49 protein-coding genes and 3 pseudogenes (1 of these 52 running past the window's edge) are annotated in these 57092 nt (G+C 70.2%); 26 read left to right on the forward strand and 26 right to left on the reverse strand.

The window, feature by feature from the left end; genetic code table 11:
- Positions 1–351 (reverse strand): annotated as a pseudogene (locus tag StrepF001_RS48425) (DUF4307 domain-containing protein); the annotation flags it as partial.
- Between the two features lie 169 nt (positions 352–520).
- Between StrepF001_RS48425 and mca the strand changes: the two are divergent.
- Together mca and StrepF001_RS29085 are read left to right on the forward strand one after the other, a co-directional pair.
- Positions 521–1371, forward strand: a pseudogene (mca, locus tag StrepF001_RS29080) (mycothiol conjugate amidase Mca).
- 69 nt (positions 1372–1440) lie between these two features.
- Positions 1441–1626 carry a hypothetical protein gene (locus StrepF001_RS29085; protein ID WP_240797729.1) on the forward strand — a complete coding sequence of 62 codons (186 nt, stop codon included), beginning with the start codon at positions 1441–1443 and terminating at the stop codon, positions 1624–1626.
- Between the two features lie 213 nt (positions 1627–1839).
- On the opposite strand, the gene StrepF001_RS29090 is transcribed toward StrepF001_RS29085, so the two are convergent.
- Positions 1840–5037, reverse strand: a complete 3198-nt coding sequence (locus StrepF001_RS29090) for a tetratricopeptide repeat protein (protein WP_129801176.1) — start codon at positions 5035–5037, stop codon at positions 1840–1842.
- Positions 5038–5216: 179 nt separating this feature from the next.
- On the opposite strand from StrepF001_RS29090, the gene StrepF001_RS29095 reads away from it, so the two are divergent.
- The 5 genes from StrepF001_RS29095 to StrepF001_RS29115 all read left to right on the forward strand — a co-directional run bounded on the left by StrepF001_RS29095 (position 5217) and on the right by StrepF001_RS29115 (position 13954).
- On the forward strand, positions 5217–7247 hold the full coding sequence (locus StrepF001_RS29095; protein ID WP_129801177.1) for a thioredoxin domain-containing protein: 2031 nt from the start codon (positions 5217–5219) through the stop codon (positions 7245–7247).
- Positions 7248–7435: 188 nt separating this feature from the next.
- Positions 7436–8698 (forward strand): glycosyltransferase, encoded by a 1263-nt coding sequence (locus StrepF001_RS29100; protein WP_129801178.1) that lies wholly within the window; start codon positions 7436–7438, stop codon positions 8696–8698.
- Positions 8695–10338, forward strand: coding sequence for a phospholipid carrier-dependent glycosyltransferase (locus StrepF001_RS29105; protein WP_129801179.1), 1644 nt, complete (start codon positions 8695–8697; stop codon positions 10336–10338). Before StrepF001_RS29100 ends, StrepF001_RS29105 begins: the two co-directional genes overlap by 4 nt.
- Positions 10335–11552 (forward strand): glycosyltransferase, encoded by a 1218-nt coding sequence (locus StrepF001_RS29110; RefSeq protein ID WP_129801180.1) that lies wholly within the window; start codon positions 10335–10337, stop codon positions 11550–11552. Before StrepF001_RS29105 ends, StrepF001_RS29110 begins: the two co-directional genes overlap by 4 nt.
- On the forward strand, positions 11549–13954 hold the full coding sequence (locus StrepF001_RS29115; protein ID WP_129801181.1) for a galactose oxidase-like domain-containing protein: 2406 nt from the start codon (positions 11549–11551) through the stop codon (positions 13952–13954). Before StrepF001_RS29110 ends, StrepF001_RS29115 begins: the two co-directional genes overlap by 4 nt.
- On the opposite strand, the gene StrepF001_RS29120 is transcribed toward StrepF001_RS29115, so the two are convergent.
- From StrepF001_RS29120 to StrepF001_RS29130, 3 genes are all read right to left on the reverse strand, one after another.
- Positions 13951–14682, reverse strand: coding sequence for a Mut7-C RNAse domain-containing protein (locus StrepF001_RS29120; protein WP_129801182.1), 732 nt, complete (start codon positions 14680–14682; stop codon positions 13951–13953). The two genes, StrepF001_RS29115 and StrepF001_RS29120, sit on opposite strands and share 4 nt — an antisense overlap.
- Before the next feature lie 33 nt (positions 14683–14715).
- Entirely contained in the window at positions 14716–15342 is a 627-nt protein-coding gene (locus StrepF001_RS29125; RefSeq protein WP_129801183.1) for a TetR/AcrR family transcriptional regulator, read from the reverse strand.
- A 145-nt stretch (positions 15343–15487) separates the two neighbouring features.
- The gene (locus StrepF001_RS29130) at positions 15488–16201 is read right to left on the reverse strand and encodes a hemolysin III family protein (protein WP_129801184.1); all 714 of its coding nucleotides are present in this window, start codon (positions 16199–16201) and stop codon (positions 15488–15490) included.
- A gap of 339 nt (positions 16202–16540) precedes the next feature.
- Between StrepF001_RS29130 and StrepF001_RS29135 the strand changes: the two genes are divergently transcribed.
- On the forward strand, positions 16541–18364 hold the full coding sequence (locus StrepF001_RS29135; protein ID WP_129801185.1) for a phosphoenolpyruvate carboxykinase (GTP): 1824 nt from the start codon (positions 16541–16543) through the stop codon (positions 18362–18364).
- 118 nt (positions 18365–18482) lie between these two features.
- Here StrepF001_RS29135 and StrepF001_RS29140 read toward each other — a convergent pair whose 3' ends face one another.
- From StrepF001_RS29140 to StrepF001_RS29165, 6 genes are all read right to left on the reverse strand, one after another.
- Complete coding sequence (locus StrepF001_RS29140) at positions 18483–19085, reverse strand: hypothetical protein (RefSeq protein ID WP_206306976.1); 603 nt, start codon at positions 19083–19085, stop codon at positions 18483–18485.
- Positions 19072–20613 (reverse strand): VWA domain-containing protein, encoded by a 1542-nt coding sequence (locus tag StrepF001_RS29145; RefSeq protein ID WP_129801186.1) that lies wholly within the window; start codon positions 20611–20613, stop codon positions 19072–19074. The genes StrepF001_RS29140 and StrepF001_RS29145 overlap by 14 nt, the downstream gene beginning before the upstream one ends.
- Complete coding sequence (locus StrepF001_RS29150) at positions 20610–21818, reverse strand: toxic anion resistance protein (RefSeq protein WP_129801187.1); 1209 nt, start codon at positions 21816–21818, stop codon at positions 20610–20612. Before StrepF001_RS29150 ends, StrepF001_RS29145 begins: the two co-directional genes overlap by 4 nt.
- 12 nt (positions 21819–21830) lie before the next feature.
- Positions 21831–22904 carry a substrate-binding domain-containing protein gene (locus StrepF001_RS29155; protein WP_129801188.1) on the reverse strand — a complete coding sequence of 358 codons (1074 nt, stop codon included), beginning with the start codon at positions 22902–22904 and terminating at the stop codon, positions 21831–21833.
- 192 nt (positions 22905–23096) lie between these two features.
- Positions 23097–23519 (reverse strand): hypothetical protein, encoded by a 423-nt coding sequence (locus tag StrepF001_RS29160; protein WP_129801189.1) that lies wholly within the window; start codon positions 23517–23519, stop codon positions 23097–23099.
- A 101-nt stretch (positions 23520–23620) separates the two neighbouring features.
- Positions 23621–24832, reverse strand: a complete 1212-nt coding sequence (locus StrepF001_RS29165) for a pyridoxal phosphate-dependent aminotransferase (RefSeq protein ID WP_129801190.1) — start codon at positions 24830–24832, stop codon at positions 23621–23623.
- 126 nt (positions 24833–24958) lie between these two features.
- Between StrepF001_RS29165 and StrepF001_RS29170 the strand changes: the two genes are divergently transcribed.
- On the forward strand, positions 24959–25666 hold the full coding sequence (locus StrepF001_RS29170; RefSeq protein ID WP_129801191.1) for a hypothetical protein: 708 nt from the start codon (positions 24959–24961) through the stop codon (positions 25664–25666).
- A gap of 180 nt (positions 25667–25846) precedes the next feature.
- A complete protein-coding gene (locus tag StrepF001_RS29175; RefSeq protein WP_129801192.1) occupies positions 25847–26773 on the forward strand; it encodes a serine protease in 927 nt (308 codons plus the stop codon).
- A gap of 19 nt (positions 26774–26792) precedes the next feature.
- Here StrepF001_RS29175 and StrepF001_RS29180 read toward each other — a convergent pair whose 3' ends face one another.
- Together StrepF001_RS29180 and StrepF001_RS29185 are read right to left on the reverse strand one after the other, a co-directional pair.
- Entirely contained in the window at positions 26793–28403 is a 1611-nt protein-coding gene (locus tag StrepF001_RS29180; protein ID WP_129801193.1) for a D-aminoacylase, read from the reverse strand.
- 10 nt (positions 28404–28413) lie between these two features.
- Positions 28414–29679, reverse strand: coding sequence for an amino acid deaminase (locus StrepF001_RS29185; protein WP_129801194.1), 1266 nt, complete (start codon positions 29677–29679; stop codon positions 28414–28416).
- 135 nt (positions 29680–29814) lie between these two features.
- Here StrepF001_RS29185 and StrepF001_RS29190 point away from each other — a divergent pair, with 135 nt between their 5' ends.
- From StrepF001_RS29190 to StrepF001_RS29210, 5 genes are all read left to right on the forward strand, one after another.
- Positions 29815–30885, forward strand: a complete 1071-nt coding sequence (locus StrepF001_RS29190; RefSeq protein WP_129801195.1) for a sugar kinase — start codon at positions 29815–29817, stop codon at positions 30883–30885.
- Positions 30882–31643, forward strand: a complete 762-nt coding sequence (locus tag StrepF001_RS29195; RefSeq protein WP_129801196.1) for an IclR family transcriptional regulator — start codon at positions 30882–30884, stop codon at positions 31641–31643. The genes StrepF001_RS29190 and StrepF001_RS29195 overlap by 4 nt, the downstream gene beginning before the upstream one ends.
- Complete coding sequence (locus StrepF001_RS29200; RefSeq protein WP_129801197.1) at positions 31640–32050, forward strand: RidA family protein; 411 nt, start codon at positions 31640–31642, stop codon at positions 32048–32050. Before StrepF001_RS29195 ends, StrepF001_RS29200 begins: the two co-directional genes overlap by 4 nt.
- A 107-nt stretch (positions 32051–32157) precedes the next feature.
- Positions 32158–33645: a gluconate:H+ symporter gene (locus StrepF001_RS29205; protein ID WP_129801198.1), complete on the forward strand. Its 1488-nt coding sequence runs from the start codon at positions 32158–32160 to the stop codon at positions 33643–33645.
- 54 nt (positions 33646–33699) lie between these two features.
- A complete protein-coding gene (locus StrepF001_RS29210) occupies positions 33700–34188 on the forward strand; it encodes a hypothetical protein (protein WP_129801199.1) in 489 nt (162 codons plus the stop codon).
- A 6-nt stretch (positions 34189–34194) separates the two neighbouring features.
- Here the strand turns inward: StrepF001_RS29210 and StrepF001_RS29215 are convergent, their stop codons facing one another.
- Entirely contained in the window at positions 34195–35550 is a 1356-nt protein-coding gene (locus tag StrepF001_RS29215) for a M14 family metallopeptidase (protein WP_129801200.1), read from the reverse strand.
- 354 nt (positions 35551–35904) lie between these two features.
- On the opposite strand from StrepF001_RS29215, the gene StrepF001_RS29220 reads away from it, so the two are divergent.
- From StrepF001_RS29220 to StrepF001_RS29235, 4 genes are all read left to right on the forward strand, one after another.
- The gene (locus StrepF001_RS29220; protein WP_129801201.1) at positions 35905–38223 is read left to right on the forward strand and encodes a LuxR C-terminal-related transcriptional regulator; all 2319 of its coding nucleotides are present in this window, start codon (positions 35905–35907) and stop codon (positions 38221–38223) included.
- 30 nt (positions 38224–38253) lie between these two features.
- On the forward strand, positions 38254–39153 hold the full coding sequence (locus StrepF001_RS29225; RefSeq protein ID WP_129801202.1) for an MEDS domain-containing protein: 900 nt from the start codon (positions 38254–38256) through the stop codon (positions 39151–39153).
- A gap of 156 nt (positions 39154–39309) precedes the next feature.
- Positions 39310–39738: an ATP-binding protein gene (locus tag StrepF001_RS29230; protein WP_129801361.1), complete on the forward strand. Its 429-nt coding sequence runs from the start codon at positions 39310–39312 to the stop codon at positions 39736–39738.
- 89 nt (positions 39739–39827) lie between these two features.
- Complete coding sequence (locus StrepF001_RS29235; protein ID WP_129801203.1) at positions 39828–41156, forward strand: Nramp family divalent metal transporter; 1329 nt, start codon at positions 39828–39830, stop codon at positions 41154–41156.
- 24 nt (positions 41157–41180) lie between these two features.
- Here the strand turns inward: StrepF001_RS29235 and StrepF001_RS29240 are convergent, their stop codons facing one another.
- The 4 genes from StrepF001_RS29240 to StrepF001_RS29255 all read right to left on the reverse strand — a co-directional run bounded on the left by StrepF001_RS29240 (position 41181) and on the right by StrepF001_RS29255 (position 44154).
- Complete coding sequence (locus StrepF001_RS29240; protein WP_129801204.1) at positions 41181–42452, reverse strand: hypothetical protein; 1272 nt, start codon at positions 42450–42452, stop codon at positions 41181–41183.
- Positions 42453–42503: 51 nt separating this feature from the next.
- On the reverse strand, positions 42504–43010 hold the full coding sequence (locus tag StrepF001_RS29245) for a SigE family RNA polymerase sigma factor (RefSeq protein WP_129801205.1): 507 nt from the start codon (positions 43008–43010) through the stop codon (positions 42504–42506).
- A gap of 88 nt (positions 43011–43098) precedes the next feature.
- Complete coding sequence (locus StrepF001_RS29250) at positions 43099–43290, reverse strand: hypothetical protein (protein WP_129801206.1); 192 nt, start codon at positions 43288–43290, stop codon at positions 43099–43101.
- Between the two features lie 12 nt (positions 43291–43302).
- Positions 43303–44154 (reverse strand): helix-turn-helix transcriptional regulator, encoded by an 852-nt coding sequence (locus tag StrepF001_RS29255; RefSeq protein WP_129801207.1) that lies wholly within the window; start codon positions 44152–44154, stop codon positions 43303–43305.
- 255 nt (positions 44155–44409) lie between these two features.
- On the opposite strand from StrepF001_RS29255, the pseudogene StrepF001_RS29260 reads away from it, so the two are divergent.
- Positions 44410–44903 (forward strand): annotated as a pseudogene (locus StrepF001_RS29260) (ATP-binding protein).
- 327 nt (positions 44904–45230) lie between these two features.
- Here StrepF001_RS29260 and StrepF001_RS29265 read toward each other — a convergent pair.
- From StrepF001_RS29265 to StrepF001_RS29300, 8 genes are all read right to left on the reverse strand, one after another.
- Entirely contained in the window at positions 45231–45557 is a 327-nt protein-coding gene (locus StrepF001_RS29265) for a hypothetical protein (protein ID WP_129801362.1), read from the reverse strand.
- Between the two features lie 452 nt (positions 45558–46009).
- Positions 46010–46516, reverse strand: a complete 507-nt coding sequence (locus tag StrepF001_RS29270; RefSeq protein ID WP_346656967.1) for a DUF1266 domain-containing protein — start codon at positions 46514–46516, stop codon at positions 46010–46012.
- A gap of 13 nt (positions 46517–46529) precedes the next feature.
- On the reverse strand, positions 46530–47018 hold the full coding sequence (locus StrepF001_RS29275) for an SseB family protein (protein WP_240797730.1): 489 nt from the start codon (positions 47016–47018) through the stop codon (positions 46530–46532).
- Positions 47019–47140: 122 nt separating this feature from the next.
- Positions 47141–48787, reverse strand: a complete 1647-nt coding sequence (locus tag StrepF001_RS29280; protein ID WP_206306978.1) for a glycoside hydrolase family 18 protein — start codon at positions 48785–48787, stop codon at positions 47141–47143.
- Between the two features lie 216 nt (positions 48788–49003).
- The gene (locus StrepF001_RS29285) at positions 49004–49393 is read right to left on the reverse strand and encodes a hypothetical protein (RefSeq protein ID WP_129801210.1); all 390 of its coding nucleotides are present in this window, start codon (positions 49391–49393) and stop codon (positions 49004–49006) included.
- 3 nt (positions 49394–49396) lie between these two features.
- Positions 49397–49822, reverse strand: coding sequence for a DUF3592 domain-containing protein (locus tag StrepF001_RS29290; RefSeq protein ID WP_129801211.1), 426 nt, complete (start codon positions 49820–49822; stop codon positions 49397–49399).
- Positions 49823–49825: 3 nt separating this feature from the next.
- Entirely contained in the window at positions 49826–50380 is a 555-nt protein-coding gene (locus StrepF001_RS29295; RefSeq protein WP_129801212.1) for a hypothetical protein, read from the reverse strand.
- Positions 50381–50401: 21 nt separating this feature from the next.
- A complete protein-coding gene (locus StrepF001_RS29300; protein WP_129801213.1) occupies positions 50402–51964 on the reverse strand; it encodes a hypothetical protein in 1563 nt (520 codons plus the stop codon).
- 365 nt (positions 51965–52329) lie between these two features.
- Between StrepF001_RS29300 and StrepF001_RS29305 the strand changes: the two genes are divergently transcribed.
- The 6 genes from StrepF001_RS29305 to StrepF001_RS29330 form a co-directional block, all read left to right on the forward strand.
- A complete protein-coding gene (locus StrepF001_RS29305) occupies positions 52330–53151 on the forward strand; it encodes a hypothetical protein (RefSeq protein ID WP_240797743.1) in 822 nt (273 codons plus the stop codon).
- Between the two features lie 118 nt (positions 53152–53269).
- A complete protein-coding gene (gene cpaB / locus StrepF001_RS29310; RefSeq protein WP_129801215.1) occupies positions 53270–53977 on the forward strand; it encodes a Flp pilus assembly protein CpaB in 708 nt (235 codons plus the stop codon).
- Positions 53978–53984: 7 nt separating this feature from the next.
- Entirely contained in the window at positions 53985–55238 is a 1254-nt protein-coding gene (locus tag StrepF001_RS29315) for an AAA family ATPase (protein ID WP_129801216.1), read from the forward strand.
- Positions 55235–55621, forward strand: a complete 387-nt coding sequence (locus StrepF001_RS29320) for a TadE family protein (protein WP_129801217.1) — start codon at positions 55235–55237, stop codon at positions 55619–55621. Before StrepF001_RS29315 ends, StrepF001_RS29320 begins: the two co-directional genes overlap by 4 nt.
- Before the next feature lies 1 nt (position 55622).
- The gene (locus StrepF001_RS29325) at positions 55623–55997 is read left to right on the forward strand and encodes a TadE family protein (protein ID WP_129801218.1); all 375 of its coding nucleotides are present in this window, start codon (positions 55623–55625) and stop codon (positions 55995–55997) included.
- 16 nt (positions 55998–56013) lie between these two features.
- A protein-coding gene (locus StrepF001_RS29330; RefSeq protein WP_129801219.1) for a CpaF family protein crosses the window boundary here: on the forward strand, positions 56014–57092 show its 5' portion. 259 nt of this gene lie beyond the right edge of the window; 1079 of the gene's 1338 nt are visible here — the first part of the coding sequence; its start codon is at positions 56014–56016; the stop codon falls past the right edge of the window.

The raw sequence follows: 57092 nt of genomic DNA on the forward strand, positions 1-57092 counted from the left end.
TGCCGTCGTACGGAGCGTGACGACCTCGGTGATGCGGGTGGCGTCCCCGGCGAAGCGGAAGTCGGCCCGGCCCACCTCGGCGCCGCTCTCCGCCTGGGAGCGTACCGTGCGTAGCCGGAGGCGCCCGCGTCCTTCTCGACGCCAGCTTCACTTCACGAATCGTCCGAGAGATCGAAACTGATCACTTCGGCGCTGATCTTGTTCTGGCCGATGTAGTGAAAGGCAAAAAAGGCCATCACGGCGAGGAGCAGCGCCCCGAGGCGGCGCCGACGACCTTCAGTGTGCGGTCCGCGCGCTCGTCCGAGAGCGGCCGTAACGGCCCTCGGGCAGTCGCGTGCTCGCCGTACTCATGATCGTCCTCTCGGCCGGGGCGGGACCGAGGTCCCGGACGGGGCTCCCGGACCGGGGCCCCGGAATTTTTCGCCCCCCGATTCGGTCACTATAGAAGCCGCCGTTCGCACCCGGTCACGCCGGGCGCCGACCAAACGAGGATTGAGTCTTGACTGACCAGTTGCGACTGATGGCCGTCCACGCGCACCCCGACGACGAGTCGAGCAAGGCGCGGCCACCATGGCCAAGTACGTGTCGAGGGGTGGACGTGCTGGTGGTGACCTGCACGGGCGGGGAGCGCGGCTCCATCCTCAATCCGAAGCTGCAGGGCGACAAGTACATCGAGGAGCACATCCACGAGGTACGCAAGAAGGAGATGGACGAGGCCGCGAGATCCTCGGCGTCAAGCAGGAGTGGCTCGGTTTCGTCGACTCCGGCCTGCCCGAGGCGACCCGCTGCCGCCGCTGCCGGAGGGCTGCTTCGCCCTCGAGGACGTCGACAAGGCGGCCGGCGAGCTGGTGCGCAGCATCCGCTCCTTCCGCCCCCAGGTGATCACCACCTATGACGAGAACGGTGGTTACCCGCACCCCGACCACATCATGACCCACAAGATCACGATGGTGGCGTTCGAGGGCGCGGCGGACACCGAGAAGTACCCGGAGTCCGAGTTCGGCCCGGCGTACCAGCCGCTGAAGGTGTACTACAACCAGGGCTTCAACCGCCCGCGCACCGAGGCGCTGCACCAGGCGATGCTCGACCGGGGCCTGGAGTCCCGTACGGGGAATGGCTCAAAGCGCTGGACGGACTCGGGCACAAGGACCGCACGCTGACCACGCACGTCCCGTGCGCGGACTTCTTCGAGATCCGTGACAAGGCGCTGATCGCGCACGCCACGCAGATCGACCCCGAGGGGGCTGGTTCCGGGGTCCGATGGAGCTTCAGAAGGAGGTCTGGCCGACGAGGAGTACGAGCTCGCGAAGTCCCTCGTGGACCTCCCTCCCCGAGGACGACCTCTTTGCAGGCATCCGCGACAATGCCTGACATGAGCGCAAGCGCGAGCCTGGCAATGACCCATCTCGTCACCCTCGCCAAGGGGTCGACGAGGACAAGGTGACCCCCGGCGTCCTCGGCTTCATCGTCTTCGCGGTGATGCCCTGGCCGTGTGGGCCTGATGAAGTCCATGAACCGCCACATGGGCGGGTCGACTTCGACGAGGCCCCCGACGGGGCGGGGGAGGCCTCCGGCAAGGGCGCCGCGGAGCAGACGTCGGGGAAGGCCTCACCCGCGAAGGGCTGAGTCCCCGACCGGGCGGACCCTCACTGTGAGCGGTCCGCCGGGACAGCAGGTAGTACGCAGCCCGGCGGTGCGGGGTGCCTCCCCCAGAGGGGGACCCCAGCGCCCACCCTCCCCCACTCTCGGCTTCGCTCGAGCGGGAGACCCCCATGAGCGGGGCCCCATGAGCGGGGGACCCCATCGCCCAGCGGCACGACCGCCCGCAGCTGCGTGCACTCACGGGGCGCCACCACCCCACCCCATGACCTCCCGCGCATGCCGGCTCGGCACCATCCCCAGCCGCCAGGCCTGCCACCCGTCCTCCAGGCTCACGCCGCGCTCCAGCAGCAGCTGATACGCCTCCACGTAGTCGTCCAGCTTCTCGTCCCGCGCCGGATGGCCGGCCCGACCCAGCTGCGCCAGCTCCTCCTGCGCCACCGCCGTACCGACCTCCACCCCACCCGGAGCCGCATACGGCAGCAGCGTGCAGCGCAGGAAATGGGCCCAGTCCTCGCCCCGCCGGTCCCCGTACGACGCGAACAGCCCCACCGCCTCGTCGCACAGGGCCAGCGCCTGTGCCGTACGGGCGTTGCCCGCGTCGACGACGGCCAGCTCCAGACAGGTCCACGCCTCGCCGTGGGCGACGCCGATGCGCTGGAAGTCGGCGCGGGCGTCGACGAGCAGCTGCCTCGCGAAGCCTGAGTTCCGCAGCGATCCGGTCTGGGCGGCACGCAGGTCGCGGGTCGCCCGGGCCGAGTGGTGGCGGGCGCAGGCCAGCCCGTACACGTCCCGCATCCGGGAGAACATCGTGCGTGAGCGCTCCAGGTCACGGACCGCTTGGTCGAGGTTGCCCGCCTCCTCCAGCGCCTGACCGAGGTAGTAGAGCGTCCAGGCCTCGCCGCGCGCGTCCTCGTTGTCGCGGTGCCGGGCCGCCGCCCGGCGCAGCTCCTCCACCCCCGTGAAGGCGTCGCCCGCGACCAGCCGGGCCCGGGCCAGCTGGGTCAGCGCCCACGCCTCGCCGCGGGCGTCGCGGGTCCGGCCGTACCGTTCGAGCGCCGCGCGCAGCTCGGCTTCCGCGCGCGGCACGTCGCCCAGGCGCAGATACAGCTGGCCGAGCTGGAAGTGGGCCCACGCCTCGCCGTGCAGGGAGCCGCCGGCGCGGTGCAGTTCCAGGGAGCGGTTCAGCAGGTCCAGGGCCTCGGCGAGATGGGCGCGGTCGCGTTCCACGGCCGCCAGCGCGTGCATCGTCCACGCCCGGTCGGTGGCCAGCTCGGGCGCGGCCTGCAGGTCCAGCGCCTCCCGCAGCCGGGCCGCCGCCTCGGTGAGGTTGCCCTGGTGGTGCAGGGTGATGCCGAGCGAGCACAGGGCGCGGGCCGCGCCCGCGTCGTGGTGGGCCTCCCGGTACAGGTCGACGACCGAGGCGAGCGTCGTACGGGCCTTGTCCAGCTCGCCCAGCTGCCGGGCCGCGATACCCGTGCGCCACTGCACCGAGCGGATCAGCAGCCCCTGGTCCACGGCCTGGGCGAGTTCGTTGATCTCACCCAGGCGGTAGAGGTCGCCGCGCAGCAGGCAGTAGTCGCACAGCGCGCCCAGCAGGTTCAGCACCGCGGCCTGGTTCACGCCCTCCGCGAACCGGAGCGTCGAGGTGATGAAGCTCGACTCGTCGTCCAGCCAGCGCAGCGCCTCGTCCAGGGAGGTGAAGCCGTGCGGGCCGAAGCGGTCCGAGCGGGTCGACATGTTGCCGTCCACCAGCCGCAGCACCGAGTCGGCGAGCTCGGCGTAGTTCACGATCAGCCGCTCCTGCGCCGCGGCCCGCTCGGCCGGCTCCTCCTCGTCCAGCAGGCGGGCGTGCGCGAAGACCCGCACGAGGTCGTGCAGGCGGTAGCGGCTGCCGCGCACATGGTCGATCAGGCCCGCGCGGGAGAGGGCGACCAGGTGCCGGGCAGCCTCCGCCTCGTCCGTGGCCAGCAGTGCGGCGGCGGCCGCCGCGCCGAGCGAGGCACGCCCGGCCAGCGCCAGCCGCCGCAGCAGCCGCCGCGCCGGTTCCGCCTGGTCGGTGTAGCGCAGCCACAGCGCCCGCTCCACCGGCTCCACCGGCCCGTACGCCCCGAGGTCCGAGGCCAGCTGCCGGGGCGAGCGCGGGCCCAGCGAGGAACCGGCGACGCGCAGCGCCAACGGCAGCCCGCCGCACAACTCCCGTACCCGGTCGGCGGATTCGGCGTCGTACGGGCTCGAGGCGTCCTGCGCGGCCGCGCCCAGCAGCTCCTCCGCGCCCACCGCGTCCAGCGTCTCGACGGGCAGCTGGTGCACCCACGCCGGCAGGTCGCCGGGCAGGTCGAGCGGGGCCCGTGCGGTGACCAGGACCAGGCTGTCGGACCGCTCCGGGACCAGGGTGCGGACCTGCTCGGGGTCCGAGGCGTCGTCGAGGACGACCGCGACGGGCACGCCGGTCAGATGCTGGTGGTACAGCTCACTCAGCCGCTTGACCTGCTGGTCGGCCGAGGAACGCTCCCGGAACAGCAGCTGCTCGCGCGGTGCGCCCAGCCGGTTCAGCAGGTGCAGCAGGGCCTCGCGGGTGGACAGCGGCGGTTCCTCCGGGCTGTCGCCGCGCAGATCCACCACGCACGCCCCGCGGAACTGGTCCTTCAGATCATGGGCGGCCCGCACCGCCAGCGTCGTACGGCCGCTGCCGGGCGCCCCGTGCAGAACGACCACCGTCGGCCGGGTCCGGGTGCTCGCCCGGGCGGCCTGCACCCACTGCCGGATCCGCGCCAGCTCCTGCCGCCGCCCCGCGAACGGACCCACGGGCTCGGGAAGTTGACCGAACGACTGCTCCAGCACACTCCGCCCGCGCGCGGCCCCGCTCTTGTTGGTCCCCTTCAGCTGCGGCCCGCTCTTCTGCGGCCCTGTGGACGCGGCCAGCACCCGCTGCTGATCGAGGAACGGCCGGATCCCCCGCACGTCCAGCGCCGTCAGCCACTGCAGCCGCAACTGTTCCGGCCCGCCCGGCTGCCCCGCGGCACCGGCCCGGTGATGCGCGGCCGGCAGATGCGACCCGGCGACCTTCACCACCGTCGTCGCCGCGCCCACCACCCCGACGGTCACACCCGCACCGACCGCGGTCCCCGGCCCCGTACCGAGCGCCAGATCGGCCACCGCCGCCGTCACAGCAGCCACACCCGCCACAAGCAGCGGCGTACCGGCGCCCTCCCGCGCATACCGCTGCCCGAACGACAGCCGCCCGGCCTCCGTCTCGTCCAGCGCACGCGTATAGGCCTCGTACTCCTCGGCCGCCGCCTGCGCCATGGTGTCCAGCGCCCCGCGCGCCCGGGCCATGAGCACCTTGCCGTCGATACGGCCACCCGACCGCCGTACCTCCTCCTCCACCGCGCGCACCAACAGCCGCTCGGCCTCCGCGCGATGACTGTCCCGCATGTCACGTCCCCCTCCGGCGGCAACTGCTTTGCCTACGAGTGTCCTTGCGGGACGCCCCGAACGCGAGGGGCGCGACGATCACCGTCCACTTCGGTGACCGCTGCGACCCGGTGAAAACGGCCGACCGAGCGGCGGAGCTTCCTCATGACCGGCCCGGGGCCGTGGGGCAGGATGGGGGTATGGCGAACCGACTGGCCCATGAGACGTCCCCCTACCTGCTCCAGCACGCCGACAACCCGGTCGACTGGTGGCCCTGGTCGGAGGAGGCGTTCGAGGAGGCGCGCCGGAGTGACAAACCCGTCCTGCTCAGCGTCGGATATTCGAGCTGCCACTGGTGTCATGTCATGGCGCACGAGTCCTTCGAGGACCAGGAGACGGCCGACTTCCAGAACGAGCACTTCGTCAACATCAAGGTCGACCGCGAAGAGCGCCCCGACGTGGACGCCGTCTACATGGAGGCCGTGCAGGCGGCCACCGGGCAGGGCGGCTGGCCCATGACGGTGTTCCTCACCCCGGACGCCGAGCCGTTCTACTTCGGGACGTACTTCCCGCCGGCGCCCCGGCACGGGATGCCCTCCTTCCGGCAGGTGCTGGAGGGCGTGAGTGTCGCGTGGCGGGACCGTCGGGAGGAGGTCTCCGACGTCGCCGGGAAGATCGTGCGGGATCTCGCCGGGCGGGAGATCGACTTCGGGGGGACCGCGGCGCCGGGGGAGCAGGAGCTGGCACAGGCGCTGCTCGGGCTGACCCGGGAGTACGACCCGCAGCGCGGCGGGTTCGGCGGCGCGCCGAAGTTCCCGCCGTCCATGGTGATCGAGTTCCTGCTGCGGCATCACGCCCGGACCGGAGCCGAGGGCGCGCTGCAGATGGCGCAGGACACCTGTGAGCGGATGGCGCGGGGCGGGATCTACGACCAGCTCGGGGGCGGGTTCGCCCGGTACTCCGTCGACCGGGACTGGGTCGTGCCGCACTTCGAGAAGATGCTGTACGACAACGCCCTGCTGTGCCGCGTCTACGCCCACCTCTGGCGGGCCACCGGCTCGGAGCTCGCCCGCCGGGTCGCCCTCGAAACCGCCGACTTCATGGTGCGCGAACTGCGCACGAACGAGGGTGGGTTCGCCTCCGCACTGGACGCCGACAGCGACGACGGGACCGGTCGGCACGTCGAGGGGGCGTACTACGTCTGGACGCCCGAGCAGCTCCGTGACGTGCTGGGGGACGACGCCGAACTCGCCGCCCGCTGCTTCGGCGTGACTGAGGAGGGCACCTTCGAGGAGGGTGCCTCGGTCCTGCAACTCCCGCAGCAGGACGGTGTGTTCGACGCCGAGAAGGTCGAGTCCGTGAAGCAGCGGATGCGGGCGGCCCGCGCCGAGCGGCCCGCTCCCGGACGGGACGACAAGATCGTCGCCGCCTGGAACGGCCTCGCGATCGCGGCGCTCGCCGAGACCGGCGCCTACTTCGACCGGCCCGACCTGGTGGACGCCGCCCTCGCCGCCGCCGACCTCCTCGTCCGCGTCCATCTCGACGACCATGCCCGCCTCGCCCGCACCAGCAAGGACGGCCGGGCCGGCGCCAATGCGGGCGTGCTGGAGGACTACGCCGATGTAGCCGAGGGCTTCCTGGCGCTGGCGTCCGTGACCGGGGAGGGCGTCTGGCTGGAGTTCGCAGGGCTGCTGCTCGACCACGTTCTGGTCAGCTTCGTCGACGAGAAGTCGGGCGCCCTGTACGACACCGCCGCGGATGCCGAGCAACTGATCCGCCGCCCGCAGGACCCGACCGACAACGCCGCCCCGTCCGGCTGGACCGCCGCCGCGGGTGCCCTGCTGAGCTATGCCGCCCAGACCGGCGCCGAACCCCACCGGGCCGCCGCCGAGCGGGCGTTGGGCATGGTGAAGGCGCTGGGTCCGCGCGTGCCCCGGTTCATCGGGTGGGGGCTCGCCGTCGCCGAGGCCAACCTCGACGGGCCCCGCGAGGTCGCGATCGTCGGGCCGAGCCTCGACGACAAGGCCACAAAGGCCTTGCACCGTACGGCACTTCTGGGCACCGCTCCGGGCACGGTGGTCGCGTACGGCGTGCCGGGGAGCGAGGAGTTCCCGCTGCTGGCCGACCGGCCGCTGGTCGGCGGTGAACCGAGCGCGTACGTCTGCCGTAACTTCACCTGTGACGCCCCGACGACCGACCCGGAGCGGCTGCGCGCGGCGCTGAGTGGATGATCCGCTGATTCGGGCAGCGCAATTGGGCATGTGTGTGGACACGTCTCACCAGCCGCCCACCAGTGCGAAACACGCCATTTATCAGAACAGCTTCCAAGCTTCACACTTCCCCCCTACTCTCTCCACAGTGCCGAGACGGAGGTGACTCACGGTCTCGGCAGGGGGGTTTGGGGATCTGGGGGGATCTGTTGCTGACGTCTGTCTTCATCGCTGCCGTTTCACTGGCCCTGTTCTGGATGGCGGCATTCACCCTGTGGTGGCAGATGCACGCGTGGCGTACGCCCGAAGTGCTCGCGTCCACCCGTTTCAGCCGGCCGGACGGCGGTGAGCATCTGTCGTTCTCGCTGCTGCTTCCGGCCCGGCACGAACAGGCCGTGCTGGACCACACCATCCAGCGGCTGCTGGAGTCCACACACAACGACTTCGAGATCATCGTCATCGTCGGGCACGACGACCCGGAGACCACCGAGGTGGCCCGGCGGGCGGAGGCCCGCGACCCGCGTGTACGGGTCGTCGTCGACACCCACGAGAAGAAGAACAAGCCCAAGGCCATGAACACGGCGCTGCCGCACTGCCGCGGCGATGTCGTCGGGGTCTTCGACGCGGAGGACCAGGTCCATCCGGAGCTGCTCGCCCATGTCGACCACGCGTTCCGGTCCACCGGCGCGGACGTCGTCCAGGGCGGTGTGCAGCTCATCAACTTCCACTCCAGTTGGTACAGCCTGCGCAACTGCCTGGAGTACTTCTTCTGGTTCCGCTCACGGCTGCACCTGCACGCGCAGAAGGGCTTCATCCCGCTCGGCGGCAACACTGTCTTCGTGCGGACGAAGGTGCTGCGCGAGGCCGACGGCTGGGACCCCAACTGCCTCGCCGAGGACTGCGATCTGGGCGTGCGCCTGTCCAGCGTCGGCAAGAAGGTCGTCGTCGCCTACGACTCCGACATGGTCACCCGCGAGGAGACCCCGGGCAGCCTGATGTCCCTGCTGAAGCAGCGCACCCGCTGGAACCAGGGTTTCCTCCAGGTCTACCGGAAGAAGGACTGGAAGCAGCTCCCGGGCTTCCGGCAGCGGCTGCTCGCCCGCTACACCCTCATGACGCCGTACCTGCAGGCGATCTCCGGCGTGATCATCCCGCTGAACGTGGCCATCGCGCTCTTCCTGGACGTCCCGGTCGGCGTCGCCTTCATCACCTTCCTGCCGGCCGTCACCGCGCTCGTCACCTTTGTCTTCGAGCTCGTCGGACTGCACGACTTCGGCAAGCAGTACGGGCTCCGGGTTCGCCTCGTGCACTACCTCAAGCTCATCGTCGGCGGCCCCTTCTACCAGGTGCTCCTTGCCGGGGCCGCGGTCCGCGCCGTATGGCGTGAGCAACGCGGCCGCAACGACTGGGAGTTGACCAGCCACGTCGGCGCACATCTCGCGCACGTGAACCGAGAGGACGTTCCTGCGTGACCTCCACACTTCCCGCGGCGACCGGAGTCAAGGTCCCCGCGCAGCGGACAGCTGCGCCCAGAACCGGTTCGACCGGCCGAACGACACCTCCGCTCCGGCTGCGCAGTTCGCGCCCCGACCTCATCCTGTGCGGTGTCCTCCTCGTGGCGATCCTCGTCGTGCAGGGCTGGAACATCGCCGACTACCCGACCTTCAGCGACGACGAGGGCACCTACCTCGCCCAGGCCTGGGCCGTACAGGAGGGCCGGGGCCTCGCCCACTACACGTACTGGTACGACCACCCGCCCTTCGGCTGGGTGCAGATCGCCATCCTGACCTGGATCCCTGCGTACCTCGCGCCCGAGTCGATGACCGTCGGCTCGATGCGGGTCATGATGCTGCTGATCAGCGCGGTCAGCGCCGTCCTCGTCTACGTTCTCGGCCGCCGCCTCGCGCTGCCCCGCTGGGCGGCCGGGCTCGGCATGGTGCTCTTCGGGCTCTCCCCGCTGTCGGTGGTCCTCCAGCGCGAGATCTTCCTCGACAACATCGCGGTGATGTGGACGCTGCTGGCCTTCTGCCTCGCGGCCTCCCCGAGCCGTCACCTCTGGCACCATTTCGGCGCGGGCATCGCGGCCGCCGCGGCCGTGCTCACCAAGGAGACGATGCTGCTCGTCCTGCCCGCCGTGATGGTCACCATGTGGCGGCACAGTCACCGCGACACCCGGAAGTTCGCGCTCACCGGGGCGATCACCGCCTGCGCGCTCATCGGCATCTCGTATCCCCTCTTCGCCCTGCTGAAGGGTGAGTTGCTGCCGGGCGACGGGCACGTCTCGCTCTGGGACGGCATCGTCTACCAGATGAGCCGCCCCGGCTCCGGCTTCATCCTCGAACCCGGCACCGGCTCCCACGGAGTGCTCCAGTCCTGGCTGTACTACGACCGTGTCCTGCCCCTCGGGGGACTCGCCGGAGCCCTGCTGCTCCTGCTCACCTGGCGCTGGTCGGTCACGGCACGGGCGCTCGCCGGGCCCGCGCTCGCAGTGGCGATCCTCGCGGGGATGGCCATGCGGCCGGGCTACCTGCCCGCCATGTACATCATCCAGGCGCTGCCGTTCCTCGCCCTCGTCCTGGCCGGCGGCACCGCCAGCGTGACCCACCTGGTGCTGCGCCGATGGCGCCGGGACGGCGAGAAGCGGTACGTCACCGGCGGTCGGTACGCGCTCGCGGCCGTCCTCGCACTCGCGGCCGGCGCCTACGTCGTCCCCCGCTGGTACGACGGCGACCGCACCGCCATGACCGCCGACGCCAACGCCCCCTACCGGGCCGCCTCCACGTGGCTGGCGACGGAGGTCGAGGACCCGGAGGACACCCGGGTACTCGTCGACGACGCGCTCTGGCTGGACCTGGTGCACGAGGGGTACCGGCCGGGGCTCGGCGTCATCTGGTTCTACAAGGCCGATCTCGACCCCGCGGTGACGAAGACGATGCCGCGCGGCTGGCGGGACCTCGACTACGTGGTCGCCTCGCCGACGGTCCGGCGGGACGCGGTCGATCTGCCCAACGTCAGGGCAGCGATGGAGAACTCGACGCCGGTCGCCGTCTTCGGCACCGGTGAGGACCGGATCGAGATCCGGCAGATCCAGACCGTGGGAGGCGCCCGATGAGCGGCCACGAGTCCACCGTCCCCGGCGAACTGGGTGACCCGGCCGCGTACGCCGTAGAGGTTCCCGAGCCGGGCGCCGTCACCATCGTCGTACCGACGTTCAACGAGTCGGCGAACATCCGTCAGCTGCTGCACCAGATCACCGAGTCGGTGCCGTCCCGGCTGCCCTGCGAGGTCGTCTTCGTGGACGACTCCACCGACGACACCCCGCAGGTGATCCGCGAGGCCGCCCAGGACTGCCCGTTCCCGGTGACCGTGCTGCACCGCGCGGAGCCGGTCGGCGGGCTCGGCGGTGCGGTGGTCGAGGGCATGAAGGCGGCCGGCTCCGACTGGATCGTCGTCATGGACGGTGACTGCCAGCATCCGCCGTCCCTGGTCCCGGAGCTGGTGGCGACCGGTGAGCGGACGAACGCCGGACTGGTCGTCGCCTCCCGTTACATCAAGGGCGGCAGCCGGGCGGGGTTGGCCGGCAGCTATCGCGTGGCCGTGTCCAGAGCGGCCACCTGGCTGACCAAGACCCTCTTCCCGCGCCGGCTGCACGGCATCAGCGACCCGATGAGCGGCTTCTTCGCGGTGCGCCGCAGCGCGGTCACGGCGGAGACGCTGACGCCGCTCGGCTACAAGATCCTGCTGGAGCTGGCGGTCCGCAGCCGCCCGCGCACGGTCACCGAAGTGCCGTTCGTGTTCCAGGAGCGGTTCGCCGGGGATTCCAAGTCCACGGCAGCGGAGGGGCGGCGTTTCCTGCGGCACCTCGCCGGGCTGCGTACGGCCGATCCGCTGGCCCGGATGGTGGTGTTCGGGCTGATCGGCGCGACCGGCTTCGTCCCGAACCTGCTCGGGCTGTGGGCCCTCACCTCCCTCGGCATGCACTACCTCCCGGCCGAGATCCTCGCCAACCAGCTCGGCGTCGCCTGGAACTTCCTGCTCATCGAGCGCCTGCTGTTCCGTGACCGCCGCCGGCACCGGCGCTTGTGGGACCGGCTCGGCCGGTTCGCGCTGCTCGCCAACGCCGACCTGGTGCTGCGCATCCCGCTGATCGCGCTGCTGGTCGGCGCGTTCGGCATGGCCGCGCTGCCCGCCACCGCGCTCGCGCTGGTGACGACCTTCGTCCTGCGCTTCGTCGGTACCGAAGCGCTGGTCTATCTGCCGCGCCGGAGGCCCATAGATGAAGCCGCACCCGAGCGCGGGAGCCGCACAGCAAGGAGAGCCGTGTGAACAAACGCCGTAGAAGAACCGCACTCCTGGCCGTCGCAGGCCTCACCGGTGGCCTGCTCCTGACCACACCCCAGTCCGCCTCCGCCGCCAACCTCATCAAGAACCCCGGCTTCGAGACGGCCGGCACCGGCGACATGCCGTACTGCTGGTCGAAGTCCGGCTGGGGTGACAACGACTTCAGCTTCACCACGACCTCGGACGCCCACTCCGGCAGCAAGGCCATGAAGGTCGAGCTGACCCGCCGTGTCGAAGGCGACCGCAAGGCGCTGATCACGGAGTCCGCGGACTGTGCGCCGGTGGTGACGGTCGGCAAGCAGTACGACCTCTCCCTCTGGTACAAGACGACGACACCGGACGCCAACATCACCCTGTTCCGGCACGACACGACGGCCGGCTGGCAGTACTGGACCGACCTCAAGACGCTGGAGATGGCGGGCAGCTGGACCCAGGCCACGGTCCGCACCCCGGAGGTGCCGGCCGGCACCGACCGCGTCAGCTGGGGCGTCTCCGTCTACGGCACCGGCTCCGCGACCACCGACGACTACACGATGGAACAGGTCGCCGACCCGGTCCCGGAGCCCGAGTGCACGGGCACGCCTCAGGAGTGCGCGAACGGCAGGTGGGACGTGCTGCCCGCGCAGAACCCGGTCCGCTCGATGCACTCGGTCGTCCTGCACAACGGCAAGGTGCTGCTGATCGCGGGCTCCGGCAACGACCCGGAGATGTTCGAGGCGGGCACGTTCACCTCCGCGGTCTACGACCCGCAGAACGGCACGTACAAGGTCATCCCCACGCCGGACGACATGTTCTGCGCCGGGCACGTCCAGCTCCAGGACGGGCGGGTGCTGGTGATGAGCGGAAACAAGGGCTATCCGTCGGCGGACGGCACGATCGGCTACCAGGGGTACAAGGACTCGTACATCTTCGACCCCGAGACCGAGACGTACACCAGGACGAACGACATGAACGACGGGCACTGGTACCCGTCGGCCACGATCCTCGGCAACGGTGACGTCATCTCCTTCGGCGGGCTGAAGGAGGACTCGACCGGCTCGGTGACCGCCGAGCTGTGGTCGGACGCCGAGCATAAGTGGCTCGAGCTGTGGAAGGTCAACCAGACCTGGTCCTACTGGGGTCTGTACCCGTCGATGATCCTGATGCAGGACGGCCGCCTCTTCTACTCCGGCAGCCATGTCTTCGGCAACAACATCCCCGGCACCGGCTCGGCGATCTACGACTACGACGCCAACACGATCACGCAGGTGCCCGGTCTGCAGAACAAGGACGAGCGCGACCAGTCGGCGAGCGTGCTGCTGCCGCCGGCGCAGGACCAGAAGGTCCTCACCATCGGCGGCGGCAACATCGACTCCAACCCGGAGGCGAACCGGCTGACCGATGTCATCGACCTCAAGGAGCCCAACCCGTCCTACGCCGCCGGTCCGCCGCTTCCGCAGGGCACCGTCGACCTCGGCAACGGGCCGGTCCCGCAGACCGGGGGCCAGGGCAAGATGTACGTCTCCGCGGTGCTGCTGCCGGACGGCAAGGTCCTCGAGACCGGCGGCGCCCTGCACAACCGGGCCAACCCGGTCTTCGAGTCGTCGATCTACGACCCGGCGACGAACACCTTCGACCCGGTGGCCGCCGACCCGGAGGCCCGCGGCTACCACTCCTCGGCGTTCCTGCTGCCCGACGGCCGGGTGATGACCACCGGCGACAACCCGGGCAACGGCTCCTGGAACCACAACGTGTCGATCTACACCCCGCCCTATCTCCTCAAGGGCGAGCGTCCGACGATCACCTCGGTGATCGACACCGAGTGGACCTACGGCGACACCCAGCGGATCACGGTGGACCGGCCCATTGCGAAGGCGGAGCTGATCCGCCCGGCCGCGGTGACGCACTCGTCGGACCCGAACCAGCGGTTCGTGGATCTTCCGTTGAGCGTGGACGGCAACACCATCGACCTGAACGTGACGAGCAACCCCAACCTGGCCCCGCCCGGCTGGTACATGCTCTTCGCGGTCGATGCGGGCGGGGTGCCGTCGGTCGCCAAGTGGGTGCACCTCCAGGGCCCGCAGGCGCTCAGCGCCACCGACGCCTCGGCGCACGTCCACTCCTTCGCCGACGACCTGTCCGGCAAGGTCACGGGCCCCGGCAGGAAGCGCACCTCGCAGAAGGTCGGCACGACCGTCGCCGGCTGCGACCGGCACTACGGCTCGGCCAACGTCTGCGTGCCGACCGCCTTCCCGTCCGAGGTGAAGAAGACGACGGCCGCCCGCTGCACCTGGCTGAAGGCCAACGACTACGGCCGCCTGAAGGTCAACGGCAAGGACGACCCCCTCCGCCTCGACCCGAACAAGGACGGCGTGGCCTGCGGAAAGGGTGATGTGCGCAGGCGTTAGCTCCCGCTCGGGAACTCGGTGCGGGCGCGTTCCACGATGGCCACCAGCTGTTCGTGGTGCGCGCCCTTCCAGTACGCGCGCCCGCACTCCGTGCACTGCGCGAAGACGTCGTACGTCCGCTGGGTTCCGCCCTCCAGCTGGTCCGCCACCTCCTCCTTGGTGGCCTCCTTCAGCAGGCCGTTGCAGGCGGTGCAGCGGGTCCAGGGGTGCAGTTCGGGGCGGAACCGGTCCAGGACGTCGCGGAGTTGGTCGTCGGGGCGGGTGCTGTAGACGAAGGCGCCGGCCCACAGTTCGCGGCGGCGCAGCAGGCCACGGTCGCGGCTGAGCATGACGCGCCGCTCGGCGGCCGAGCGGGCGGCGAGGGCCGGGTCGCCGATGTCCGTGGACTCGTACGCCGTGTCCACGCCGAGCAGCCGCAGCCGGCGGGCGAGCGTGCCGAGGTGGACGTCGAGGAGGAAGCGCAGGGGAGCGCCGGGCACCCGTTGCGGACGTTCGACGGCGCGGATGTGCACGGACTCGCCGTCCTTCGGGATGTGCGCGGTCGGCACCCCGCGGCCGTCGACGACGAGGGCGCCGACCTCGGTGAGCGGGACGCCGACGGACTCGATGACATGGCCCAGCGTCGAGACGCCGTCGGTGGCGAGCCGAGTGGTGCCGCGGCGCCGGGCGTTCGGGACGAACAGGGCCAGTTCGGGGTCGAATTCGACGTGGATCTCGGGTCCGTTCACCCGATCAGGATGGCATGGGAGCGGGCGCGGACCTCAGGGGTTTTCGGCGCCGGGGCCGCGGTCGTAGACGGCCAGGGCGCGGTCGACGAGGTCGGCCGGGTCGTCGCGGAAGCCGGTGCGTGCCCAGTACGGGAAGATCTCCATCAGGCCGCCGATGAGGGACATGGTGAACACGCGTACCTCCAGGCTCTCCGGGTCGCGGCCGGTGCGCGCCGCGATGGCCCCGGCGAGCAGGGGTCCGGCGGCGGACATGCTCTCCATCAGCCGGGAGCGCACCGCCGGGACCTCCGCGATCAGCCGGCAGCGCAGCCGGGTGATCTCGGGTTCCTCGCCGAGGCCCAGGCCGATGGCCCTGCGGGTGATGTGGCGCAGGGAGTCCTGCCAGGGCTCGTCCGCGGGCCGGTCCCGGAACTCCTCCAGCAGCGGGCCGTACTCGTCCGTGAGGACGATGTCCTCCTTGGTGGGGAAGTAACGGAAGACGGTCGACGGCGACACCTCGGCACGGTCGGCGATCTGCTCGATCGTCGTGGCGTCGTACCCCTGCTCCTCGATCAGTTCGTAGGTCGCGGTGCGGATCGCCTCACGCGTCTTGATCTTCTTCCGCTCCCGGAGTCCCAGCTGGGGCGGATCGGCGGGGGAGGTGGGATGGAGGGCCGTCATGGTGGTCATTGTCGGGCATCCGGCTCGACGGCAAAAGAGTGAATTGAGAGTCGCTGTCAAAATCAAGTAACCCTCAATGGGGTGCCGCTGTCAGGCATGAAAAAAGGCCACGGCTCGCAAGCCGTGGCCCTGAAGGGGTGGGGTGCTACGGGTGCTGGTACGCCACCAGGGAGATTCCCACGTAGTGGACGACGAACGCCGCCAGTGTGAACGAGTGGAACACCTCGTGGAAGCCGAACCAGCGCGGTGACGGGTTGGGGCGCTTGAAGCCGTAGACCACCCCGCCCGCGCTGTACAGGACACCGCCGACGATCACCAGCACGAGGACGGCGATACCGCCGGTGCGCATGAAGTCGGGCAGGAAGAAGACGGCCGCCCAGCCCATGGCGATGTAGCAGGGCGTGTAGAGCCAGCGCGGGGCGCCCACCCAGAAGACGCGGAAGAGGATGCCGGCCGCTGCGGCGGCCCAGATTCCCCACAGCAGCCACTGCCCCTTCGCGCCCGGCAGGAGCAGCAGGGTCAGTGGCGTGTAGGTGCCGGCGATGATCAGGAAGATGTTCGAGTGGTCCAGGCGGCGCAGGATGCCGTCCATGCGCGGGCTCCAGTTGCCCCGGTGGTACAGCGCGCTCACGCCGAACAGCAGGCATGCCGTCAGTGCGTAGATCCCGCAGGCGAGGCGGCCGCGCGGGGAGTCCGCGAGGGCGGTGAGGACCAGGCCCGCGACGAGCACCGCAGGGAACATCCCGAGGTGCAGCCAGCCGCGGAGCTTGGGTTTGATCGGGTGCGGCAGGGAGAGCGCGCTGGATACCCGGTCGGCGACCGGCATGTCCCTCGGCGCGTCGGAGGCGGGCGCAGTCATGCGGGGCATCGTACCTACGGAACCGTAAGTTACGGATCAGTGTGGCGGCAGGAGTGGCCATCATCTCACGGAAGTTGGGGGGCCGGGCGGCCTCTTCCGTCCCAAGAGGCGGTCATCCGAACCCAACGTGCACGTAAAGAAACGGAGAGGAACGCCCAGGTGCGTGGGGCGGCTCACGCCGCTCAGGTGGGCGGTCCTCTGGACAAATGCGCACTCACCTCGGATGATCAAATGAGTGCAGTCGGCACCGGATGAGCGCATTGCGATCGGTACTGCGCGGCATCCGGGTCGCAGCCCCCACGGGGCACAAGGACAAAAAACCCTCATTTAGGAGCAACCGTGGCGCGCGACATATCGGCTACCCCCGTCATCCCGACCCACCACCAGGAACTGATCTCCTGGGTGAACGAGATCGCCGAACTGACGCAGCCGGACAACGTGGTCTGGTGTGACGGATCCGAATCCGAGTACGAGCGCCTGTGCGAGGAGCTCGTCCAGAAGGGCACCTTCCGGAAACTCGACCCGATCAAGCGCCCGAACTCCTACTACGCGGCCTCGGACCCGACGGACGTCGCCCGCGTCGAGGACCGCACCTTCATCTGCTCCGAGAAGGAGCAGGACGCCGGCCCGACCAACCACTGGAAGGCCCCTGCGGAGATGCGGGAGATCTTCCAGGGCGAGAAAGGCCTGTTCCGCGGCTCGATGCGGGGCCGGACCATGTACGTCGTGCCGTTCTGCATGGGCCCGCTCGGATCGCCCCTGTCCGCGATCGGCGTGGAGATCACCGACTCCGCGTACGTCGCCGTCTCCATGCGCACGATGACCCGCATGGGCCAGACGGTGCTGGACGAGCTCGGCTCCGAGGGCTTCTTCGTGCGAGCCGTGCACTCGCTCGGCGCCCCGCTGGAGCCCGGCCAGGAGGACGTCCCCTGGCCCTGCAACCAGACCAAGTACATCTCCCACTTCCCGGAGACCCGCGAGATCTGGTCCTACGGCTCCGGCTACGGCGGCAACGCCCTGCTCGGCAAGAAGTGCTACGCCCTGCGTATCGCCTCCGTCATGGCCCGCGACGAGGGCTGGCTCGCCGAGCACATGCTGATCCTCAAGCTCACCCCGCCGCAGGGCTCGCCCAAGTACGTCGCCGCCGCCTTCCCGTCCGCCTGCGGCAAGACCAACCTCGCCATGCTGGAGCCCACCATCTCCGGCTGGACCGTCGAGACGATCGGCGACGACATCGCGTGGATGCGCTTCGGCGAGGACGGCCGGCTGTACGCCATCAACCCCGAAGCCGGCTTCTTCGGCGTCGCGCCCGGCACCGGTGAGCACACCAACGCCAACGCGATGAAGACGCTGTGGGGCAACTCCGTCTTCACGAACGTGGCGCTGACGGACGACAACGACATCTGGTGGGAGGGCATGACGGAGGAGACCCCGGCCCACCTGACGGACTGGAAGGGCAACGACTGGACGCCGCGGTCCGAGACTCCGGCCGCCCACCCCAACGCCCGCTTCACCGTGCCCGCCGCGCAGTGCCCGATCATCGCGCCCGAGTGGGAGGACCCCAAGGGCGTGCCGATCTCCGCGATCCTCTTCGGCGGGCGGCGCGCCACCGCCGTACCGCTGGTGACGGAGTCCTTCGACTGGAACCACGGCGTCTTCCTCGGCGCCAACGTGGCGAGCGAGAAGACCGCCGCCGCCGAGGGCAAGGTCGGCGAGCTGCGCCGCGACCCGTTCGCGATGCTGCCGTTCTGCGGCTACAACATGGGCGACTACATGGCCCACTGGATCAAGGTCGGCAAGTCGGCCGACCCGGCCAAGCTGCCGAAGATCTACTACGTCAACTGGTTCCGCAAGAACGACGAGGGCAAGTTCGTCTGGCCCGGCTTCGGCGAGAACAGCCGCGTCCTGAAGTGGATCGTCGAGCGCCTGGAGGGCAGGGCGGAGGGCGTCGAGACCCCGATCGGCGTCCTGCCGGCCAAGGAGGCCCTCGACACAGGCGGCCTCGAACTGGCCGACGAGGAGCTCGACTTCCTGCTCACCGTCGACAAGGAGGTCTGGCGCGAGGAGGCCGCCCTGATCCCCGAGCACCTCAACACCTTCGGCGACCACACGCCCAAGGAGCTGTGGGACGAGTACCACGCCCTGGTGCAGCGCCTGGGCTGAGGCCCGACGAAGACTCCGCGGCCGGTCTACCGACAGTGCCCTGACCAGCAACATCGTCACGGCCGGCCGTGGTGACAGCCGGAGGGGCCCCGCACAACGGCGTGCGGGGCCCGTTCCGTCAGTCGGAACGGTCCTCCAGATAGCGGGTGTGGGATTCCTGGCGGCGGGACTCCGTCTCCCTGAGTCCCACCGCCAGCTTCTCCGCCTCCTGCCGCAGCAGGTCGAGCTGTCGCTCCAGGTGCCGTTCGGGCGGTTCCTGCCCCGGCGTCATCCGATGCCACCAGCGGGTGCGTACGAACGCGTCGACGGCCTCGGGAACGTCCTGCCGTACGGCCCGGGACAGCGCGTGCACGCCCTCCGGGTCCTGGGCGAGGATCTCGCTCACCCAGCCGGGCTCCAGCAACGCGGCCAGCAGGTCGGTCAGTTCGGTGAGCCTGCCCGCGGCGGCGGGCGGCAGGTCGATGCCCGCGAGATAGCCGCGCAGGGTGCCGAAGTCGCCGCGCACCTCGTCGAGCTGGGCCGACGGGTCGGGGAAGTCGGGCAGGGCAGGCCGCTCCGGCGGGGCGATCAGCGCGCCCGCCCCGTACAGACCGGCGACGACCACCGGCCAGTACGGCCCCGCCACGCCCGTGAACGTCAGCACCAGGCCGACCAGACCGCAGGCACTGCCGGTGAGGTTCTTGCGGGACTCCAGGTACGTCAGCGCTCTACTGGTAGCCACGGATCTCCTCGAAGGCGCCGTCCAGCGAGCCCTGTTGGGCGTCGAAGAGGCGGCCGCCGGTCAGTTCGGCGATGTGCTCCAGCTCGGAACGGTCGGAGTCGCCGAACAGGATGGGGAAGACGGGGATGTCCTTCTGGCCGCCGGTGAGCGCACCGTGGAAGTCCTCGAAGTCGCCGGCGGTCGCACCGGTCGTGTTCTCCCCGTCCGTCATCAGCACGATCGACGTGAACGTGTCACGGTCCGCCCTCAGCTGCTCGTACGCCTTCTCCAGCGAGGTGTAGATCGCGGTGTCGCCCTCGGCCGTCAACGCCTCGGTGTCCCGCCGGATCCCGTCGAGCCCGGTCTTCGGATCCTCCGGGTCCACGACATGGGTCCGTACGCTCTTCACATCCGACCCGAACGGCATCAGCGTCACCTCCTCCCGCTCCCGGAAGTCGCCGGTCAGGCCGGTCAGCGCCTTCTTCAGCCCGGCCAGCCGGTCGCCCTCCATCGAGCCCGAGGTGTCCAGCACGTACACCGTGCGGGACGGGCGGCGCAGCTCGTTCTCGTACGAGTCGAGCAGCCCGTCCGCCACGGACCGGCTGCCCGGGAAGGGCAGTTCGCGCCGACGGGTGGTGTCCAGGCCGGTCGCGGGCTGCACGGAGGCGACGACCGGGCGGCGGTGCGTGCCGTCGGTGATCGCGCGCTGGATCTCCGGGGAGCGCAGGGCCTCGGTCAGCCGGCGGACGTCCTCGCGGGCCGGGGCACCCGCGGAGGCGAGGGACGAGAGCGGGTAGTCCGCGGTGACGACACCGTCGGTGGGGCGGATCACCGTCAGACCGGGGAGGCCCTTCAGAACCGACTCGTAGTTGAGCAGCGCGTCGACAGTGCCGCGCCGCTCGTACGCGCTCGCCAGCCAGCCCGACGAACCCGACGTCAGCTGCTGCCCCCGGAAGAACTCCTTCAGACGGGGAGTCGCCTTCTGCACGTCCGCGTCCGTGAGCGCGGACTGGGCGCCGGAGAGGGCGGAGGCGACGGAGACGAGGGCGGAGAAGCCGGAGTTGGAGCGGGCCGGGTCGGTCATGCCGTAGGTGAGGTCGCCGTCGCGCACGGCCTGCTCGACATCGGACCAGGTGACGTCCTCCGGCTGCCAGCCGAGGGCCTTGACGGTGGCCGGCTTGACGCCGATCGCGACCGGGCTCGACATGACCGGTGTCTCCGACACGACCTTCTTCGCCGCTTCCGGGCGCAGCCGCAGGTAGTCGTTGGAGGACAGCCACACCGCGTCGTACGCCCCGTCCGCCTTGCCCCGCGCGAGCAGGTCGACGGCGTCGAGGGTGCCCATGTAGGTGGGCCGGACGGTGATGCCGGTCTCCTCACGGACCCGGTCCAGGACGTCCGTCATGTCGCTGAGCTCGCTGGAGGCGAGGACGCGCAGGGTGCCGGCCTTGTAGGCCTGGGTGTCCTCGTCCGTCCCGTCGTCCTGGGCCGTCGTGCAGGCCGTCAGCAGGGCCAGCGCCGCGACGGCGAGGGCGAGCGGGCGTCTCATGAGAGGCCCCCTTCCAGGGCGCTCTGCGAGCGGCTGCGGTCCAGGTAGGCGGAGGCGTGCTGGAGTTCGACGGTCAGCGACTCGACGGTCGTGGCCATCGCTTCGGTGGCCTGCACCTTGTAGGTGTCGATGGCGTCCAGCGTGCGATAGATCTGCTGGAAGGCCGAGCGCAGCGTCTCCGCGCCGACCGCCGGGTCGGCGGCGATGCGCTGGATCTCGCCGGACTGCGTGGCGAGCATCTCGGCATTGCCCCGGATCAGGTCCTCCGTGGTGCCCCGCAGGGCGTTGACCTGGTCGACGACCTTCTTCTGGTGGTCCAGGGCGGAGGCGAGCATGACGGAGATACGCAGCGCCGAGACGGTGGTCGTGGCCGCCCGGTCGACGCCCTTGACCAGCTCGTCGTTGTTGCGGCGTACGACGTCCATGGCGAGGTAGCCCTGTGCGCACACCGCGAGCTGAGTGAGCAGGTCCTGGTGCTTCTGCCGGACGGGGAAGAGGACGTCCGCGCGCAGCGAGTCGGCGGCCTGCGGGTCGCTCGTCTCGACACCGGCGATGTGCTGCTCGACCGCCGTGTCCAGGGCCTCGGTGAGGACGACGTACTCCTGGAGCTTGCCCATGGTCTCCCACAGGCGCACCCGCTCGGTCTGCAACGCGGCGTTGTCGCGGCGCAGTTCGTCCTGCCCGCCGCGCAGCGAGCCGACGATCTTGTTCAGGGTGCCCTGCGCGGAGGCGTACTTGGCGACGTGATCGCGCAGCTTGTTGCCGCCCGGCAGCCGGGACAGGAACTTCCGCCCCTTGGCGGCGGGCAGATCACGCGGATCCAGATCCTCCACGACCCTGCGCAGTTCGACGAGCGAGCCCGCCACCTGCGACTGCGCGTCCCCGCCCTTGGACGGCAGACTCCGCACGGTCCGCTCCAGCATGCGGTTGGACTGCGCGGCCGCGGTGCGCATCTCACCGGCGCCGAGCGCGGTGATCTCGCCGACCTTGCCGGCGAACTCGGGCGAGCGGGCGTCGAGGGCGGCGAGTGAGGCGACGTAGTCGGAGGCCTTGCGGGCCATGTCGTCACGGACACCGTCGTCGACGGGCACGAGTCCGCCGGCCTTCTCCCGCGGGACCCGGGCGACCGGCTCGGGCGGGATGAGGGTGAAGGTGTCGTCGTGACTGGGGCTGGTGTTCTGGCTGGTGCTGCCGTAGTCGGTCATCTGCTGATCCCCCTATCCGCGCGCCCGGCGCGCCATCTCGTGCAGCACCGCGGAGGTGGGCACGGGCGCCTGCCGTACGCCGGTCAGCTTCTGGTTGAGGTAGTCGGTGTGGCCGGTGGTGGCCGACGTGAACTCGCCGGTGGCGCCCTGCGGACGGAACCCGTGCCGGACGGCCAGCTTGCGCAACTCCGGGTCGGAGGAGAGAAGTTCGCCGACCTCGCGGCCCTCCTCGGTGAGGGGTACGACGGTGTGGTCGCTGGTCGTGGTGGTGTCCGGGTAGAGGACGGTGAGGTCGTCCACGCCCTGGCCCTGCGTGAGCAGTGCGGCGACCTGGGACTCGTAGACGAGGACGAGCGGGTTGCCGGCGCCGCTGATGAAGTCCCGGAACGCGCCGTCCGAGCTGGACTGCTGGGCGCCCTGGACGGTGACCAGCTTGCGCAGCAGAGGGGCGGTCCGCTCGACGTCGGCGTCGCTCGCGACGACCCGGCCGTCGTTGTCGACGTAGGAGGCGGCGGCGAGGTAGAGGGCGCCGGAGTTGGAGGTCACGGGGTCGGTGCTGGTGATGTAGAGAGTGCCGGTCAACTCCCCGTACTTCTCCGCCCCCTTCAGCTGCTGCCAGGTGCGGTCGTCACGGGCGGCGTCGAGGTAGGCGCCCATGTCGAGGGTGCCGTGGTTCTTGTCGAGGGTGACGAGACGGTTGGCGGCCAGCACCTCGGCGGCGTTGCGATGCGCGACGACGACGAGCGGCGAGTAGAAGGGCCACGGCAGCGGCTGCTGGACGCCGTACTTCTCGGCGAGCGCGTCCGACGGCGCCTTGCTGGACGGAAAGGCGAGGTCGTAGCCCTTCAGGTCCAGCCCCTCCATGGCCCACGAGCCGGACGTCTCCGTCTCCACGGTGTAGCCCTCGGCGGCCAGGGCGTCCACCACCTTCGGGTCGGCGAAGAACTCGGCCTTCTCCGACCCGATCACTGCCCGCACGGTCTTCGTTGCCGTGCCCTGGTCCCCGTTGTCCCGGCCCGCTACGACGGCTGCCACCACTCCGCCGATCAGCACAACCGCGAGGACGATACCTGCGATACGTCTCACGCCGGGAGCGTGCTCCCGGAACCCAACGTTCCCCGTCGCCCGCGGTGACCGAGGGGTGACGTACCCGTCTCGGTACGCAACGCCGACCTCAGGGGCGCGCGGGGAACTGCGCGATCAACCACACACAACCGGAAGTCGCCCACCCACAAACCGCCCTACGGCGAACGGGACCGTCGGGGGAGCCCGGAGGGCTCAGCGGGACGCGACCTCGCGGGGCTCCAGCGCAGCGGCGTGCGCATCCATGCGTTCCGCCGTGAGGATCGCCGCCGCCGTGTCCGCGCGGGACGCCGCGACGACCAGGGCGCGGCCCGCGAGGGTGTGGGCGCGTCGGTGCAGTGCGGCGAGATGCGGCTCGGCGGCGGTCGCGGTCACCGACGTGCGGGCCGGCGCGGCTCCTCCCCGCAGCCGGGCCACCTGGTCGGCGAGCCGGGTGGCCGCGGTGTCCAGGTCGGCGGACGGGGCCAGCGCACGCAGCTCGTCGGTGACGGCGAGCAGTGCCGCGAGATGGCCCGCGAGCTGGATGTCCAGCTCTTCCTCACGGGAGCGGTGGGGGAAGTCGGTGGTGCTGCCGGCCATCGTCGTGTGGACCGACTTGGTGCGGATCGGCTCGTACATGGGATGGCCTCCTGTGTTCGACAGAAGCCATCCTAGCTTAGATTTCGTCTAAAGTTGAGCCCATCCATAAAAGTGAGCAGGCTGTCCACGCAGCGTGAGCGTCAGTGCTGGCTGTAGCCGTCCAGGAACGTGCCGATCCTGCCGACCGCGTCCCGTAGATCAACGACCGTCGGGAGCGTCACGACCCGGAAGTGGTCCGGTTCCGGCCAGTTGAAGCCCGTGCCGTGGACGACCATGATCTTCTCCCGGCGCAGCAGGTCCAGGACCATCCGGCGGTCGTCCTTGATCTTGAAGACCTTGGGGTCGAGACGCGGGAAGAGATACAGCGCCCCCTTGGGGCGGACGCAGGTGACGCCGGGGATCTGCGTCAGCATCTCGTAGGCCACGTCCATCTGCTCGCGCAGGCGCCCGCCCGGCAGTACGAGGTCGTTGACCGACTGGCGTCCGCTCAGCGCGGCGACGACCCCGTGCTGTCCCGGCATGTTCGCGCACAGGCGCATGTTCGCCAGGATCGTCAGGCCCTCGATGTAGGAGTCGGCGTGGGCGCGCGGGCCGGAGATCGACATCCAGCCCACCCGGTAGCCGGCCACCCGGTACGCCTTCGACATGCCGTTGAAGGTGAGGGTGAGCAGGTCGGGGGCGACTGCCGCGGTGGGGGTGTGCGTGGCGCCGTCGTAGAGGATCTTGTCGTAGATCTCGTCCGAGCAGACCAGCAGGTTGTGCCGGCGGGCGATGTCCGTCAGGCCCTTGAGCATCGCCTCGTCGTAGACCGCGCCGGTCGGGTTGTTCGGGTTGATGATGACGAGCGCCTTGGTGCGGTCGGTGACCTTGCGCTCGACGTCCGCGAGGTCCGGCATCCAGTCGGACTGCTCGTCGCAGCGGTAGTGCACGGCCGTACCGCCGGACAGGGAGACGGCGGCCGTCCACAGCGGGTAGTCCGGGGCCGGTACGAGGACCTCGTCCCCGTCGTCCAGCAGGCCCTGCATCGCCATGGTGATCAGTTCGGAGACGCCGTTGCCGATGAAGACGTGCTCGACGTCCGTCTCGATACCGAGGGTCTGGTTGTGCATGACGACCGCCCGGCGTGCGGCCAGCAGGCCCTTGGCGTCGCCGTAGCCGTGGGCCGTGGAGACATTGCGGAGGATGTCCTCCAGGATCTCCGGCGGGCACTCGAAGCCGAAGGCTGCCGGGTTGCCGGTGTTCAGCTTGAGGATGCGGTGTCCGGCCGCCTCGAGCCGCATCGCCTCCTCGAGTACCGGGCCCCGGATCTCGTAACAGACGTTGGCGAGCTTCGTCGACTGGATCACCTGCATGACAGGGAGCTTACGGTGGGGTAACGCCGCACGGCTCGTGCTTTCCGCCACATGAGACACGGCGGTTTGGGTGGTTATCGCCGAACGCTGTCCCACCGGCCCCTCCCGTCCCTAGAATGCACGGCCATGTCCACGCCACCTCACTACGGCAACGGGGCGAACGGCCCTTACGAGCCCGCGGGTCCGCCGAACGTGTACCACCCGCAGGCCGCCCCGTCGCCGGAGTACGACGAGTACGCCGATCCGGCGGCCGCCCACGGTTGGCAGAACGCGTACGACGAGACGCGCGAGCTGCCTCCGGTCGCCGACAGTGAGAGCGGGAAGGACGGTGCGATCGGCGAGGGTCGAGGGGACGGCCGGGTCGGCGCGGACGCGCACCGGTCCGGCTCCGGTCGGCGTTCCAGGCGCAAGCCCGGTCCCTGGCGCTCGCGGCGCGTGGCGGTGGCCGCGGGAGCCGTGGGTGCCGTCTCGGCGGCCGCGCTGATCGCCGGGTTCTCCTTCTCGGGATCGCCGTCCGGCACCCAGGGCAAGGGCGACCGCACGGGGTCCACGACGGGGGAGTCCGAGGAGTCCGCGGCGCCCACGGAACCGGGCCGGGCCTCGGCGTCGGACGCGGCGCGGGCCGACAGCCTGCCGGGCGCCGGGAAGTCGTCCACCGCCCCGTCCCCCTCGGCGAGCGGCTCCGACCCGGCAGGGACGACGAAGGACCCCTCGACCGGGTCCCCCACCGCCGACGTGACCACGAGCTCCGCTCCCGTCACGGCCACCGCACCCCCTGGGCGGTCGAAGGACAACCCCGGCCACGGGCAGGGCGGCACCAAGGGGCCCAAGTAGCCGCCGTGCGGTGATCTCATGCGGTGATCGTGGAGATCCGGCGACGTCCGGCGTGAAACGGCCCCCGGCCAGGAACATCTCCTTGTCCCCTCGCATGCGCGGCATCACAATGCGCATGACAAACCTGCGGGCGGCCGGAAGATTTCCGGTCGCCCTCGTCGCAAGAGGGGACCCCCACACATGAGAAAACCTCTCGTCGTCGCGCTCTCGGCCCTGGCGATGGCCGGGGCCGGCGCGGCCCCCGCGGTCGCGGCCGAGCCCACCCCCACGGGCTCGAGCACGGCCGCGGACACGGACACGATCACGTCCGTGGTCCACGACGTGGTCACGTCCGCCACGGCCAGCGTGTCGCGGCTCACCGCACCGTCGGCCCAGGCCGCCGACTTCGCCGGCACCGTCTCGCTCAGCAACTGCTCCGGCTCCGTCGTCCGCATGCCGGACTCCGAGGACAACGACCCGGCGCTCGTGATGACCAACGGCCACTGCCTGGAGTCCGGCTTCCCCGGCCCCGGCGAGGTCGTCGTCGACCAGGCCTCCAGCCGCAGCTTCGGCCTGCTGAACTCCTCCGGTGCGCGGGTCGCGACCCTGCGCGCCAACAAGATCGCCTACTCGACGATGACCGACACGGACGTGGCGGTCTACCAGCTCACCACCACCTACGCGCAGATCAGCAGCTCGTACGGCATCAGCCCCCTGACGCTGAGCGACACGCGCCCGGCAGCGGACACCGCCATCAGCGTCGTCTCCGGCTACTGGAAGCGGATCTACAACTGCTCCATAGACGGCTTCGCGTACGGCCTGAAGGAGGCCGACTGGACCTGGAAGGACTCCGTCCGTTACACCTCCGCCTGCAACACCATCGGCGGTACGTCGGGTTCGCCCGTCGTCGACCGGAGCACCGGCCGCGTCGTCGCCGTCAACAACACCGGCAACACGGACGGTGAGCGCTGCACGATGAACAACCCCTGCGAGGTCGACGCGAACGGCAACGTCACCGTCCGCCAGGGCATCAACTACGCCCAGCAGACCTACCAGCTCGCCGCCTGCTTCGGCATCGACAACAAGCTCGACCTCTCGGCGAGCGGCTGCACCCTGCCCAAGCCGTAGGAACGTGACGGGCGGGCGGTCACACCGGAGTGCGGCGGACCGCCCGCCCCGCCAGTACGTCCGTGCGCCGGCCGTCCTCGATGACGAACCGGCCGTCGACCAGCACGTGCGGGATGCCTGTCGGCAGGGTGCGGGGCTGCTCGAAGGTGGAGCCCGCCGCGACGGTCGCCGGGTCGAAAAGGACCAGGTCGGCCCGGTACCCCTCGCGGACCAGCCCGCGGTCCGGCAGCCGCAGCCGCGCCGCCGGGCGCGAGGTGAGGTGGGCCACGCACTCCTCCAGTGACAGCACCCCCAGCTCCCGTACGTACCGGCCGAGGTAGTGCGGGAACGTGCCGTACGCGCGCGGGTGCGGCTTCGCGCCCTGGAGGATGCCGTCGGAGCCGCCGGTGTGCACCGGGTGCCGCATGATCGCCTGCACGTTCTCCTCGTGGCCGACGTGCTGGAGGATCGTCGGGCCCAGCCGGTCCTCGACCAGCAGACGGCGGGCGGTGACCCAGGGGGCCTCGCCGCGCAGCGCAGCGGAGTCCTCGACCGTACGGCCGACGTAGGCGCCGAGAGCGGGGTCGGTCACGCCCGAGATCTCGATCGTGTCCCACTCGACGGGCACGCCGTGGCAGCCGTCCGCGCCGGTCACCTCCAGGTCGTACCGGATCCGCTGGGCGGTCTCCTCGTCCGCCAGCCGCCGCAGGATCTCCTGAGGGCCGCCCTCGCTCGCCCAGCTCGGCAGCAGCGCCGCCAGGGTGGTGGAGCCGGGGGTGTACGGGTAGGTGTCCAGACTGATGTCCGCCCCGGCGGCGAGCGCGTCGTCCAGCAGGGACAGCAGCTCCGGCGCGCGGCCCTTGTTCACGCCGAAGTTCATGGTGGCGTGGGCGAGGTGGAGCGGGCAGCCCGCCTCCCGGGTCAGCGCCACCATCTCCTCGTACGCCTCCAGCGCGCCCGCGCCGTACGAGCGGTGATGCGGGCAGTAGTAACCGCCGTAGGCCGCCACCACCCGGCACAGCTCGGTCAGTTCGGCGTCCTTGGCGTACATGCCGGGCGTGTAGGTGAGGCCGGACGACATGCCGACCGCACCCTGCTCCAGGCCCTCGGTGACCAACTGCCGCATCCGGTCGAGCTCCTGCGGTGTCGCATCCCTGTCCTCCCAGCCGACAGCGAGCGCGCGGACCGTCCCCTGCGGGATCAGATACGCCGCGTTCACGGCGATGCCGCGGTCCAGGCGGTCCAGGTACTCGCCGACCGACCGCCAGTCGAAGTCGATGTCGTCGCCGTGCCCGTTCCAGCCGGTGATGGCGCGGCGGACCTCGGCGAGGGTGCGGTCGTCGACCGGGGCGTACGAGAGCCCGTCCTGGCCGATGACCTCCAGGGTCACGCCCTGCGCGGCCTTCGCACTGTGGTCGGGATCGCGGAGAAGGGCCAGGTCGCTGTGTGCGTGCATGTCGATGAAGCCGGGGGAGAGGACCAGGCCCTCGGCGTCCAACTCCCTCGTGGCGCCGGGGCGTTGGCAGCCCGCCGCCGCTGCCTCCTGGACGATCGACACGATCCGGCCGTCGTTCACCACCACATCGGCGCGGTACGCGGGGGCGCCGCTGCCGTCCACGACGTCCGCGTCACGGATGACGAGGTCTTCCATACCGGGCCTCCTAGAAGAACGTACGGATGTACTCGACGACCGTGCCGTCCGCCTCGGCCACCGGGATCAGCTGCCACTTGTCGAACGACGTGCACGGGTGGGACAGGCCCATGCCGAGCCAGTCCCCGACCTCCAGATCCGCCTCCGGCGCGGTGCGCAGCCAGGCGTGCTGGTCGGACAGGGCGGTGACCTCGATGCCGGTCGCCGGACGCTCGGCACCGTCGCGGCGCACCACCTGGGCGAAGGGCAGGTCCAGGTCGTAGGCCGCGTCCCGCTTGCCCGCGTTGACGAAGGCCTGCCCGGGGGAGGGGCGGGAGACGACCTGCGCCCACAGGCGGAACGCGGGCTCCAGGGCGCCCTCCTCCGGGACGCGGGTGAAGGGGGTCAGCTTGCGGTAATGGCCGTCGTCGTGCGAGACGTACGCGCCCGAGCGCAGCAACTTCAGTACGGGGGCGGTCAGTTCGGGGACCTCGGCGAACACGTCGGCCACCGCGTCGAACCAGGCGCTGCCGCCGGCACTGATGACGATCTCGTCCAGGCCCTGGAACCGTCCGGCCTTGTCGAAGTCCGCGGCCAGCGCCACCAGCCTGCGCAGCCAGGCGTGCACCCGCTCCGGGGTCGCCTGCGGCACCTCGCCCTCGTAGCCGGCGACGCCGACCAGACGCAGGGCGGGTACGGCCGCCACCGCCTCCGCGATCGCCGCGCACTCCGCCTCCGTACGGGCCCCGGTGCGGGCGCCGTCGCCGGCGGCCAGCTCGACCACGACGTCCACGGGACGGGGGCTCCCGTGCAGGGCCGCGGCCATCTGCTCCACACCGCGCACGGAGTCGACGTAACAGATGAAACGGAAGTCCGGGTCGGCGGCCAGTTCCGCGGCGATCCAGCGCAGGGCCGCGGCGTCCACCAGTTCGTTCGCGAGGAAGATCCGCCGGACGCCGAACGCCCGTGCCACCCGCACCTGGTGCGGCACGGCGAGCGTGATGCCCCACGCGCCGCGTTCGACCTGGCGGTGGAAGAGCTGCGGGGCCATGGAGGTCTTGCCGTGCGGGGCGAAGGCGAGGCCGTGCCGGCTCGCGTACCGCGCCATGAGCGCGAGGTTGTGCTCCAGGTGCTCGGCGGACAGGGCCAGGACGGGCGTGGTGAAGCCGTCGGTGAACAGGTTGCGGCGCTGGGCGGCCAGCTCGCCGACCGTCAGCCCGTCGGCGTCCGGCGGGAGGCCCTTGAAGCGGTGGTCGACGCGTTCCTCGGTGAGACGGGCGAGCGCTTCTCCGGCCATGGGGCCTCCCTCATCAGGTGTGTTGCATGCACTGCAACGTTCATTGCGTATATCGCTTACCGCTGTCTAACATCTCGGCCAACGCGGGGTCAACGGAGCCGCCGCCCCGCGAGACGACGAGGAGTCCCGACCATCGTGACCGCCACCGGCCCCACCACCGCCCCCGACGTCGTGGACGTCGTCGCGCTCGGCGAGTCCATGGTCACCTTCCTGCCCACCCGCCCGGGCCGCCTCGCCGACGTCCCCTCCTTCGACCGCGCCATCGGCGGCGCCGAATCCAACGTGACCTGCATGCTGGCCGCCGCCGGACACTCGGCGCGCTGGGTCAGCCGGGTCGGCGCCGACGGCTTCGGCGACCACCTGGTCGAGACGATCGGCGCGTACGGCGTCGACGTCTCGGCCGTACGGCGGGATCCGGCGCGGCCGACGGGGGTTTACTTCCGCACCGCCGGGGACAGGTCGACTGACGCGCACGAGGTGGCGTACTACCGGGCGGGGTCGGCCGCGTCCGCGATGAGGGTCGACAACACGGACCTCACGGCGGTGCGGGCGGGGCGGGTGCTGCACCTCTCCGGCATCACGCCGGCGCTGTCCGCGGACTGCCTCGACCTCATGTGGGAACTGACCGAACCCCGGCCGGACCGGCCGCTCGTCACCTTCGACGTCAACTTCCGGCCGGGGCTGTGGCGCGACACCGACGGTCCGCACGTCCTGCTGGACCTGGCCCGCCGGGCCGACGTCGTCTTCGTCGGGGCCGACGAGGCACGGGACGCCTGGGGCCTGCACGGCGCACGCGCCATCGCGGACGCGCTGCCCGAACCGGAACTCCTGGTCGTCAAACAGGGCCCCGGCGGAGCCGTCGCCTTCGACAAGGGCACCGACGGGCTGGAGGACGCCGACGGCACCGCCACGCATGTCCGCGCCCCCCGTGTCGACGTCGTCGCCGCCGTCGGTGCAGGCGACGCCTTCGCCGCCGGGTTCCTGTCGGCCACCCTGCGGGAGCTCCCCGTCCGCGACCGCCTTCGCAACGGCCACCTGATGGCCGCCGCCGCCCTCACCGTCCCCGGCGACCTCGCCACGCCCCCCACCCGCGACCACGCCGACCGCCTCGCCGCCCTGGACGACACGGCGTGGGGGAGACTGCGACTCGGCCCCGGTTGGACAGCCGCCAGGAACCGGGCCGACGAGGAGGTACGCACACCATGAGCCAGACCGTCGACCGCGCGCTCAGCATCCTGCCGCTGCTCGCCGAAGGCCCCGCCGACCTGGGCCAGGTCGCCGACCGCCTCGGCGTGCACAAGTCCACCGCCCTGCGCCTCCTGCGCACGCTCCACGAGCACGGCTTCGTCTACCGCCAGTCCGACCAGCGCTACCGCCTCGGCGCCCGCCTCTTCGCACTCGCCCAGGAGGCGATGGAGAACCTCGACATCCGCGAGATCGCCCACTCTCACCTCGTACGGCTGAACGAGCAGTGCGGACACACCGTGCACCTCGCGGTGTACGAGGAGGACGAGGTCCTCTACATCGACAAGGTGGAGAGCCGCTACCCGGTGCGCATGTACTCCCGGATCGGCAAACCGGTCGCCATCACGGTCGCCGCCGTCGCCAAGCTCCTCCTCGCCGACCTGCCCGAGCACGAGCGCCGGGCCGTCGCGGAGAAGCTCGACTACCCCCTGTACACGGCCCGTTCGACCCCCAACGCCGGGGCCTTCCTCAAGGAACTCACGAAGGTGCGCGAACAGGGCTGGGCCACCGACCTCGGTGGCCACGAGGAGTCCATCAACTGCGTCGCGGCGCCCATCCGCGGCGCCGACGGCCGGGTCGTAGCCGCGATGTCGGTGTCCGCCCCCAACGTCGTCGTCACCGCCGACGAACTCCTCACCCTGCTCCCGCTGGTCCGCCGTGCCGCGGACGCGATCAGCGGCGAGTACTCCGGAAGGACCCCGACCAAGGACGTCGTATGACCGAGAAGACCGCCCTCACCCCCAAGACCCACACCACCCCGCCCGCGAAGTTCTCCCACGGCGTGAAGAAGGGCAACATCCTTCAGGTCGCCGGCCAGGTCGGCTTCCTGCCCGCCGAGGAGGGCAGGCCCCCGACGCCGGCCGGCCCCACCCTGCGCGAGCAGACCCTGCAGACCCTCGCCAACGTCAAGGCGATCCTCGAGGAGGGCGGCGCCTCCTGGGACGACGTGATGATGATCCGCGTCTACCTCACGGACGTCGCCCACTTCGCCGAGATGAACGAGATCTACAACGCCTACTTCGAGGCCCAGGGCCTGACCCAGCCGCCCGCCGCGCGCACGACGGTCTACGTCGGTCTGCCCGCCGGGCTCCTCGTCGAGATCGACGCGCTCGCCGTGCTCGGCTGACGCCCCCTCACTCCCGCACGTTCGTCAACGGCACGGCGCCCACCGGGGCGCCGTGCCGCGATCCACCCTGCCCGAAAGCAGTATGTGCTTACGCAGAGGACCCACAAATGTCCCCACTGTCCCTCCCGCTCGCCGCATCCGCCCCCGCTCAGACCCCACCCCACACCGGCGGACTGCTCCTCCTCATCGACGGCACGGCAGGACTCCTGACCGTCGCCGCGATAGGCATCGCCCTCCTCCTCTTCCTGATCATCCGGACCCGGCTCCAGCCCTTCGTCGCCCTCCTCGCCGTCTCCATAACCGTCGGCCTGCTGGCCGGCCTGTCCGTCACCGAGCTCTTCGGCACGGTCCAGCGCTCGGACGCCGTCTCCACCATCGAGTCCGGCATGGGCGGCATCCTCGGCCATGTCGCGATCATCATCGGTCTCGGCACCATGCTCGGCGCGATCCTCGAAGTCAGCGGGGGCGCCGAGGTGTTGGCGTCCCGCCTCCTCAACCTCTTCGGCGAGAAGCGCGCCCCGATCGCGATGGGCCTCACGGGCCTGATCTTCGGTGTCCCGGTCTTCTTCGACGTCGGCATCTTCGTCCTCGCGCCGATCGTCTACGCCGCCGCCAAGCGCTCGGGCAAGTCGATCCTGCTCTACTGCCTGCCCCTGCTGGCCGGCCTGTCCATGACCCACGCCTTCCTGCCCCCGCACCCGGGCCCGGTGGCCGCCGCCGGTCTCCTCCAGGTGGACCTCGGCTGGGTCATTCTCATGGGCATCGTCTGCGGCATCCCCGCAGTGCTGGCCGCCTGGGCGTTCTCGGCGTGGATCGGCCGCCGCATCTTCGTCGCCGTACCGCAGGACATGGTCGAGGCGGCGGGCGAGGCCAAGCAGGCCGTCCTCGCCGAGCAGCGCGCGGCGGGCGTGGAGCCCCGCGAGGAGCCGGTCGCCCTCGGCACGGTCCTCGCCATCATCGGTACGCCGCTGATCCTCATCCTGGCCGCCACGTTCTCGTCGATCGCCCTCGACCCCTCCACCCTGCGCTCGGTGATCGAGTTCTTCGGGCACCCGTTCGTGGCCCTCACCATCGCGCTGCTGCTGGCGTACTACGTCCTCGGCATCCGCCGCGGCTGGTCCCGCAAGTCCCTGGAGACGGTGTCGACCTCGTCCCTGAAGCCGGTCGGCAACATCCTGCTGGTGGTCGGCGCGGGCGGTGTCTTCGGCGCCGTCCTCAAGGCGAGCGGCGTCGCCCAGGCCCTGTCCGACACGTTCAACGACGTCGGTCTCCCGGTGATCGTCCTGTCCTACCTGATCTCCGTGGTGCTGCGGGTCGCCCAGGGCTCGGCGACGGTGGCCATCGTGACGACGGCCGGCATCGTCGCCCCTCTGCTCGCCGAGGGCGACCACTCGCAGGCCTTCGTCGCGCTGGTCATCATGGCCATCTCCGCCGGCTCGATCTTCGCCTCGCACGTCAACGACGGCGGCTTCTGGATCGTGGCCAAGTACTTCGGCATCAGCGAGCGGGACACCCTCAAGAGCTGGACCGTGCTGGAGTCGGTGCTGTCCGTCGCCGGATTCGTGGTGGCCGCCGCATTGAGCATCTTCGTATAACAAAGTAGGGGCTGACTGTCTCGGACACAGGATCGTCGACCATACTGCTCCGCTGTGGAGCAGCGCATAGGTACGAGCAGTCAGCCCCTGGACGCCGGCGTCAACCCGGCCCACATCCCCGGGCTCACGGCGCCGGAGAAGGCCGCCGAGCCCGAGGACGCGGTCGAGCCCGAGGAGGCGGCCCCCGTCGAGGACGCGGCCCCCGAGGAGGCCCGGGCGGAAGAAGCCGAGGAGGCCGAGGAGACGGAGGCGGCCGACGGCCCCGTTTTCGAGGCCGCCGACCGCCGCGCACGCATCGTCGCCGACGCCAAGGGCGTACGCCTGAGCCTCGACGACGAGAAGTGCGAGTTCCGCTGGGACGAGATCGGCGCGATCGAGACGGAGTCCCCGCGTTTCGGCAAGCGGTTCACCGTGACCGTGCACACGCCGGACCGCCGTTGGTACCCCATCGAGATCGAGGCCAGTTCGAAGTCCCAGCACAAGGAGTGGGACTCACAACTGGACGACGTCCTCGACGCCTACTTCGAAGAGGACGCCGACTAACGCCGACTAACTGCAGTACTGGGCTTCCTTGCCGATGGACCGGTACATACAGTCCGCGTTCTCCAGAAGCTGCAGCACCGCATCCCGGTTCCGCGAGGTCTCCCGCTCGATCACCTCATCGGGCGGGTAGAACCCGCCCCCGGACGCGGACGACGGATACATCTCGAAGGTGTACCCGAAGATCTTCTGCGAGCCCCACAGATAGTCGTCGATCGACCCGTCGGTGATGTACAGGTCGCTGGACTGCTCAGCCGTGTAGCCGTTGCTGGCACCCATCTTCTGCCCCACCGCGGCGAAGGCGTTCCGGTCGTCGGCCGTCATCCCGGTGGTCGTGTCGGAGTACGTGTACCCGAACGGCCACAACACCAGCTCGCTGTACGTGTGGAAGTCGATGCCGGCCTTGATCTGCTGCGTCCCGCCGACGACCCGGCTGCGCACGAAGTTCGCGACCACCTTGACCTCGGGCGCGGATTCGGGCGCCGACCCTCGGTAGGTGTCCGAGGACGGCGAGCCGGACGACCCGCCGCAGCAGCCCCACCGGTAGTTCCAGTTCCGGTTCAGGTCCGTACCGACGTACGACGAACCGGAGTTGGGCTGCCGGTTCTTGCGCCACGACCGGTAGGAGCCGGTGGCGATGTCGTACTCGCCACCGTCCGGGTTGAGGTCCGGGATGATCCAGATCTCCCGGTTGTTCACCATGCTGGTGACGCGTGAGTCCGTGCCGTAGTCGGAGGTCAGCTCCCGCAGCAGATACAGCGCCATCTCGACGGTGAGGTGTTCACGGGCGTGCTGGTGGTGGGTGAACAGCACCTCCGGTTCGGACTCGTCGCTCGCCACGTTGTCGCTGATCTTGATGGCGACGATGTTCCGGCCCTGGTACGACGTACCGATCACGCGCTGGCTCGCGATGCCCGGGTTCGCCGAGACGACCGAGTTGATCTCGCTCGTCATCTCCGCGTAGTTGTGGTAGCGGGAGTCGCCGGAGGGGAAGTCGTAGAGCCGGACGTCGTCCTCGCCGGCCGACCGGTCGGGGACCGCGCCGAGTGCGGTGATCTCGTAGCCCTGTGAGCGCAGCTTCCTGACCTGGTCCGCGCGGCCGGAGATCACGACGCCGTGACTGTGGACCTCGTCCACGGTCACGCCCGACCGCTGAAGTGCCGTACGGTCCTTGGCGGTCGAGTGCATATGAATCTCGTACTGGCGGATGTCGTCCGCCGAGGCCGACGCCCTGTCCGCCCCGTCTGCGGTGGCGTCGGTGGCCGTCGCCGAGATCGGGGCCGCGAGGGCGAGGGCCAGCAGGGCGGCGAGCGCGGCGGTGCGTCTGCCGCTGCGGACGCCTGAGCCGCGGATGCGAAGTCGCATGAAGTCTCCTTGTTTCTCCAGTGATTCCGGGGTCTCCGGAAGTGGGGGAGTGGAGCCGTGGGGGTGGTTCTTCCGTGCGACGTACGACGTTCTGGTGCGGGTGTGGCGCTCATCGTGGGTGCCTGGCATGGCCAGGTCAAGAGTCGGCCGGGAACCGGTGGCCGAAAGCGAACGAAAAACGGCTGCCCGACAGGGGATTGAGCGTCCGCGCAGTGTACGCACGATGTCCTCACCCGGCGCCGTCCCCGGCAAAGTGCACCCGTCGGTGTGAGCGGAACGTGCATATATGTAGGCGCCGGGAGAGAGTTGCAGTCCGCGCAAGGGCGAACCCCCCACCCAGAGGACTGGCTGATCATGGGCGGATCAGCGCCGCACCGGGACGGTCACCTGCCGGTCGAGACGACCAGCTTCGTCGACCGGCGGACCGAACTCACCGAAGGCCGCGAACTGCTGGCCCGTGCCCGCCTGGTCACGCTGACCGGCCCGGGCGGCGTCGGCAAGACCCGGCTGGCCGGACGCCTGGCGTCCCGGGTCGCCCGCGCCTTCCCGGACGGCGTGCGGTTCGTGCACCTGTCGGGGCTGCACGACCCGGCACTCGTACCGCTCGCCACCGCTGCCGCCCTCGGCCTGCACGACTACTCCGCACAACCGCCGCTGGACACGCTGGTGGAGCACTTACGGGACCGGCGACTGCTCCTCTTCGTCGACAACTGCGAACATCTGCTGGGCGCCTGCACGGAACTGGCCGCCGCCCTGCTGCGCGGCACCACCGGCGTCCGAGTCCTCGCCACCAGCCGGCACCGCCTCGGCCTCACCGAGGAACACCTCCTGGAGGTACGGCCCCTGCCGGTTCCCGACCCCGACGGCGACCTCTCCGCCGCCGACGCCAACCCGGCCGTGGCCCTCTTCGCCGACCGCGCCGCCGCCGTCGTCCCCGGCTTCCGGCTCACGCCCGCCAACCGGCCCGCGGTCGTCCGCCTGTGCCGGCGCCTCGACGGCCTCCCCCTCGCCATCGAGCTCGCCGCCGTCCGGATGCGCGTCCTCGGCGTCGAACAGCTCCTCGACCGCCTCGACGACCGCTACCGCCTGCTGTCCGCAGGCAGCCCTGCCGCCCGGCCCCGCCACCAGACGCTGCGCGCGGCCGTCGACTGGAGCCACGACCTGTGCACCGAGCGGGAGCAGTCGGTGTGGGCGCGGCTGTCCGTACTCGCCGGCAGCTTCGACCTGGAGACGGCGGAGGCGGTGTGCGCGGACGAGGAAGGGCTGCACGCCTACGACGTCCTGGAAGCCGTCGCCGGACTCGTCGACAAGTCCGTACTGTGCCGTGAAGCAGGCCCCGACGGCGTGCGCTACCGCCTCCTCGACACCCTCCGGCACTACGGGTGGGAGAAACTCCGGCACAGACCCGAGGACGAGATCGCCGTGCATCGCCGCCAGCGGGACTGGATGCAGCAGCGGGCCGCCGCCTGCGAACGCGCCTGGTTCGGGCCCGGCCAGCGGGAGATCGTGGCCCGGCTGCGCGCCGACCAGGACAACCTGCGCGCCGCCCTCGACTTCAGCCTCACCACCCCCGGCGAAGCCCTCGCCGCCCTGCGCCTGGCCGGCACCCTCTGGTTCTACTGGCACGCCTGCGGCGCCCCCCGCGAGGGCCGCTACTGGCTCGACCGCGCCCTCGACGCCAACCCGGAACCGACCTCCGAACGCGCCCGCGGTCTGTGGGTCTCCGGACTGCTCGCGCTCTGCCCCGAGGACCTCACCCGAGGCCACCACCGCGCCGAAGAGGCCCGCACCCTGGCCCGACGGCTCGGCGACCCGGCGGAGGCGGCGCACGCCGAGTACGTCCTCGGCGTGATCACCCTCTTCAGCGACGATCTGCCCGCCGCCCTCGGCCACTTCCGGGCCGCCGTCGCCCGCGGCCGCGTCCCCGGCCAGCACCTCAGCCTCGTCGGCCTCGACCGCGTCGAACTCGCCTGCGCCCTCGGCTTCCTGGGCGAGGCCGACCAGGCCATCGAGGTCTGCGAGGAGACCCGCCGGCTGTGCGAACGGCACGGCGAGGAATGGGTGCTGTCGTACGTCCACCGCATGCTGGCCCTCGCCCACAGCGTGCGGCAGGACCACCGGCAGGCCGAACGGCACGCCCGCGAGGCCCTGCGCCTCAAACTCGCCGTGCACGACGTCGTCGGCATCGGCCTCACCCTCGACCTGCTGGCCCACACCGCGAGCCGGACCGGCGCCCACGACCGCGCGGCCGTCCTGCTCGGCGGCGCCGACCGCATCTGGGCCGACGTCGACCGCAACCGCTGGGGCTCCGCCGCTCTCAACTCCGGCCGCCGCGACACCGAGACCCGGGTGCGCGAGGCCCTCGGAACTGCCGCCTACGAGCGCTCCTACGAGCACGGCGCCGGACTCGGCCTCACGGGCGTCGTCGGCCACGCCCTCGACGAACACCGCCCCGAACAGCCCACCGGCGAACGCCCCCAGCCCGACGTCCGCCTCACCCGCCGGGAGACCGAGGTCGCCGAACTCGTCGCCGAGGGCCTCGCCAACCAGCAGATCGCCGACCGTCTGGTGATCGCCCGCCGCACCGCCGAGGGCCACGTCGAACGCATCCTCAGCAAGCTCGGCTTCAGCAACCGCAGCCAGATCGCCGCCTGGGTCACCGCCCGGCGCTGACACCCCGCCCCTACCACCGACAGGAAACCCATGCCTGCCCGACCCGCACTTGCCCAAGGCACCTTCGACCACCGCATGGCCGTCTTCGACACCGACGAGGAGTTCCTGGCCGCCGCCCTGCCCTTCCTCGCCGAAGGCCTCGCCGCCCCGGACGAACCCCCGCCCGTGGCCATCGCCGCCCCGCCAAACTCGGCCTGCTGCGCGACGCCCTCGGCGACGACGCCCGGCGCATCGCTTCGTCCCGCACACCGAGTGGTACACCGGCTCCGCCGCCAACGCGATCGCCCAGGGCGCCGGCTACCTCGCCGCGCACGCCGCCCCCACGGCCGTATCCACCTCCTCATGGAACCCGACTGGAGCGGCCGGGCCGGCCGCTCCGCCCGCGAGACCAGCGAGTGGATCCGCTACGAAGCCTTCGCCAACCTCCTCTTCGCCCCGCTCGCGACAACCGCCCTGTGCGCCTACGACACCCGCACCGCGGGCTCCGCCGTCGTCGCCGCCGCCCGCCGCACCCACCCCGGCACCGGCGTCTACGAGGACCCGCTGCGCATCGCCGCCGAACTGGACGCCGTACCGCTGCCGCCGCCCCCGCCGGACGCCACCCGCTGCCCGCCCCGGAACCGCAGTCCGTCCACACCTGGGCCACCGCCCGCGGACTGCCCGCCGCCGACGCCGACCTGTTCGCCGCCGCGGTCACCGAGGCCGCCCCCCGCTCGACCCGTCACCCGCGTCCTGCTGTGGGGCGACGCCCCCGCCTGCGTCTGCGAACTGCGCTCCCCGCGCCGCGTCGACGACCCCCTCGCCGGTTTCGTCCCCCGCCGGACGCGCAGCCCGCCCCGGCCAGGGGCTGTGGTTCGCCGGCAGGTGTGCGCATACGTCGACGTACGCGACGAGGGTGCGGGCGCGGCCGTACGTCTGCAGTACGCGTAACCCGATCCGTATGCGCATCCCTGCACAGGTATGGAATCGGGTAGTCCTCCCCGTGTGCCGTACACCCGGTATGGACACCCTGGAGACATGCTGCAACTCTCCGGGGGAGGCCGCCCGGACCCCGACCCCCGGTACGGCGCCTATCCCCAACCACCCATGCGCGCGGGCCACTTGAGCGTCGAGTACGACCCGCGACCCTCCGCCGTCCGTGAGGCCCGCACGGAGGTCCGGCGGCAGCTGGAGGCATGGGGACTGGCGGAGCGGGACGGTACCGGCGACGACGACCTGGTGGCCACGGCCGAACTGCTGGTCAGCGAGCTGGCCACCAACGCCCTGCTGCACGCCGCGACCCCCTTCCGGCTCACCCTGACCGCCGCGCACGGCGTCCTGCGCTGCGAGGTGGCCGACCGCGGCCGGCGCCCGCCGCGGGTGGTCGACGCGGGCACCTCGGAGAGCGGCCGAGGAATGTTCCTGGTGGACGCGCTCGCCCGGCGCTGGGGCCACCACCAGGACGGGCCGGGTACGACCGTCTGGTTCGAGCTCGGCACGTGCGCGTGCGACGGCTGCGGTCGGCGGCAGCCGTAGCACGCGCGTCGCACACATCGGTCGCACATCGGGTGAAGATCCCGCCCGCCCTCTTGTCGCCCGGCCACCCATGGGCTTACTTGACCTTTATGGCGGACACCACGGGAAACACCAGTGACACCGGCGCACCATCGGCCCAGAGCCCCAACAACACCCCCCGTAAATCCAGTTGGAAGTACATCGGCCCCGGCATCGTCGTCGCGGCGACCGGCGTCGGGGCCGGTGACCTGGTGGCCACGCTCATCGCGGGCAGCAACTTCGGCTACACCCTGCTGTGGGCCGCGGTCATCGGCTGCCTGGTGAAGATCTCCCTCGCGGAGGCGGCCGGCCGCTGGCACCTGTCCACCGGCCGCACTCTCTTCGACGGCTGGGCGAGCCTGGGCCGCTGGACCACGTACTTCTTCGTCGTCTACGTCGTGATCTGGGGCTTCGTCTACGGCGCGGCGGCGATGTCGTCCAGCGCGCTGCCGCTGCAGGCGCTGTTCCCGGACGTCATGGACCTCAAGTGGTGGGGCATCGCCTGCGGTCTCGTGGGCCTGGTCTTCGTCTGGTTCAACAAGTACGCCGTCTTCGAGAAGGTCATGACGGTCCTGGTCGGCGTCATGTTCGTCGTCACCGTCTACCTGGCGATCCGGGTCACCCCGAATCTCGGGGACGCCTTCGCGGGCCTCCTCCCCGTCCTGCCCGACGAGAAGGACTCGATCCTCAACACCCTCGGCCTGATCGGCGGCGTCGGCGGCACCATCACGCTGGCTGCGTACGGCTACTGGGTCAATGCCAAGGGCTGGACCAACACCGGCTGGATGAAGGTCATGCGCCTGGACAACCGGGTCGCCTACGCCACCACCGGCGTCTTCGTCGTCTCGATGCTCTTCGTCGGCGCCGAGCTGCTGCACGCCGCGAACATCGCCATCGAGAGCGGCGACAAGGGCCTGATCCAGCTCGGCGACATCCTGGAGGACGAATACGGCACCGCGACGGCCAAGTTCTTCCTGATCGGCTTCTTCGCCACCTCCTTCACCTCCCTGATCGGCGTCTGGCACGGCGTGAGCCTGATGTTCGCGGACTTCGTGGCGCGCTACCGCCGCCGCGACGCCGCCAAGGGCGAGGAGATTGCGTCGGGCGAGCGGGAGCGCTCCTGGCCGTTCCGCGCGTACCTGCTGTGGCTGACGTTCCCGCCGATCGTCCTGCTCTTCCAGGGCCAGCCGTTCCGCCTGGTCGTCATCTACGGCGTGCTGGGCGCGGCGTTCCTCCCCTTCCTCGCCGGCACCCTGATCTGGCTCCTGAACTCCGACCGCGCACCCCGCGAGTGGCGCAACGGGTGGGTGAGCAACGGCATGCTCGTCATCGCGGGGCTGCTGTTCCTGGTGCTGTGCGTGAAGCAGATCTGGGACCAGCCGTGGTCGGAGTTCTTCTAGCGGTTATCGGAGTTCTTCCAGCGGTTACAGGAGGTCGGCCCACTTCGGGCTGAGGGCGATCTCCCGAAGCTGCTCCATGGTCAGGGCGGGCGTCTCGCGGGTGGCGGCGCTGTGCTGGTCGGCGGCGTTGAAGGCGCTGACGGCCACGCGCAGACCGTCCTTCCTGAGGGTGTCGGCGGTCCACATCACGACCCCGTCGACGCCCTTGTCGCCGGATCCCTCCCGGGTGACGACCTTCGTGCCGTCTTCCAGGGTCTCGGCCTCGGAGCCGAAGAGCTCGGCCTCGATGTCGGACATGCCGGGCTGCACGTCGACCTGGACGAGGCTCCTGCCCGTGCCGTCGTCGAGGACGACGTACGAGTACGACGACCCCTTGTCGACCACCTCGACGTCGTCCGGGAGCAGCTCGGTGAGCGTCGTCACGATGTCGGCGCCCTTGGGAGGCTCGGGCAGCGTGGGCGCTTCCGGGGCCGGCTTGCCCCCCTTCGGGCTCTCGGGGATGGCGTCGACGACAGCACGCCACTCCGGAGCCGTGACGACCTTCTTCAACTGAGCCGGGGACAGCGGCGGTTCGTCCCTGGAGACCGGCTTGTCCTTCTCGGCGGCGGAGTTCCACTCGCTCACGCTGACCTGCTGCCCCTCGGGCGTGACGAGCTCCGCGTGCCAGTGCTTGGTGTCGACGCGGCGGTCCGGATACTCGTACCCCTGGAAGATCATGAGCAGCGAGCCGTCGCCCAGCCTCGTCGTGCGGCAACTGTCGTACGGCACCACCGCCTTGTCCGGGCAGGTCGTCGTCTCACGGGCCTGATCGCTGCCCGGCTCGACCCGGCTCAGGCTGACACCGATCGCCGCCGGGCCCTTGCCGTCGTCGTACACGAGGTGGGCGTACGGCCCAGGCAACTCGTTCGTGCCGCGCGCCGACTCGGCGCTGAACTCCCCGTCGGGAAGGTACTTCTTCAGCGTCTTGAGCAGCTCGTCGCCTGAGACGGGGGCGGGCGTGGACGAGGCGGGCGCCGGGGAGCCGTTCCGCCCCACGGACTGCTGCGAGGTCCCGCTGCCGTCCGTGCCGTTCCCGGGCAGGACCAGCGCCCCGGTCACGCCCACGAGGGCGATGCTCGCGACGCCGCCGAAGACCGCGGCCCGGCGGCGCAGCCGCAGCCTGCGCCCGCGGGCCTGACCGGCGGCGATCAGGGCGGGGCGGTCGGTGTCGAAGGTGTCCCCGGTCTGCCGCAGGGCTGCACCGAGCCGGTCCTCGAAGGGGTCGTCGAAGGGGTCGTCGTGGTGTGGAGTGGGCATGGCGAATCACCGTTTCTCAAGAGACGCGCGGATGAATTGAGGCGTACGGGTTCAGGGGGTCACGTACTCGCCGAGGTCCTCGCCCAGAAGCTCCCGCATCCGGGCGAGCGCACGGACGCAACGCGTCCGCACGGCAGCCGAACTGGCGTTGAGTACGTCGGCGGTCTCCTCGATGCTGCGGTCCTCCCAGTAGCGCAGCACGACCACCGCCCGGTCCTTGGCAGGCAGCCGGGCGAGGGCCTCCAGCAGGGTCAGCCGCAGGGAGGCGTCACCGGCGCCCGCGTCGGGCCGGTCCGGCAGTACGTCCATGGCGCGCTCGGTACTGCTCCGCCGCCGCTGATGGGCGAGGAACGTACGGGTCAGCACGGTCTGCGCGTACGCGGCGGGGTTCCCCACCCGCGCAACGCGCCCCCATCTGACGTACAGCCGCCCGAGGGTCTCCTGCACCAGATCCTCGGCGAGATACGTGTCCCCCGCGGTGAGCAGACACGCGGACCGGTACAGATGCCCGGCACGCGCCGCCGCGAACTCCGCGTACTCGTCCCCGCGGACCTGCATCGTTGTCCCCCCGTCGTAGGCGCCGTCACTTCATTGATGCGGCGGGCCCGGGGAAATGTTTCACGCCGGTCTCACGTTTTTCGAAGTCTCAGAGCAGGTGGTCGGCCTTCCCGGCCTTGATGTCGAGGATGAGGCGGCGGAGGGCTTCACGGCTGTCGGTGAGGTAGGAGTCCTCGGCACCGGCGACGGCTATGTAGGCGTTGCCTTGGGGGTCGGTGCCTAGGCGGAAGCAGCTGGCTCCCTCGCCGCAGAACGGCTCTTCCCAGGCGATGTCGTTCATCGGGGGGTCTCCTCACAGACTGTTGGCGATGTCCCGAATGAAGTCGCGCGACTCCTCCTGCGACAGCGCGATGCGCTCCATCCAGTCCAGGTGCGTACGGTACTTGGCCAACTGCATGTCCCCACTGAGGAATTCCGGCCCGTGACTGCTGTCGATCTGAACGGTGTCCAGCTGGGGAACCGGACCCTCGAGGAAGTTGAAGGTCTGTCCCGAGCCGGGGAACGTACCAGCGGCGAACGGAATCACCAGCAGCCGTACCGCAGGTCGCTCCGAGACGGCCAGCAGATGCTCGAGCTGAGCGCGAGCCACCTTCCGCCCGCCGAACTGCATACGCAGAGCGGCCTCGTGCACAACGGCGATGTACTCGGTCGGGTTGTCGCCGTCCAGCACTTGCTGCCGCTCCACGCGGTACGCCAGCCGCAGCGCGACTTCGTGCTCGGGAAGCGGCGGCAGTACGGCCCGGAAGAGCTCGAGAGCGTGGTCGCTGGTCTGCAGCAGGCCGGGGATGTGGGCGATATGGGCCGTCCGCATCCGTGTCGCGAACGCCTCGAACTCGGCGATGTCCAGCAGCCCGGCGGCGAGTGAGCCCCGATAACGCTCCCACCACCCATGTCCGTTGGGTCGGGCCATGCTCACCAGGGCTGCCACATACGCCTGATCCGAGTAGTCGCAGTTGCAGGCGAGGGTGCGCAGCCGCTCCTCGCTGATCGTGCGGATGCCCGTCTCGATGTTGGAGATCTTCGCCCGGTCGAGACCGAGCAGCCCGGCAGCCTGGTCGGCCGTTATTCCCGCCGCCACCCGCATCTTCCGCAACTCGCTGCCCAGACGCTTCTGACGCTCGGTGGGTGTCGTCCTCGGTGGCATGCCTTTCCTTCCCTACAGCTCGTCAGCAGTCTGCCGCCAACCGGTGCCGACGACCTACGATCGGGTCAATTTCTCCAAGCGCGTGGCAATGTAACCAAGTGACATCCTACAGTCAGTGACGCACCTGCTACTCGCAGCAGTTGGCAGTGCATCGCGCGAGCCTGCCCGCAACCTCCTGCCCTGGGAGGGGCGACCCGCGCCAGGGAGACGAGCCACCGACTGCTGCCCACCCCGCACTGAATCAAGGAGACCCGCATGCCGGCATCCCGCTGCCCCCTCGCCCCCACCTACCCGGCGGACCCCACCGCCCCACTCCCGAAACCCTGGCCTACAGCTTCACGCTCCCCGCAGCGCTGGCCAGCCCGGCGTTGGCAAGGGCGGCGACGAGGGAGGTCCTGAAGGCGCACGGCCTGACGGACATGCTGGACCCGGCGCTACAGGCGGTAGGCGAACTGACGGCGACAGCCTGCCAGTTCACGGAGTCGGAGGACTACTACCTCTCCCTCCGCTACCGAGCCGACACCCTCCGCCTGATCGCTTACGACAGCCACCCCTGCCACACCCAACCCCACCTCGCAACGGCCTGCGACACCCGCCGCCGCGCAGCCCTCCGCGTCCTCGCCTGCGTCTGCCGGGCCTGCAACGGTGACTGGGGCTTCGGCGACTCCCGGGAACCGGGCGGCGGAACGCGGATGTGGGCGACGCTACCGAGGGCGGGCACGGCGACGTACGGCACGCCCACCGATTGACCGGCGTTCCCAAGTGACTGTCGGGGCCGCCCGCTTCTTTGTCAGTGTCGTGCTTCCACGGCCCGAGTAAAGGGCGCTGCGTTCCGCTGCGCTCCACTCCGCGTCGGCTGCGCCGATCGGCCTGCGGCCGACCCTTGACTCGGCTCGTTCCAGCACGGGTGAGAAGCGAGCGAGCGGCCCGGAAAGGCGGGTGCCCAGGTCGGTCGACCTTTCGGGTGGGGCTGGTGGCGCCGGGTTGGGGCGCGTCAGCGCCTCGCAGGCACGCCGGGTGGGCTTAGCGGCTTGCGGCCGGTGGGCGGTGGCAGCGCCTGGGGCCGTCCGGGCCTCTCAGTAGCCGAACTCAGGTGCCTGATAGGGAACCCACCAACTGGTCAGACCCCAGATTCCCAGGGCGGCCGCGGTGACGGCGACCAGGGCGGCGAGCCACGGACGATGGAACCGGCGCAAGGTGAGCATCCAGAAGGCGAGCGGCACCAGGGCGCCTCCCGCGGCGACCAGCGGCAGGTCGACGTAGAGCACACTGAGGTCCCGGTGGATTCCCTCGAATCCACCCTCCACGTTGACCCGCGCCAGCGGTGCCCAGGCCAGCAGCGCCGCTGCAGCACCCAGACCGGCGACGAGGAAACCGCCGAGGCCCTTGATCTCTTCCTTCACAACAGGTCGGACGCCGCAGCCCTGCTCGCAGTTCCCCGAGTCGGCCGACTCCCCTACGCGCGGGGAGGCCGGCCGCTGGTGGGCGAGCCAGGTGATCGCACGGCGCTGCAGGTCGTCCAGCAAGAAACCCGACCGGCCACCGGTGAGGCAGTGGCCGGTCGAGCTCCGCAACCAGCAGGCCTACCTCAACCTCAGCCGGGAACGGACATCAGCCCACAAACCAGCTCTGACTGATTGCTGAGCGTCCCTGGAGCTCCGATGCCAGGCGCTGGCGCTGGAACAGTAATTGGCCGCTTTGGGCCACCCAGGGGGAGAGAAAGCCCAGGTGGGACTGCCTGCCCGTGACCCAAATCGGCCAATTACCTGCTGGGGTGCGGTCCGTGAGGCTGGTGTGACGACCGTGACTTGCGAGCGCCCCCGGCGAATCCGCCCGCACCCCGCACCCGCACCCCTCACCCCGCCTTCCGCCGGGGAAAGCCGCTATGCCGACCCGGCCTGCCCCGACCACCCACCGCCCGCAGGCCGCTAAGCCCACCCGGCGTGCCGCCGGCGGAGAATTCCGGCCAGGAACGGTAGGAGAGGGCGGCCTTCCGACCGGCTTCGATGACGGCGGACTCGGCCTCCTGCAATGTGCCGTACCGGGCGCCGAGTCCCCACCGGGCCATCTTTGAGGCGCGGCCGAGATCCCAGGCGTCAACGGAGGTCACATACCGGTTCTCGTCCAGTACGCCGTCGGCGCGCATCCGGGCCTCGTACCGAGTGATCCGCCCGATGAGTCGTTGCACGCCCTCGATCTGCGCCTCAGTCTCTGACTCGGGACGGGCATCGTTCTTCGTGACGCCGTCGGGTCCCAGGACCGTGGAGCCGGCGGCCTTGGCGCGCAGGACTTTGCCAACGGCCTGCCGCCAGTACCCGATGTCGACGAAGTCCCCGCCGTCGGCCCCAGCGGAATCAGCCACGACTGACCGTCGCTCACGCCGACCTCCCCCGATTCCGGTACGAGATGTGCAGCACCTGCTCGGTCTTGGTGGCGGACGACGCCAGCCGCACCGTGTGCTCGGCGGCCGGGTCCAGCCACACATCAACCCCCGGCGGCAGCAGGTTCAGCACGTCCGCACCGGTGGTCGAGAACCAGGCGCCCTCGCCCACGAACAGAGCGAATTGCTCCAGCGACGAGAACACGGGCACCAACCGGACCGGCGGGTCAGCCTCCTCGGACGGCCCGTCGATGAGGTCCAGGAGCCGGGACCGGGGTGGCGCGCCGTCGCTCCCCGCCGGTACGGGGACTGTCAAGAAACCGGGCTCCTCAGGGCGTTCGCAGTACAGCCGAGCCTGGAGGAACGCCTCGAACACGTCCTGCGGTGACGCCTCCCCACCCTTCGCCCGCCGCACCGCGTCGACCAACTCGGCCGCAACACTTGACTCTTCCGGCCTTGGTATGCCGCCCCCGTCCGCACACATGTGCCCAAAGATCACACAGCTCGATTACGGATTGCAACGCGGCTTTCCGACAACACCAACGTGATCCCCACGACAGCGCCGGCCGCATCGGGACATGCGGCCGGCGCCAGGAAGGGTGAGGATCACGGCAGTGCGTGCACGTGCGGCCCCACCGCGTTCGACCAGGCGTTCCCCGCCGTCGCGTCCCAGTTTGTCGACCACGTCATCGCGCCGCGCAGGTCGGGATACGTCCTCGACGGCTTGAAGCTGCCGCACCCGGTCCCCCGAGTCAGGCAGTCAAGCGCGTTGTTCACCACCGACGGTGACACATACCCACTGCCCGCGCCCCGCGTCGATGCCGGCAACCCCAACCCCACCTGGGACGGAGCCAGACCACCCTCCAGCTGAATGCAGGCCAGCGCGGTCAGGAAGTCCACCGAGCCCTGGCTGTAGACCTTGCCGTCGCAGCCGAGCATCGAACCGCTGTTGTAGTACTGCATGTTGACGACCGTGAGGATGTCCTTCACGTTCAGGGCCGTCTGGAAGTACGAGTTCGACGTCGACTGCATGTCGATGGTCTGCGGGGCCATCGTGAGGATCATCGACGGGCCCGCCTTCGCGGACAGCGAGCGCAGTGCCTGCGTCATGTACGTCGCGTTCAGGCCGTTCTCCAGATCGATGTCGACGCCGTCGAAGCCGTACGTCTGCATCAGCCCGTACGCCGAGTTCGCGAAGTTCGTCGCCGACGTCGCGTCGTTGACCGTGACCGTGCCGCGCTCGCCGCCCACCGAGATGATCACCTTCTTGCCGGCGGCCTGCTTGGCGCGGATGTCGGCCTTGAACTGGTCCACCGTGTAGCCGCCGAGGCCCGCCGAGTCCAGGTTGAAGGTGACCGCGCCCGGCGTCCCCGTCGCGTCGGCGAAGGCCACCGCGATGATGTCGTACTGGGACTGGACGTCCGCCAGCCGCTGCACGGTCGCGCCGTTGTTGAAGTTCTGCCAGTAGCCCGTCACCGCGTGCCGGGGGAGATCGGAGCCGGTATCGCCCGTCGGTGCCGTGGTGCCTGTCACGGTCGCCGACTTCGGTGACTCACCGGCCGCGTTCGTCGCCGTGACCTGGAAGGAGTACGACGTCGAGGCGGCGAGGCCGGTCACCGTCGCCGATGTGCCGGTCACCGCGGTCACCTTCGTGCCGTTGCGGTAGACGTTGTAGCCGGTCGCCCCGGAGACCGTGTTCCACGCCAGCGACACGGACGAGGACGTCGTACCGGATACCGAAAGACCGCTCGGCGCGCCCGGGATCGTCGGGGCCGGGTCGCCTCCCCCGCCGCCGTCGGGGCCGTGGACCGAGATGTCGTCGGCGTGGTAGGCCGCCTGGCCGTACCAGCCGTGGGTGTAGATGGTCACCGATCGCGTGGAGGAGCCCGTCGAGAACGTGGTCGACAGTTGTTTCCACGTCGTCGAGTCCGGTGTCCATGTCGACACGTCCGTCGTGCCCGTGCCGGTGACACCCAGATAGGTGTAGCCGCCCTGGACCCATCCGCTCAGTGTGTACGTCGAGTTGGGCTGTACCGCCACGGTCTGGGTGCAGCGGGCGTTGTCCTGCCCGGCCGGGGTCGCCTTGAGTGCGGCGGTGCCGCTGTGCACCGGGGACGAGACGGTCGTACCGCTGTTCGCTGAACAGGTCCAGTTGCTCAGGCCCGACTCGAAGCCGGCGTTCTTGGCGTTGTTGACGTCGGCGGCGGACGCCTGGCCGATCGTCGGCACGGTGAGGGCGAGAGCGGCGGTCACCGCCCCCGACCATATGCGTATCCATCTCCGTCTGCGTGCGCGGTCCACTGGGGCCTCCGGTGGGGGAGTGGGGTGTTCCGGTCTTCCGGTACGGCGGTGGCCACCGTTGGCCTACAAGTTGGTCCAGACCAATTCAACTGTCAAGAGGTCCAGGCCAATTCGCCCGTCAGGAGACCCACACCAGTTCGGCCGTCAGGCCGCCCAGTCAACTCACCGTCAGGACGCCCACACCAACCTGTCCAGCAGCAACCCCACCGCACACCCCGCCAGCAGCACCCCCGTCGACATCCACAGCGCCAGGCTCGCCACACCCACCACGTCCCACCGCAGCGTCACCGTCAGCAGCTGTGCCGCCGCCGGTACCACGCACGCCGCCGCCACATGCCGGGCCGGGATCTCCCGCCACGGCTGCGGATGCACCCGCGCGGCCGCCCAGGTCGCCAGCACCACACAGACGAGGTTCGGCAAGTGGACGAGGGCCAGTGCCGCGCCGAAGGAGTCGACCCCCGACGGGCCGACGAAATTGTCGTGGATCAGGGTCATCTGGACGTACTCGGTGAGGACCAGGACCACGATGCCCGCGGCCCAGGACCGGACGAGAGCCATGGGTCAGCCTCCGAAGACCTCGTGGAGCAGCAGCGTCGTGAAGCCGAGGGCCGCCATCCCGCAACCCGCCGTCAGCGCGAGGGACTGCAGGATCGGGGACCAGCTGTCCCGGCTGGCGACCGTTGCCGTTCCCTGTGGGTCGCGGGGGTCGTAGGTGACGGTGACCGGTGTGCCCTTCGCCGTCGACCAGGCCGCCAGGTCCTCGAACTCGATGCGGGTGCCGTCCGCCGTCACGAACGTGAAGAAGTGCCGCTTGGCGTCCGACTCGTGGGGCTCCCACTCCACGCGGACGCATTCACCGTCCGTGCGCACCCCGTGTCGCAGTACGCGCGCGACGGTGAGCAGTCGCCGGGCGTATTTGAGTGACAGCGCGCCGAAGAAGGCGGCCAGGAGGGTGAGGACGACATAGCCGGCGCCGGGAACCTCCATCGGCTAGTGCACCTCCACCGAGTCGATGATGCGGTCCAGGTCCGCGTCCGACAGCCTGCCTTCGGCCGCGTCGATGCGGATCGCGAACGTCGTGTCGGTCGAGTCCAGGCCGGTCAGGATCACGCCCTCGATCGGGGTGCCCTTGGGCGGGTCGGAGTCCTCGCCGGTGGACTTGAACGTGAAGTCGATCCGCTTGGCGTCGTCCGTGCCGGTCAGCTCCACGTCCTGCTGGCCCCGTACGTCCGCGCCCATCTGGATCCCGGCCTCCGCGCCGATGGCCGCCTGCTCCGCCGAGTTCGCCTGCGTGAAGTCCAGCTGCACGGTGATGATCGAGACGGTGCGGCCCGATTCCGTCCGTACGGCCACCGCTGCGTTGTGCTCGGTGGGGCGCTGCTTCTCGTACGACGGTGGATACGACACGGAGACGCCCTTCGTCTTCAGCGTCCCCCAGCCGTCGGGCACGGAAGCCGCGTCCGAGTCGCCGTTCCCGCAGGCCGTGAGGGCCAGCAGCGCGGCGGTCAGCAGGCCGGCGGTCGCGAGCGTGCGGCGGGTCTTCATCGGCGGGGCTCCTGTCTCGTTTCAGTTCGCACAGTAGCTGTAGGGCACGTACGAGCGGTTGGTGCCGCGGGGCGCACCCAGGAACTGTGCGTCCGTCAGCGTCTCCGACTTCTGCTCGGTGCTGATCGACATACCCAGGCTCAGCCCGAGGTTCAGCTCGAAGCCGTACTCGGCCGCGTTGACCTCACCCGTGTAGATCATCCTGCTCGACCTGCCCTGGTCGAACATCAGCTGACCGAACGGGTCGTCCGCACCGGGGCGGGACGTCGGCGCGTGGTCGTCGAACATGTACTGGAACGGCGTGACCGCCTGCTCGTTGGTGCTGTCCAGCCACCGCTCGGCGACCGCCCGGTCCCGGTCGCCCGCGGGCCCCGGGTCGAAGGTGACGGTGTTGGTGACGACCTTGATGCCGACCGGGCTGTCGGTGCCCTTGGCGCCCGCGTTGCCGCCCCGCTTGTCGCCGTCGGGCCTGCCGTTGTCGCCGCCCACCTTGGCGCCGTCCTTCTGGCCGCCCTCCTCGACCGTGCGGGTCGTGTCGATGCGGACCAGCTTTCCGGTGGTCTTGTCGTAGGTGACGGTGATGGTGCCGGTCTGGACGGTGTGCGCCGAGTACTCGCCACTGATCAGGCCCGCCTCGTAGCCGACCTTCGTGCCGTACTCGATGGACGAGGTGTACGTGTACGCCCTGGTGTTCTTGTAGGCGTTGTCCGTCCAGGTCACGTCGGGGGAGTACTTGAAGGTGCCGCCGAGCTGCGCGCTCAGCTTCTGCTCGTCGGCCGCCGAGATCCTCATGCCGCCGGACGCGGAGGCCTCCAGGCCGACCTTGCCGTAGGTGATCTGCCGGTTGGTGCCGAGGCTGTTCTCCACGCGTTCACGGGTCTCCTCCTCGTCCTTCAGGGGTCCCGTTCCGAAGAGATAGAGGATGCTGTCGCCGACACTGGCCTCCGCGCCGCCGGGCATGGTGCGCCGCATCTCGTACATCTGCAGCTTCTCGATGTCGTCCCGGAACCTCGCCGCCTCCTCCGGGCTCTCGAAGACCCAGGTGTCACCGTTGGTGACTTTGATCCCGGCGCCGAGTTCGACCTTGTCGGTGCCGAACCTGCCCACTTTCATTCCGGGTTTGAAGTCCTTCTTCACGCCGACGGACGCCGCGTCCGTGAAGGTCAGGTAGACCAGCTCGTCCTTGTCGTCGACCGTGCCGTCGCCGTTGACGTCGGTGTTCGCCCTGAGGTGCTGCTCCTGGAAGCCGTACTCCTTGCCGATCTCCCAGAACAGGATCTTCGCCTTGGAGCCGGCCTTGTCGGTGACCGACGAGATCTGGCAGAGCGGCGGTTCGAAGTCGGCGTCGGTGAGCGGTCTGCCCGCGTCCGTGGTGGTGCCCGAGCCGCAGTTGCCGCCGCCCGTCACCTTGCAGATCTGCTCGGCGATCCGGTCGAAGATCGTCTGGCCGATTCCGGTGGCGGTGATGCCGAGGACGATGGCGACGGCCACCACGATCATGCCCAGGTACTCGGTGCCGGTGGCTCCCCGGTCATCGCATCTGTACGTCCGTATGCACGCCCGTATGCCGCCCCCGCCCGCCATACGGCACCTCCTCCAAACCCCTTGGCAACAGCGCCTTTTCGGACGGTGAGCGTAGGTGCGGAGGCGCTCGGGCGGCGTGGGCCCCTGGACCCAAACTTCAGGCCCAGCGTCAGTCCCGTTACCAGGGCCCACTCTTTTGGGTTCGGTCGGGATGCTCAACCTGCCCCGATTTGACGTGTCTTGTGCGACGACAGTTGCACGCCAGCTACGGAAACGCTGTTCTCCGGTCATCGAGGCGTGGATACAGTGCTGAGAAAGTCACGCAATGAAGTCACCTCGGTACACCGGAGTTGCGCCGGTGGGCCGACCGGGCGGGAAACGGGGAGCTGCGCGTGCCAACAGCCATTGCCGTGACCAGCGTCGACATGGCCCTGCCGGCGCAGGACGAACGCACCTTGCCCGCCGTCGTCCTGCAGGATGTACACCAGCGCCCGCTGGAACAGGCGCTCGCGGAGATGCAGACGCTGATCGAGACCCACGGCCATGTGATCGTCGTCAGCTCACGGGCCGTCCCCGCCGCGGTGGACCGGCGGCTGCACACCATCCGGTCGATCCTGGAAAGCGACCGGATCGCCCTGTTCCGCCCCGATCTTCCGCCACTCGGACTCGCGGTCCTGGCCCGGCAGTTGAGACAACTCGCCTCCTGCGACCTCACCCCCGGCGTCCTCGCCTCGGCCGGCCGGCTGCTCACCCACTACATCCACGCCGGAGCCCTCCTCGGCTCCGTCGCCCGGCTCGACCGCGTCCCCGTCAGCCTCAAGTCGCACGCCAAGTCCTGGATGCCGGGGAGCCAGTTCGGAGTGATCGCCCACCCGGAGCCGCAGCTGGTGAAGATCACCCCCGAAGCCACCCTGAACGGACCGGAGTTCGGCACCTGGATGCTTCTCGCCAAGGGCCAGCTCCAGTCGGACTGGGTCACCGCATCCCTCGCCCCGGCCTGGAAAGTGCAGGGGCTGCGCGAGGCCCAGCTGCCCGCCGAGTCGGCCGGCTGGTGGGGGACCGGCAAACTCATCGAGTTCTGCACCTACCTGCCCGACCTGTCGGTGCTCTACCAGCTGGTCAGCTCGGTACGACAGGGCCGCTGCCACTGGTGCGGCATCGACGTCATCGGCGACCGGTGCGTGTTCTGCTCCGCCGTCGCACCCGAGCACGAGCAGCCCTACGAGAACCAAATCCCCGCCGGGTGAGTCCTGAATCACAGGACACGCACGGGGCCCCGGCATCCCGCGGGGCCGCACACGACCCCTCACCGCTCACACGAACCCAGCCCACTCGACCGAGATCCCCAATGAGGTTGCACGGTTCATGAACTCCCGTCAGCGCCGCGGCGTGATACTCCTGCTTCTGTCCGTCATCTGCGCCCTCGGCGCGTTCGCGGGCGTCCTGTCCGTCATCAGCGACGTGAAGTCCAAGGTCGGTCCCGAGGTCACGGCGTACCGGCTCAAGGACAACGTGGAGCCCTACACCACGCTCACCGCGGGCCAGTTCGAGAAGATCGAGATGCCCGAGCGCTGGCTGTCGGCCAACGCGGTCACCGATCTCCGGCAGATCGAGGGCAAGACCGCCGTGACGACCCTGCGCGAGGGCTCCCTGCTGCAGAGCGACATGATCGTCGACCAGCCCGCCCTGCAGCCCGGGCAGCAGGAGGTCGCCATCATGATCGATGCGGCGACCGGGGTGGCCGGCAAGATCACGCCGAACTCCACCGTCAACGTGTACGCCACCTTCGCGGGCGAGCGTGAGGGTGACCCCGCTCAGTCCAAGATCATCGTAACAAATGCGCGGGTGATCGACGTCGGCAGGTTGACATCCCTCACCCCCGAGGAGGACGACCGCAGCCGCCGGACCACGGACGCCGTCCCCATCACTTTCGCGCTGTCCACCATCGACGCCCAGCGCCTCACCTACGCCGAGTCGTTCGCCGACCGCGTCCGGCTCGCCCTGGTCGCACCCGGCAGCGACACCACCGTCCCGGACGAGGACCGCACCTACGAACTCGCGAAGGACAAGTGAGGCCCGTATGCCCACGAGGATCCTCCCGGCGGTCGGCGACGTGGACGCGGTCCGCTCCGTCACGACCCTGCTCAGCCAGCTCCCGGACGCCGAGCCGGTGGCCCCGGTGGTCGACTCCACCCAGCTCATCGACACCCTCGCCCGGCTCGCCGCCGAATCCGTCGACGAACTGCCCGAGGTCGTGGTCGTGCACGAGCGGATCGGCCCCGTCCCGGCACTGGAGCTGATCCGCGAGGTCGCCCTGCGCTTCCCCGCCGTCGGGGTCATCCTCGTCACCTCCGACGCCGGCCCCGGCCTCTTCCAGGCCGCCATGGACTCCGGCGCCCGGGGCCTGGTCGCCCTGCCGCTGAGCTACGAAGAACTCGCCAACCGCGTCCAGGCTGTCGCCCAGTGGTCGGTCGGCGTACGCCGCCACCTCGGCCACACCGGCGATGTGTTCACCGGCGTCGGCGGCACGGTCGTCACGGTCAGCGGCGCGAAGGGCGGGGTGGGCACGACGGTGACGGCCGTCCAACTGGCGCTGGCCTCCCAGGCGTCGGGCCGCAGCACCGCCCTGGTCGACATGGACCTGCAGACCGGGGACGTGGCTTCGTACCTGGACGTCCAGTTCCGTCGCTCCGTCGTCGACCTCGCCGCCATCGCCGACATATCCCCGCGCGTCCTGGCCGACGCGGTGTTCCGGCACGACACGGGGGTCGCGCTCCTGCTCGCCCCCGGCGAGGGCGAACGCGGCGAGGAGGTCACCGACCGGGCCACCCGGCAGATCGTCAGCGCCCTGCGCTCCCGCTACGAGACCGTCGTCATCGACTGCGGTGCCCAGATGAGCGGCGCGGGCGCGGCGGCGGTGGAGATGGCCGACCGGGCGCTGCTGGTCACGACGCCGGACGTGGTCGCGGTCCGCGGCGCCAAGCGCACGGTACGGATGTGGGACCGGCTGCAGATCCGCAAGGCCGAGGAGACGACCGTCGTCGTCAACCGCAACTCACGCGCCACGGAGATCCAGCCGCCGCTCATACAGAAGATCACCGGCACGCCGGTGGCGGCCACCGCCGTCCCCGCCAACTTCAAGGAACTCCAAGGAGCCGTGGACGCGGGCCGCCTCCACGAGCTGGACAGCAAGAGCGCGGTCAAACAGGCCCTGTGGGGCCTCGCGGGCGAACTCGGGCTGGTCAAGGTCCCCGAGGCCGACCGCAAGGGCAGCCGGCTACGGGGCGACCGCGGCGCGGTGAGCTTCCGGAGGCGGAAGGACGGAGGGGGATGAACGTGCGTGCACTGCACAGACGGGACCGGGGCCAGGTCACCATCGAGTTCCTCGGCATGACCCCGCTGATCATTCTGACGCTGGTACTCCTGTGGCAGTTCGTGCTCGTGGGATACACGTTCACGCTCGCGGGGAATGCTGCCGACGAGGCGGTACGGGAGGGAACAGCGGCGGTCGACCGTCAGGCGGCCTGCGAGGAGGCGGGCCGCCGGCATCTGCCGGACGCGTGGGAGGGGGGCGCCAGCGTGCAGTGCACCACGAACGGCGGCTATGTCACGGCCGACGTCAGTCTCGAGGTGCCGGTCCTCTTCCCCGGCTCGGTCGGCTTCCCCTTCCCGGGCGTCGACGGGCATGCGGGGGCCGTGGAGGAGGAGGTGGGCTGAGATGCCGTACGAGCGATCTTCCTTCTACGGTCCTGAAGACCGCGATCGTGGCCAAGTCGCCCTCGAGTACCTCGGGTTCATCCCGATCTTGATCCTCGTCGCCATGGCCGCCGTACAGATCGGACTGATCGCCTACACGGGCCAGCAGGCCGGCACGGCCGCCCGCACCGGCGCCCGCAGCGCCTCCCTGAACGGGCCCTACGCGCAGGACTGCCAGAACGCGGTCAGCAGCTGGCTGGCCGACGGCACCGACTGCTCGAGCGCCGAGCTGGGCGACGAGGTCGAGGTCACCGCCACCGTCGACATCCCGTCGATCGTCCCCGGCTGGGACTTCGGCGACGCGAACAAGACCGCCACGATGCCGATCGACCACTGAAACAGGGAGCACGGCGATGAGCCTGCGGGCACGGATCAACTCCCCCGAGGAGAACGGCAGCAGGGGCGAGGACGGCCACCTGGTCGCCTCGTACCGCGCCAAACTCCTGGAGGAGATCGACCTCGCGGAGATGAGCTCGCTCGCGGCGGCCGAGCGCAGGGCGCGGCTGGAGCGGGTGCTCGGGCACATCATCAGCCGTGAGGGCCCGGTGCTGTCGACGGTCGAGCGCTCCCAGCTGATCCGTCGGGTCGTCGACGAGGCGCTGGGACTGGGCATCCTGGAGCCCCTGCTGGAGGACGCGTCGATCACCGAGATCATGGTGAACGGCCCGGACGCGATCTTCGTCGAGCGCGGCGGCCGGGTGGAGCAGCTGCCGCTGCGGTTCGCCTCCAACGAGCAGCTGATGCAGACCATCGAGCGGATCGTCTCGACGGTCAACCGCCGCGTGGACGAGTCGAATCCGATGGTCGACGCCCGCCTCCCGTCCGGTGAACGCGTCAACGTCATCATCCCGCCGCTGTCCCTCACCGGCGCCACCCTCACCATCCGCCGCTTCCCCCGTTCCTTCACCCTCCAGGAACTGATCAGCTTCGGCTCGCTGGACGAGCACATGCTGTACCTGCTGGCCGGGCTGGTGCAGGCCAGGTTCAACATCATCGTGTCCGGGGCGACCGGCACCGGAAAGACGACCCTGCTCAACGCCCTCTCCGGCCTCATCCCCGAGACCGAACGCATCATCACCATCGAGGACTCCGCCGAACTCCAGCTCCAGCAGCAGCACGTCATCCGGCTCGAGTCGCGTCCGCCGAACGTCGAGGGCCAGGGCCAGGTGACGATCCGCGACCTGGTCCGCAACTCGCTGCGCATGCGCCCCGACCGGATCGTCGTCGGTGAGGTCCGTGGCGGCGAGTCGCTGGACATGCTCCAGGCGATGTCGACCGGCCACGACGGCTCGCTGGCCACGGTCCACGCCAACAGCGCCGAGGACGCGCTGATGCGCCTGCAGACCCTCGCCTCCATGTCCGACGTCGAAATCCCCTTCGTCGCCCTGCACGACCAGATCAACAGCGCCGTCGACGTGATCGTCCAGCTCAC

The sequence above is a fragment of the Streptomyces sp. F001 genome (genome assembly GCF_004187715.1).
Classification (GTDB): Bacteria; Actinomycetota; Actinomycetes; order Streptomycetales; family Streptomycetaceae; genus Streptomyces; species Streptomyces flavusporus.

What these genes read in the sequence shown, in the direction of transcription:
- StrepF001_RS29125 (WP_129801183.1), bottom strand. Translation starts at nt 15,342, where the DNA reads ATGACGGCCCTCCATCCCACCTCCCCCGCCGATCCGCCCCAGCTGGGA.
- StrepF001_RS29315 (WP_129801216.1), top strand. Translation starts at nt 53,985, where the DNA reads ATGCCCACGAGGATCCTCCCGGCGGTCGGCGACGTGGACGCGGTCCGC.
- StrepF001_RS29225 (WP_129801202.1), top strand. Translation starts at nt 38,254, where the DNA reads ATGCCTGCCCGACCCGCACTTGCCCAAGGCACCTTCGACCACCGCATG.
- cpaB (WP_129801215.1), top strand. Translation starts at nt 53,270, where the DNA reads ATGAACTCCCGTCAGCGCCGCGGCGTGATACTCCTGCTTCTGTCCGTC.
- StrepF001_RS29110 (WP_129801180.1), top strand. Translation starts at nt 10,335, where the DNA reads ATGAGCGGCCACGAGTCCACCGTCCCCGGCGAACTGGGTGACCCGGCC.
- StrepF001_RS29150 (WP_129801187.1), bottom strand. Translation starts at nt 21,818, where the DNA reads ATGACCGACTACGGCAGCACCAGCCAGAACACCAGCCCCAGTCACGAC.
- StrepF001_RS29300 (WP_129801213.1), bottom strand. Translation starts at nt 51,964, where the DNA reads ATGGCGGGCGGGGGCGGCATACGGGCGTGCATACGGACGTACAGATGC.
- StrepF001_RS29275 (WP_240797730.1), bottom strand. Translation starts at nt 47,018, where the DNA reads ATGTGTGCGGACGGGGGCGGCATACCAAGGCCGGAAGAGTCAAGTGTT.
- StrepF001_RS29230 (WP_129801361.1), top strand. Translation starts at nt 39,310, where the DNA reads ATGCGCGCGGGCCACTTGAGCGTCGAGTACGACCCGCGACCCTCCGCC.
- StrepF001_RS29305 (WP_240797743.1), top strand. Translation starts at nt 52,330, where the DNA reads ATGGCCCTGCCGGCGCAGGACGAACGCACCTTGCCCGCCGTCGTCCTG.
- StrepF001_RS29220 (WP_129801201.1), top strand. Translation starts at nt 35,905, where the DNA reads ATGGGCGGATCAGCGCCGCACCGGGACGGTCACCTGCCGGTCGAGACG.
- StrepF001_RS29170 (WP_129801191.1), top strand. Translation starts at nt 24,959, where the DNA reads ATGTCCACGCCACCTCACTACGGCAACGGGGCGAACGGCCCTTACGAG.
- StrepF001_RS29130 (WP_129801184.1), bottom strand. Translation starts at nt 16,201, where the DNA reads ATGACTGCGCCCGCCTCCGACGCGCCGAGGGACATGCCGGTCGCCGAC.
- StrepF001_RS29185 (WP_129801194.1), bottom strand. Translation starts at nt 29,679, where the DNA reads ATGGCCGGAGAAGCGCTCGCCCGTCTCACCGAGGAACGCGTCGACCAC.
- StrepF001_RS29250 (WP_129801206.1), bottom strand. Translation starts at nt 43,290, where the DNA reads ATGAACGACATCGCCTGGGAAGAGCCGTTCTGCGGCGAGGGAGCCAGC.
- StrepF001_RS29285 (WP_129801210.1), bottom strand. Translation starts at nt 49,393, where the DNA reads ATGGCTCTCGTCCGGTCCTGGGCCGCGGGCATCGTGGTCCTGGTCCTC.
- StrepF001_RS29200 (WP_129801197.1), top strand. Translation starts at nt 31,640, where the DNA reads ATGACCGAGAAGACCGCCCTCACCCCCAAGACCCACACCACCCCGCCC.
- StrepF001_RS29245 (WP_129801205.1), bottom strand. Translation starts at nt 43,010, where the DNA reads ATGCAGGTCCGCGGGGACGAGTACGCGGAGTTCGCGGCGGCGCGTGCC.
- StrepF001_RS29165 (WP_129801190.1), bottom strand. Translation starts at nt 24,832, where the DNA reads ATGCAGGTGATCCAGTCGACGAAGCTCGCCAACGTCTGTTACGAGATC.
- StrepF001_RS29240 (WP_129801204.1), bottom strand. Translation starts at nt 42,452, where the DNA reads ATGCCCACTCCACACCACGACGACCCCTTCGACGACCCCTTCGAGGAC.
- StrepF001_RS29325 (WP_129801218.1), top strand. Translation starts at nt 55,623, where the DNA reads ATGCCGTACGAGCGATCTTCCTTCTACGGTCCTGAAGACCGCGATCGT.
- StrepF001_RS29205 (WP_129801198.1), top strand. Translation starts at nt 32,158, where the DNA reads ATGTCCCCACTGTCCCTCCCGCTCGCCGCATCCGCCCCCGCTCAGACC.
- StrepF001_RS29145 (WP_129801186.1), bottom strand. Translation starts at nt 20,613, where the DNA reads ATGAGACGCCCGCTCGCCCTCGCCGTCGCGGCGCTGGCCCTGCTGACG.
- StrepF001_RS29175 (WP_129801192.1), top strand. Translation starts at nt 25,847, where the DNA reads ATGAGAAAACCTCTCGTCGTCGCGCTCTCGGCCCTGGCGATGGCCGGG.
- StrepF001_RS29180 (WP_129801193.1), bottom strand. Translation starts at nt 28,403, where the DNA reads ATGGAAGACCTCGTCATCCGTGACGCGGACGTCGTGGACGGCAGCGGC.
- StrepF001_RS29320 (WP_129801217.1), top strand. Translation starts at nt 55,235, where the DNA reads ATGAACGTGCGTGCACTGCACAGACGGGACCGGGGCCAGGTCACCATC.
- StrepF001_RS29255 (WP_129801207.1), bottom strand. Translation starts at nt 44,154, where the DNA reads ATGCCACCGAGGACGACACCCACCGAGCGTCAGAAGCGTCTGGGCAGC.
- StrepF001_RS29295 (WP_129801212.1), bottom strand. Translation starts at nt 50,380, where the DNA reads ATGAAGACCCGCCGCACGCTCGCGACCGCCGGCCTGCTGACCGCCGCG.
- StrepF001_RS29095 (WP_129801177.1), top strand. Translation starts at nt 5,217, where the DNA reads ATGGCGAACCGACTGGCCCATGAGACGTCCCCCTACCTGCTCCAGCAC.
- StrepF001_RS29235 (WP_129801203.1), top strand. Translation starts at nt 39,828, where the DNA reads ATGGCGGACACCACGGGAAACACCAGTGACACCGGCGCACCATCGGCC.
- StrepF001_RS29290 (WP_129801211.1), bottom strand. Translation starts at nt 49,822, where the DNA reads ATGGAGGTTCCCGGCGCCGGCTATGTCGTCCTCACCCTCCTGGCCGCC.
- StrepF001_RS29160 (WP_129801189.1), bottom strand. Translation starts at nt 23,519, where the DNA reads ATGTACGAGCCGATCCGCACCAAGTCGGTCCACACGACGATGGCCGGC.
- StrepF001_RS29195 (WP_129801196.1), top strand. Translation starts at nt 30,882, where the DNA reads ATGAGCCAGACCGTCGACCGCGCGCTCAGCATCCTGCCGCTGCTCGCC.
- StrepF001_RS29215 (WP_129801200.1), bottom strand. Translation starts at nt 35,550, where the DNA reads ATGCGACTTCGCATCCGCGGCTCAGGCGTCCGCAGCGGCAGACGCACC.
- StrepF001_RS29090 (WP_129801176.1), bottom strand. Translation starts at nt 5,037, where the DNA reads ATGCGGGACAGTCATCGCGCGGAGGCCGAGCGGCTGTTGGTGCGCGCG.